Consider the following 57,671-nt stretch of genomic DNA (forward strand, 5'->3'; position numbering starts at 1 on the left):
TCAAATCTGGATTGCAGGGAACTGAGAGGGTATTACTTAGCTTTCCACCAGGATCGCGACCGCAATCAACACCGCGAGGCGGAGTTTTCCCTGGCATGGGAGGTAGTTCTGGTGGTGGTCGAGGTGGCAGATCTTTATAAAATAGGTTTTAAATGCAGCTGTTATGCTTAAGGGTTTTTACATAAAAAAGAGTACCCGTACAGTTTCATTTGTAGAAATCTTGTCAATGGCTGCGGAGGCACTGTGGAGTAATAAATTACGCACAGGATTAACTATGCTAGGCGTAATTATTGGGATTTCCTCAGTGATTGCGATTACTTCTGTCGGTCAAGGTGTGCAAAAAGGAGTTGAACAACAAATACAAGCATTGGGTACAGATGTTTTGCAAGTCTTGGCTGGTGCTGCGAGAAGCGGATTTATCAGTCAGGGACTTGGTTCTACCAGTACTTTGACTTGGGAAGATGCCGAGGCGATCGCCCAACAAGCACCATCCGCTCAGATTGTCTCTGCTTACTTACAGCGAAATGCACAAGTTGTATATGGTGGACAGAACACATCAACAACAATTTACGGCACAGATTTGAACTACCCAGAAGTAAGAAATGTCTACCCGCAAGTAGGCAGATTTTTTACTCAGGAAGAACTTGATACTGCCACGCAAGTTGCTGTTCTTGGCCCTACAGTACAGAGAACACTTTTTGGAGAAGGTGCTAACGCTGTTGGTGAGAAAATTCGGATTCGCGGAGAAGCTTACGAAGTGATCGGGGTAATGGAGCCTAAAGGTTCTCAGGGGCCTATGGATAGAGATGACCAAATTTACATTCCCCTCACCAGTATGTCACGGAGATTAGTTGGTAACAATGCTTTAGCAGGTGTTTCCGTCAGTGGAATTTTAATTAAAGCCAGCAATCAAGAGCAGTTAGAGGCTGCTCAGTTTCAAGTAACTAACCTCTTACGCCTGCGTCACAACATTTATCCGCCAGCAGTTGATGATTTTCGGTTAACCAACCAAGCTGATATTGTCAATACTTTTACTAATGTTGTAAGTTTATTTACTGTGATGGTGGTAGCGATCGCCGGGATTTCATTGTTAGTAGGGGGAATTGGGATCGCCAATATTATGCTGGTTTCCGTTGTCGAGCGAACGCGGGAAATTGGCATTCGCAAAGCAGTAGGAGCAACTTATGCAGCCATTCTCAATCAATTTTTAGCAGAAGCGATCGTCATTTCTACCGTTGGAGGAGGCATTGGCATGGGAGCGGGTATTCTCATTGCCGCAGCCGCCGCAACTATCTTCAAGTTTCCGTTTGTCGTTTCTCCCTTATCAGTCATCGCCGGGTTTGGACTTTCATTCATAGTTGGGTTATTGGCTGGAGTGATTCCTGCACGCAACGCCGCCAAATTAGATCCAATCGCTGCTTTACGGAGCGACTAATGAAGCAGGAGGCAGAAGTGACGTTAGATGTGAATTACAAGGGCAAGCAGAAGCCATATTTTAGAAATCGACCACAGATGGACACAGATAAACACAGATAATTTATCCGTGTGCATCTGTGTTTATCTGTGTTCGTTATCATCATAAAATTGGATTTTTTAATCAATCTATCATTTGGTGCTACTCAACGTGAGTTCTACTAATTCACATTAGGCGTAAGTGATTAAAAATTAAAAGTTCAAGGCCAATTTGAAGAACAATCTAAAACCTAAAATCTAAAATCCTATGATTTGGATGGAGTCTATCACCAAAACCTACCGCTTAGGAGAAGTGGATGTCCCAGTACTCAAGGGAATTGATTTATCTATTGAGGAAGGAGAATACGTTGCCATTATGGGTATGTCGGGTTCCGGTAAATCCACTCTCATGAATATTATTGGCTGCCTGGATCGTCCGACAACAGGGCATTACGTCCTTGAGGGCAGAAACCTAACTACCTTTGACGATGATGAGTTAGCGTATATCCGCAACCAACGCATCGGTTTTGTATTCCAACAATTTAATCTTTTGTCGCGGGCGACGGCATTAGATAACGTCATGCTACCGATGGTTTATGCCAATGTACCAAAACCACAACGCCGTCAAAGAGCAATTGAAGCCTTAACTAAGGTAGGTTTAGGCGATCGCATCAATAACCGCCCCAGCCAACTGTCGGGCGGGCAACAACAACGGGTTGCCATTGCTCGTGCTTTGGTAAATCGACCGGCTTTAGTCTTAGCAGATGAGCCAACAGGAGCTTTAGACACTACAACTTCCCACGAAGTCATGGAATTGCTGACAGAATTGAATCACCAAGGAATCACGATTGTGATTGTGACTCATGAGCCAGATATTGCTGCTCAAACAAAACGGATTATTCGTGTTCAGGATGGTTTAGTTGTAGCTGGATAGTAGCGATCGCCCTCCACTTCTCAGCCATCCAACAACATCAAATTTTCAAACGGATACTGATTCTTCCAACGGTAAGCGTTAAAATCTCTAAAATCTACTGATAAAATTCTTCCATGCCCTAAATGCTCTGCTAAAACTACCAGCGAAGCATCGGCAAGATCCATTGGCAAGTTTGCATATTGTTCCATCAATTCACAAATGCGTCTGCCATGATGGGGTTGCAAATCAAAAACTGTTATTACTTCTAAAGATAAGTTATTTATGAAACTTACTTGAGCATGGTTGCCCATTGTAGTGAGGAGTAAGTAGCAAGTTTCAGTAACGACAGCCCAAGTTGTAATTAAAGGTTCGTTTATATTGGCAAGTATCGCTATTGCCTGAGCGTGATACTGGTCATTTCGATTTGCCAAAGCTAACCAAAACCCCGTATCAACTATAACCATATTTGGTTTTTAAGTTATCTTTCAAAATTGACTTGTAGTTTACAGATAAATTTGGTTCTGCCTCTCCACAACCAATAAAACCAGTTTCTATTAGCAATTTATGAGGGTTCTGTTGCTGCTGCTGAAGCTTTTGATAGTATAAGTCAATAGCAGACTTAATCACGTCGGTAACTGCCTGATTAGTCTGCTGTTTAATGCAGGCTAGTTTGCGAGCAGACTCTTCATCTAATCGAGCATTAATTCGCATTGTCTTTTCTACTTGTCATACTAAAGTATGACAATTTTAACATTTACACTATCTCGTCAACAACTTCCGGCGCAGCAAATCTAGTGCTGTACAGGCACTCAAATACCGAACAAATGACCGACTTCGCCCTGTACCAAACCGATATTCAATACTCTCCACGCTATTTGGCCCTGCTAAACCGATGTATACTAAACCTACTGGCTTAGTCTCTGTTCCACCAGTCGGCCCAGCAATACCAGTAATACTCAATCCCCAAGAAGTACCCAGGTGCGATCGTACTCCCAATGCCATTTGCTCTGCGACAGTAGCACTTACCGCTCCAAATTTTACTAAATCTTCTGGATTAACCCCTAAAAGTCTCTCTTTTACCGAGTTGTCATAAGAAATTATCCCACCCCAAAAGTAATCAGAACTACCAGATGTTTCGGTCAACATCTGTCCCAGTCCACCACCTGTGCAGGATTCTGCAACGGAAAGCGTCTCTCCTGCCTTCCGTAAACTCTGACCAACTACGGAGGCAAGTGTGTCATTATCAGCACCGTAATAATTTAGCCCAGCAATTTGTATGAGTTGTTTCTCCACAGGAGCAATTAACGCTTGTGCTTCAGTTTCAGAAGCAGCTTTGGCAGAAACTCGTAGCTTGACTTCTCCTTTACTGGCATAGGGTGCAACTGTTGGGTTGGGTAATTTGAGATAGGCACTAACTTTTTCTGCTAGAGCAGATTCACCAATGCCCCAAAACTTTAACATCCGACTGTAGATGATTTCCTTGCCCCAACCTTGGCTTTTTAAATAAGGTACCGCTGTTTCTTCCCACATTCTTTGCATTTCACTCGGTACACCAGGGAAGGTAAAAATAGTCAATTTAGAATGTGGTTGCCAGATGATACCCGGTGCCGTGCCAGTAGGATTAGGTAAAATTTTTGCTCCTTGGGGTATCAAAGCTTGCTTGCGGTTACTAGGAGTCATTTGACGATTGCGCTCTTGAAATTTCCGGGCAATATCCTCAATAATTTCTGAGCATTCTACCAAAGGAACACTAAAAAAATCGGCAATAGTTTCGCAGGTGAGATCATCAGGTGTAGGGCCAAGTCCGCCAGTAAAAATCAAAATTTCGGCTCTTTGACTAGCAATTTCGATGACGTGCTTTAACCTTTCTGGGTTGTCTCCTACTACTGTTTGATAATAGTGAGGAATACCTAATTTTGCTAACTCAATTGCCAAATATTGAGAATTGCTGTTGAGTATATTTCCTAGTAGCAGTTCAGTCCCAACACAAATAATTTCTGCACTCATGAGATTGGGGAATAGTGATTAATTGGCGGGAGTGGTTCCCAATTCAGACACTTGTCGGTAGGAAAGTTAATAAATTTTTGATTTAAGGTTAGCTAATGGCCATTAGCCATTAGCTATTGACAACCTCTTATGCTAAAGCTGGTACGGAAATTTCCAGATGTGTATACAAGGGGAAGCGATCGCACAAAGCTGCCACCCGTCGGCGACAATCTTCGCTTATTGCTTCAGAATCTGGATTCAACAAGCGATCGGCGATAATATTACCAATTTCCGTGAATTCTGTAACTCCTAGCCCCCGTGTTGTCATTGCCGGGGAACCCAGCCTTAAACCGCTAGTTACAAATGGCGACTCTGGATCAAAAGGAACAGTATTTTTGTTAGTTGTGACATTCACATCACTCAAAAACCGTTCTGCCTTCTTACCCGTCAATCCTATACTGCGTAAATCTACTAGCATTAAATGATTATCAGTTCCATCTGATACTAGTTTAAAGCCACGCTTTTGCAACTGTGCAGCCAAAGCACGGGCATTTTCAATGACTTGGGCAGAATAGGTCTTAAACTCTGGCTTGAGGGCTTCTCCAAAGGATACTGCTTTTGCAGCGATGACATGTTCAAGAGGCCCCCCTTGAGTTCCAGGGAAAACAGCTTTATCCAATTTTTTACCCAATTCTGGATCACGGGTCATAATTAAACCACCCCTGGGCCCACGTAAAGTTTTATGAGTAGTAGTTGTCACTACATCACAATAGGGCAGGGGATTGGGGTGCAAACCACTGGCAACCAAACCAGCAATGTGAGCAATATCTGCTAGTAAGTATGCGCCAATTTCATCAGCGATACTGCGGAATTTTTCAAAATCAATGACACGAGGATAAGCAGAATAACCACAAATCAGCAGCTTAGGACGCTCCCTTAGCGCCAGCTCCCGAATTTGGTCATAGTCTAATTGTTCTGTTTCCTGATTGACACCGTAATGAACAACTTTGAACCACTTACCAGACACGTTCACAGGTGAACCGTGGGTAAGATGTCCACCATGAGACAAGTCCATGCCCATAATTTTGTCCCCTGGTTCTAGCAATGTCAAAAACACCGCAAAATTTGCCTGTGCGCCAGAATGAGGTTGAACATTGGCATGAGCAGCACCAAACAATTGTTTGATTCGGTCAATTGCTACCTGTTCAATTTGATCTATGAATTCGCAACCGCCATAATAACGTTTACCGGGTAATCCCTCGGCATATTTATTTGTCAGCACTGAACCCTGTGCAGCCAGTACAGCAGCAGAGGTAAAATTTTCACTAGCAATCAACTCCAAATGGTCGTGTTGACGCTTTAGTTCTTTGTTAATTAACTCCGCAACGATAGGATCGGAGGAAGTCAGAAAATCTGAATTTTTGAGAGTCACTTTCAGTTATCCTTAAGTCAATTTGCACAATAGTTGGTGTAAGGTACAAGGCAGCAGCGTATATATTCGAGTCCACAGTCAAGAGTCCATAGTCAAGAGTCTGGGCTTCAATGTTTTTGTAATTGTTGACAATTGACTAATGACTTTTGATATTTATTTGTCTTGACTGAACTGAATTACCAGACGCAAGCTCGATAAGTGCGTTAATAATCATAACGCTCTTTTCTTAATATCAAGTATGAACTATTTCTGATTGCAACTTGTTCTCGTGAATTTATGTATTGCTTTTTACTACATCTTTAAATATCCAACTTACAATTAATTTAAAGTCCACTTGGGTAATTATGCTTGGGTTGCTATCAAACAAAATTTTCCAAAGCAAGGAAAGGCGATTAATATAGCAACGGATGAAATCACTATTTTGACAGAGTAGGTTAATTCTCAGCCTTTACAGGTAACCCAACTGCTATACAATTCACTAACTAGCTGTTTAGTAACAGACTGATCGCAAGCCATAGTCAAAATATTAGCCCAAGAGGAAATATGGGAAACAATTGAGGAACTACAGGAGGGATTGGATGCTAGTGATTTTAATGGAGGATCAAATCCTTGCCCCTCAGCAGGTTTGCCAATCTTGTTTACTCGCTGATAGTAGTGGTCAACCTCGGTGGCGTCAAGGTCAACTTCGCTGTGGTCATTTAGTCCGTAAAATTACTGAGCAACAGCCAGACCAGTATGAGTGTCTGATGGGGTTCCGGATTGTTAATATTGAATGAACCGAACCCCCAGGATGTAACTAATGACTTAACTGCGTTATTCTAGGTTCATGTAACTATTGCAGTTTAACCATAGGAGAACGCAATATGACTTGGCGCGGGTCTACAACGGTTAAAGATAGAATTTTTGCTAGCTTGCCTTATTTGTTGCCTTTAATTGGTGTACTTGGATTCGGTTTATATTTATTCCGACAATTTCCTGCACTACAAGTGTTGTTTATACCGCTTCAACCCGTACTAGTCCTCTACGGTATCTTGGGGCCATATGGCGAACTGATTATTTTCTTTGCTTTATTTCTTTTGGTGGTGAGAAACGAAAAAATCAATCATTTTATTAGGTTTAACACATTACAGGCCTTACTATTAAACATTATTGTGTATCTGTGTGGCATAATTGTGCGCCTTGTCGCGCTTCCTGGTTTAAGTTTTGCACTCCAAACGGTGGCAAGTACTATCTTTATCGGCATAGTAGTAGCAGTCGTTTATTCCATAGTCCAGTCGCTGTGGGGGCGTTACGCAGAAATCCCCGCTATTTCTGATGCAGTGTATATGCAACTACCGCGCTAGTTTTTCACGAGCCACGACTTTATTTTCTAGGCGGCCTATACCTTCAATTTCCACACGAACGCGATCGCCGATGTTTAACGGCCCAACTCCCACTGGTGTACCTGTTAATATTACATCTCCTGGTAAGAGTGTCATGACTTGACTAATATAAGACACTAGAAAATCTGGAGAAAAAACCATCTGGTCAATAGTAGCAGATTGTACGGGAGTGACACTTTCATTTAAGAAAGTTTGCAATCTGGCTCCTGGACTGACTTCACGGACGATCCACGGGCCTAAAGGACAGAAAGTATCAAATCCTTTAGCTCGTGTCCATTGCCCATCTTTTCTTTGTAAATCCCGCGCTGTCACATCATTGGCGATCGTGTAACCCCAAATTTTTGTTTGGGCTTCCTCCGGTATGCAATCAACAGCGCGATCGCCGATTACCAGAGCCAATTCTCCTTCGTAGTCCACTCTTTGTGATTGGCGCGGATACTGTATTTCTGCCAGAGAAGCAATCACAGAGGTAGGTGGTTTAAAAAAAAGGAGTGGCTCAATTGGCACTTCACTTTCCATTTCTGCGGCATGCTCTGCATAATTTTTCCCTACCGCTACAATTTTTGAAGGAGCGCAGGGAGCCAAAATTTGATAATCCTCTGGTTCCAATACCAAATCTGTAGGTTGACCTTGCAACCAAGGCGGAGCATCCAGAACCTGCACCTTTAAGGAGAGTTGTAGCAACCCATAGTAAATCTGTCCTTCCTGATTTTGAACTCGCACATAGCGCTGCGCCATAACCTTGATCAATATCCTACTGTTTGAGATCAAATCACCTTTTAAAGTCAATAGTCTATAGTTCACAGATCGTAAACTAATAACTAGTTGAGTAGATTTAGTTAAGCATTAAAATAGAAAACTGGTAAGATTATAATTCCTTGTTGCTTTAGATGTTGATAGGTATTTGTATTAAAAAAGACATTAAGCACCTGTTGACATCAGCAGCCATATTGTCCAGAAGGAGATGAATCGTGCAAATAATTTATGAAACAATGTACATCCTGCGCCCAGACTTGGGAGACGAGCAGGTAGAGCAGGCTATTGCTAAATACGAAAACTTGATTCGAGAACAAGGGGCTGACAATATCCAGATTCAAAATCGCGGTAAGCGACGTTTAGCTTATGAAATTAATAGGCAACGGGATGGTATTTACATCCAAATGAATTACACTGCTCCTGGAAACATCATCGCTGTTTTAGAACGAGCTATGCGTTTGAGCGAAGAAGTAATTCGCTACTTGACTATTAAGCAAGAAGTGCAACAACCCCAAGCTCCTACAGAAGCAGCATAATTTAGGCTAGTGGTTAGTTGTTTGTTAGTAACTACTAACTGCTAGCTATTAAAATTGTAAAAAAGTAAAAAAATTTGCTTTCCCCTACTTGCTGATTTCTCCGAGAATGCTAAATTAGCAAGTAATCGGAAGTATTTGCCTAAATTATCACTTCCGTGTTTTTACTTAAGATACATAGTAAAGTTCTGACATGGGAGCTAGTTGCCACTGTGAGCCAAAATGACACATCTACTATTCAAACGCTCTCTATAGAAGTATCGAAATTGCGCCAAGAATTGCAACTTCGCGATCAATTAGTACAACAGTTGTCTCAAGAACTCTTCCGACTAGTCAAGGGTAATACTAACTTTATGCCTCAAGTGGAAGTGTCAGAGCGTCATCAAAGTGAACTCCAGGCTTTACAAGAACAAATACAAGCAGTCGAGGAGCAGTTGACGTTCTATCAAGAGCAAATAGCAAGTCGCGATGGCGAAATTTATCAGTTGCGTCAGTCAGTGCAAGAACTAACTGATCGCAGCCGAATGTTAGAGCAAGTAGTACAGGAGTTACCTCAAATATATCGCCGTAAGTTTGAGGAGCGCATGGCTCCAGTCAGGGAAAAGGTGGTAATGCTACAACGAGAAAATCGCCAGTTGCAAGCAGAACTACAAAGTGTGAGCTACCGTCTAGCGCTGAAAACTCGTACTGCCTCTCATAGTGGCATCGATCTGCCCAACTTTTCGCGTCCGGTATCTGGTTAAATTAAATTTTTACCTGTACAGAGTGGTACTTGCAACAAAATACCACTCTTTCGGCAATCAATAATAACTATAGCCTATGTCACTTACCTGCTATAGCCATTATTTTTGCAATGAGTTTAGTTGTTTTGTTTGCTAGCAGCAGACTGCTTTTGCTGATGATTCTGGGATGTCTTCGTAAGTATTAACAATTTCAAATACTGAATCTAGTTGAGTAAGCTCTAAAATTAACCTGACAGGAGCTTGTACATTACAAAGTAGCAGACGACAACCACTTTGACGGGCGGCTTTTAACCCTTGAACCAATGAAACCAGCCCAGAACTATCCATGAAATCTACTTCGGCAAAGTCGATCACCCAGAGCTGATTTTGCTGGGGTAATACTCCAGCCATTTTTTCACTCAAAGCCATCCCACCGTGTAAGTCTATGCGTCCTTGGGGTTTGAACAATATCACTTGATGTTCTGATGTTAGAGTCATGAACTTAACTGGGTAGTTGAAAGACTGAAACAAAAAAGCAGAATTTTGACACAAATACTGTTTAGCCTGCAAATACTCAACTGACTGCCTTATCCAAACTTTTTGGAATTCGCTGTTATGAACTTGCAAGGAGTAATATCAGTATTCATGCCGTATAATTTGTTTTAACTTTCCCCAATATAGGCATAACCGCCCAAGAATTTTGGTAGCATCTGTATCTTTTAACAAATTTTTATAATTTTCCGAGCTATTTATAAAGTTTTTATAAAATAAAAACATTTATATTTCAGTAGGTATAACTATGTGGTATCCGATTACCACTAACATTATCCTAATGTTTGTTGTTAATAATACCAATTTTAAAAAATTATGATCCAAATTTGGAGAGTAAATCTATCTAATATTGTACGAACTATTAAAATTAGGGTAAATTAAAAAACAAATTTTATGCTAAGTACTAGTAATAATACTTAAGAAGATTAAAAATTTTTACCAAATAAAGAACTCTGTTCAGTGAGAATATTTCTGAATAGGGGTTCTCAGGTTTTATTAGCTTTACTTGCGATCAAATCGCAGTTTATCCCTTGTATCGTAGATTTGGATTGACACATTAACTAAAAAGGAGACAAGATTATAGTAAAAGTAAAAATTTGTAAAGGCAGCGGTGCTGAATGTCTGTTGAATTCATCTCGCTAGAAAATATCCAAGCAATTGCCCATGCATATGGTTATTGGGCAGTTTTTTTGGGAATTCTGTTAGAAAATTTGGGTATTCCCATTCCTGGTGAAACCGTAACATTAGTGGGCGGTTTCCTGGCTGGTAGCCACGAACTAAGTTACTGGCTAGTTCTAGGTGACGCGATCGCAGGAGCGGCGATCGGGGGAGTTTGCGGTTATTGGATTGGTAGAATTGGCGGCTGGCCTTTGCTTGTACGAGTTGGCAGCCTGTTTAAAATATCGGAAGTGCGACTTTTAAATATCAAAGAACAATTTAGTGAAAATGCGGCAAAAGCAGTGTTTTTTGGGCGCTTCTTTGCCCTATTGCGAATCTTTGCTGCTCCACTGGCTGGTATAGCTGAAATGCCATTTGGAAAATTCTTATTTTTTAACCTCCTAGGAGCCAGCGTCTGGGCTAGTGTGATGGTAACGCTTGCTTTCTTTGCAGGCAGAATTATTTCCCTAGAACAATTAGTTGCCTGGGTGAGTCAATTTGCGATCGCTGCGTTACTCATCCTTGTAGCTGTAATTGCGATCCCAATATGGTTGGAAGCTCGGCAAGAGCAACTGGGGGCTAAGGATTAGGGATTAGGAGAGTCGGAGAGGGGGAGAGAGGGAGAGAGGGAGAGTGGGAGAGGGGGAGAAATATCCTCTCCGTGTCCCCGCGTCCATTTCCTAGCCCCTAGCTCCTAGCCTTTAGTTTGCTGTGCCCAAATGCGGGTAGGCAAACCCCAAATGTAGATAAAGCCTTCAGCTGCTTTATGATCGAATTGGTCTTCGGCTCCGTAAGTTGCCAAGTTAGGAGTGTACAAAGAGTTTTCGGAACAGCGCCCAACAATAGTAGCGTTACCCTTAAATAACTTCACTCTCACAGTTCCAGACACTCGCTCTTGCGTTTTTTGAATAAACCCATCAAGGGCTGCTTTCAAAGGGCTGTACCACAAACCGTTATAAATTAATTGGCTGTAAGTTTCTTCAATACCCCGCTTGTAGTGGGTAACATCTGCCGTTAAAGTTAGACTTTCCAAATCACGGTGTGTTTGTATTAAGACTACCATTGCGGGAGATTCGTATATTTCCCGCGATTTAATTCCTACTAAACGATTTTCAATCATATCGATGCGTCCAACGCCGTGATTTCCTGCCAAATGATTGAGTTGCTCGATTAGCTTGATCGAGTCTTTGTGTTCGCCGTTGAGGCTAGTAGGAATGCCTTTAGTAAAACCAATTTCAATGTACTCTGGCTCGTTTGGGGTGTCGGCGATCGCCTTAGTCATCTCATAAATTTCTTCTGGTGGTTCAAATGCTGGATCTTCCAATAAACCAGCTTCAATACTTCGCCCTAATAAATTTTTGTCAATGCTGTAGGGAGAAGATTTTTTAACTGGTGCTGGGATGCCAAATCTTTCCCCATAGGCAATAGTTTCCTCACGACTCATTCCCCATTCTCTAGCTGGTGCGAGTATCTTCAGATTAGGGTTGAGGGCAGCACAGGCGACATCAAAACGAACTTGATCGTTACCCTTACCAGTACAACCGTGAGCGATCGCATCAGCACCATATTTTTCTGCGGTTTCTACTAATGCCTTAGCAATCAGCGGACGGGCAAGAGCTGTTGCTAGAGGATAGCGATTTTCATACAACGCATTAGCTTGAATAGCGCTAAAGGCATAATCTTTGATAAAAGTTTCTTTAACATCCACGACAAGAGATTCACTAGCACCAGATTTCAAGGCTTTTTCTCGAACTGCTTCTAACTCATCTCCTTGTCCCAAGTCTGCTGCTAGGGTAATCACTTCTTCCACACCCCACTCATGCTTGAGGTAGGGAATACATACAGATGTATCTACTCCGCCAGAATATGCCAGTACAACCTTTTTGGCACGACCCATCAGTTTCTCCAGTTAAAAAAGCAAAGAGTGAGTGATTATTATATACAATTCATCACTACATATTTTAGTTATCAATAAAATTAGTAGTAATTTACCTAAAATATATACACGATAAAGCTTTTAGTTTATTTTTGGGTGATTACAACCACGCACAAATATTTATTAAATTTTCATCATAAAGTGACTATTTTTATATAAAGCAAGGTGTAGATATCCGACTTCTTAAAGAAGTCATGTATCTAGTTAGAACTGCAATAGTTAAGCAATTAGTTATTTACAAGTCAGAAAAGAACACTATTATTTTTAGTTTTAATTTACTCTTCTCCAAATTCATAAAAGCAAAAAATCATATTTTCTGAAAAAAGAACAATCAAAAAAGACAAAAAAATACCGTAGAGTTTGATAGACAATTCTCCACGGTATATGACTGGCTTGAAAAAGCGATCGCAAAACAAATCTACATTTTGACGTTAGTTTTCTAAGAAAAACGATTACAACCCACCAATGATGCCGCCGTCCTTGCGCGTAATCACAACTGTTGAAGAACGGGGGCGTCCGGACGGGCCATATCCTTGACTGTAAGGCCAGTTACTGAACTGTGTGGGATTTGAAGCAACTGCACCATCGCCGGGGTGCTGAATATTAACAAACATAGTTTTACCATCGGGTGTAGTGATTACACCAGTTACCTCACAGTTCGTTGGGCTAGTCAAAAAACGTCTGATCTGTCTAGTGTTGGGATCGGCACACATCATCACGTTACTACCGATATTTTTCCAATCACCCAAACCGTCACCCTCCTGATCAGTCTGTATCCAGAGGCGACCGAAATAATCAAACCACAGACCATCTGGAGCCCCAAAGTCGTCACCATTGATATTACCGACATGATTTGGATCTGGATCGAGTTTATCACCGCACTCAACGAAAAGATCCCAAGAGAAAGTAGCGGCTTTAACACTACGTCCATCTTCACGCCACCGAATAATATGACCGTAGCGGTTGTCAGGACGAGGGTTGGCAGCATCGACCGGAGGACGGGCGCTGCCTGCGTTTGTTGTGCCATCAGGCTTGTTAGAAGAGGCTGGAGTAGTTCCGCGACGATTGTTGTTTGTCAAAGTACAGTAGACTTCAATCTCCTGGTATCCGCCAATTCGGGGACGCACAGCAACCCACTCTGGTCGATCCATCATCGTTGCACCAACTCGATCTGCTGCTTGGCGTGTTTTGACAAGCACTTCCGCTTGGCTTCTAAATCCGTTCTCAGGTGTCAATCCGCCTTGACCATATACCAAAGGAAGCCACTCCCCAGTACCATCATCCTTAAACTTAGCAACGTATAGGATACCATGATCAAGCATATCGCTATTGGCATCGCGACTGAACTGATTTAAAGGTCTGGCACAAACAAACTTATAAATATACTCGTTGCGCTCATCGTCGCCCATGTAGAAAGCCACATGGTTATTGTCATCCACAACAACCTGAGCGCTCTCATGCTTGAAGCGACCAAGCGCAGTACGCTTTACTGGTTTACTTTGTGGGTTGTAGGGATCGATTTCAACTACCCAACCAAACAAATGGGGTTCAAGTGGATTTGTGCTGGCATCGAAGCGTGGATCGACTTCATGCCATCGATAACCGAATCCTGTTTTCGAGATGCCGTAGCGTTTTTGTCCTGTCAGGATATCGGACTTCTCAACTCCCGGAATGGAAACTATATCTTCTGTAGGGTTAGCGAAGTAACCGTTCCAGTTTTCTTCACAAGTTAGGTAAGTACCCCAAGGAGTGTAGCCGTGGGCGCAGTTGTTGATCGTGCCGTATGCCGTGTAGCCATTATTTAGTATGCCGATGTCAATCGAGCCGTTTGGCGTGATTGAAAATTTCTTTGATCTCAAAAGTGTATCGCCTGCTGCGGGGCCAGAAACGTACATCTCTGTATTAGCGGTGATGCGGCGACCATAGGACGAATTACGGTTAAACTTCCAGCTATTGCTAGTCTTGAATATCTCCACAACAGATACGCCGTGAGCAGCCTGAGACTTGCGTACCTTCTCAATCGTGACTTGCGATCCAGGTAAACCGGACTGAGGCGCAGTTTCCGTTGCTGGAATGAAAGTAAGACCATCAGGATGAAGGATTTCCTCATGGGTATATTCGTGGTTCACACACAGAAGCCCACGATTTGAAGTCCGCTTCTTGCCAAAAAAGCTTCGTTCCCGAAGTGGGAAGTAATGCATCCCATCAGTATGCATACCATACTGCTTTTCTTGGGCAGCAGCATTTTGTGAAGCGTCTGATCGCCAGTTTGGTGCGCCAGGCATAATCGGATCGCCCCAGGCAACAAGTACTTCAACCTTATAACCTTCAGGAACACTAACAAGATCCTTTTCTAGAAGTCCAGTAGCTGGGTTGTTCAGATTCGGTGGGATACTCTTGAAGCCAATGCCACCAAATCCTTGTCCTGGTGGAATCGGCGCTGCCTCAACACTGTGGAGAAAGCCACCAATAGAAACTTCACCCATGACAGTAAGCACGGATGTACTCGCCGCCGTAATTATGAATCGCCGACGACTCATACTGAAACGTTCAATTACATCACGGATTGATTCATTACCGGATGGATTGATGGTCACATCGTTTTTAGGATGAAGGGAACCTTTCATTCTGAATACTCCATATAAGATTGAGAGATTTACTATTTATTTTCTGGGGAAAATATTATGTCGAGAAATTGAAGATATTACTCGTTTCAACATCTATTAGGAAAAGCCTAGTGTCAATCTTTGATAACTTAAATCATCGAATTTCAGCAGGGAACGATTGCTATACAAATTAGTGCCTAAACAATAAATAGGACACAGATTTGAGATGCAATATCTACAAAGTCTGAAGATTCAATCTTGTTTTTAAACTTGCCAATCTCCATAAAGCTGATTTGAAGTTTAGCCTTTAAAGAATTCAAAAAAACCTAAGTGTGATAGCGAAATCTAAATCAACATTATTTGCTGCCTGATTTTGCTAACTGATAGAACCAAGCAATCTTTTTAGGTCAATACAGACAAATCAATATGTATGTAAGAAGAATGTAATTATCGACAAACTATAATTTAAAAAATAAATATTAAGAATAGATTATGTAGCGGTTAATTGAAGAGAATTTAAATGATTAAAAATAGATTATTAATTGATTAAATAAATATTAAGTTTATCTATTTACTATAAAAAGTTCCAAGATAGATTAAAAAAATAGAAAATTTTATATGTAAAAAATAAAAACAATATTTCAAAATAGGAAAATATATTAATTATTTATAATTTCCCAAAAAATCATGTTTTGTGCATTACCCAGAATTTATCCTCATCGCCAGTTATTAATTCTGGCGTGATGACCAAAGTTAGATAGTCTCCATAGCTAGATTTAGTAAAGGAACAGTGTTTGTATCCAGGTTGTCCTATCTTAGAAGTGGGCAATAGTGTTGTGAGTGAGACTGTGTTTTTAAGCGTCGTTATTCCTACGTACAATCGCAAGCCGATTTTGGAAAAGTGTCTCAAAGCATTGGAGGCACAACAGTTGAGCGTGTCGAGTTCAGTGAGTGATTATGAAGTTGTCTTAGTAGATGACGGCTCCACTGATGGCACATTGGAGTGGTTAGCAGAATACAAAGACGAGTTTCCCCACGTGCGAACATTTCAGCAAGACCATCAAGGGCCTGCCGGTGCAAGGAACTTGGGAGTAGAGCAAGCACGGGGAGATATTATTATCTTTATAGATAGCGATTTGGTAGTCACAGAAAATTTCCTGCAAGCTCATGCTGATGCCTTAGTGGAAGGACAAAAAAATTTGGGAAGCGATCGCTTCTTCACTTATGGTGCGGTGATTAATACTTGTAATTTTGACAATCCCACCTCTGAACCATATAAGGTCACAGATTTTTCAGCAGCTTTTTTTGCAACAGGTAATGTAGCTATTCCCAAGTATTGGTTAGAAAAAGCTGGACTTTTTGATACTTGCTTTCAACTCTATGGCTGGGAAGATTTAGAACTAGGTGTAAGACTCAAAAACCTGGGTTTGAAATTAATTAAATGTCCTGCCGCTGTTGGCTATCACTGGCATCCACCCTTTGACTTAGAGCAAATTCCCCGTTTAATTGACAAAGAAATTCAACGGGGGCGCATGGGAGTTTTGTTTTATCAAAAGCACCCAACTTGGGAAGTGCGAATGATGATTCAAATGACTTGGTTACACCGCTTACTATGGGGAATTCTCTCGCTTAATGGTACTTTGAATGAACGCACAATGGCTCCATTTTTGCGATGGTTGATTAATCTAGGTAAACCCCAACTAGCTCTAGAAATTGCTCGGATTTTTCTGAACTGGTACAACGTTAAAGGCGTGTATGAAGCTTATGCTCAACTAAATTATGAATTGTGAATTGTGAATTATGAACTATGAAATTAAGAGTGGTACTGTAATTCATCATTCAGCATTTTTTATGTTACCCTAGTATGGTTCTTTAATCTCGCACATCTGGGATTTCGGGTGTTTCTGACAAAGAAATACGCCTGGATGGAGGTTTAACCCGAATCGGAGTTGAGAAAATATGCCAGTTGTTTCATTGGCTCAAATGATGGAGTCAGGGGTTCACTTTGGTCATCAAACCCGGAGATGGAACCCAAAAATGTCTCCCTACATCTACACCGCTCGCAACGGAGTACACATCATTGACTTGGTGCAGACTGCTCAGTTGATGGAAGAAGCATATACTTATATGCGATCGCAAGCTGAACAGGGCAAAAAGTTTCTTTTTGTTGGTACTAAGCGGCAAGCTGCTGGTATTATTGCCCAAGAAGCCTCTCGTTGTGGCGCTCATTATATTAACCAGCGTTGGTTGGGCGGAATGCTCACTAACTGGACAACAATTAAAACGAGGGTAGACCGTCTCAAAGACTTAGAACGCCGGGAAGAAAGCGGCGCTCTCGACTTGTTGCCAAAAAAAGAAGCCTCAATGTTACGCCGGGAGTTGGCGAAGCTCCAGAAATACTTGGGCGGTATTAAAACCATGCGCAAAGTCCCAGATGTGGTTGTGATTGTAGACCAACGACGGGAATACAACGCAGTTCAAGAATGTATTAAATTGGGGATACCGATTGTATCCATGTTGGATACAAACTGCGATCCAGATGTCGTAGATATTCCAATCCCAGCAAATGACGACGCCATCCGCTCGATTAAGCTAATCGTCGGCAAATTGGCAGACGCAATTTATGAAGGGCGTCACGGTCAGTTGGATGTAGAAGAGGAATACGAAGACTACGAAGGTGCTGAAGAAGATTACGATTACGAAGAAAGCGACTATACTGATTCGCTGATTCCCGACGACGAAGAAGAAGAGTAGTCAGTTATCAGTTAGCAGTTGCCAGTGAGAAGCTATGATCTGAAAACTGATTACTGTTTACTGTTAACTGAAACAAGACTCAAAATCCGAGAGCAATTACAACTGTCAGTCAAGTAGGAATTGAGGCAAAATGGCGGAAATATCTGCAAAACTTGTCCAAGAGCTACGCCAAAAAACAGGCGCTGGCATGATGGACTGCAAAAAAGCGCTGAAAGAAAACGATGGTGATATGGCAAAAGCCGAAGAATGGCTGCGCAAGAAAGGTATTGCCAAAGCTGGAGCAAAAGCAGATCGAGTGGCAGCAGAAGGACTGATCGGCAGCTATATTCATACTGGCGGTAGAGTAGGTGTGCTAGTTGAAGTAAACTGCGAGACTGACTTCGTTGCTCGCCGCGAGGAGTTTCAAACTCTGGTGCGGAACGTGGCTATGCAGGTTGCGGCTTGTCCGAATGTAGAGTATGTGAAAGTAGAAGACATTCCACCCGATGTTGTCGCCAAAGAAAAAGAAATTGAAATGGGGCGAGATGACTTGGGCAACAAACCTGAGGCAGTCAAAGAGAAAATTGTTCAAGGAAGAATTGAAAAGCGCCTGAAGGAATTGACTTTGCTGGATCAGCCTTATATTCGCGACCAAAGTATCACTGTAGATGAACTAGTTAAACAAGCGATCGCTCAACTTGGTGAAAACATCCAAGTACGTCGCTTCGTTCGCTTCGTTCTCGGTGAAGGAATTGAAAAGCAAGAAACTAACTTTGCGGAAGAAGTAGCTGCACAAATGAGTGGCAAATAATTTTCAGTTGTTAGTTGTTGCTACCTCAGTAATTAATTTAAAGACAGGTCAATCATAATTGCTTGACCTGTCTTTCGTTAACAGTACATCTAACCAAAATCTAAAATCCTTTAGTATAGTGAAGCTAACAATGTAGGTGTACATTTGTACCAAATTATTCTGGTTCAAATGGGCAATAACGAGAAGATATGGTAAGACCAATTGAGCGAATAGAGCGGGATATTGCAGTTTTAGAAGAGACGATAGCCGCGATCGCAAAAGAACTCCAAACTGCTTATGCCAGTTATCTAACCAGCTTAGGAAAAGCTTTACAACAGCAACTGATTCTGGCTAGCTATCATCTTTGTACTCAAGGGTATCCTGAAAAATTTTTGAAATTGAGCTTGAGTAAGCGGCAAAATTTACAACAGGGTATCCGTAATTTGGGTAAACAGGCAACTGAGCAGTTAATAGCTTTAACTCAAAATGAGGATGAGCAACCAGAGCCAAAGGAAGAACAAGAAGATATAAGAGCAGGAGAAACAACAGAAGCACAAGAAGTTGAACAAGTAGAGGAAGTTGAAGAAGTGGAGAAAATAGAGGAAGATAGTGTTGCTGATACCCTCTTTTTAGAAGCAGTCTCTCCTCCTGCCCTAATCTCAAAAACTCTTGTGACGCCAAATACCTCTAATCCAGTAGAACTGATGAAATGGCAACAGTATCTTGAGAGATCTACCCAAGACACCCTCAAAAGAGTTTCTCGTGAGGCTAATCTTTTGTTACAAAAAGCGGGGATTTTACCTAAGAAATTGCCTGAACCAATATTAGAAGCGGCTGTGGCGGTATCAGAAGCATCTGCCGAAGTTGTACCAGGGCCACCCAACCTTCTCAATTTGGTGATTGAAATTGAAAGTGAAAAGCAGTCAGAAGAATCGACTCTGACACAGATTATGGCTATTAACCTGCGGCTTGGGGAAATTGAATTTGCCGACACAAAAGTTTCGTCTGAACGCAAACAGATCCGCAGTATAATTGCTCAACTTAACAAAATTGGGCTGGACTATCAAAAAAAACAGCGAGAGCGATCAATCGCTCAAGCTGAAGCAGCATGGCGTGCTAGTTGGTTTGATGATTAGTCATTGATTTGTCCTTTGTCCAAAGTTAAATGACTAATGACCAATGACTACTGACTAATGACTAATGACTACTGACAAACCAGATTGGATACGATTGCAAAAAGCCCTAGCGATAGAAGCAGAACAAGGCTTCACTGATTTGGTAGGCAAACAATATCGCTTTAGTGAGTTTCTCACCCTCACTTTCGGTAAATTCCCAACAGCCTTACCAAGCACTGAGCGTCTGCGCTGGCAAGAACTAGCAACTCAGTTTGCTAGCTATCCAAATCTGAAATTAGAAAATAGGCAAAGCTTAGTCGCAAACACTCGCAGGTATTTATATCAACTGCAACAACAAGAGGAGAAGGGGAATGAAGAGGACACCCAGACGCGGGGACGCAAAGACACGGGGAATTTTCTCTTTGCGTCTCCCTCCGGGTACCCTACGGGAACGCCTCCGACGTACGGAAGTGATGCCTCCGGCACGTCCTTCGGACGAACAGACTCGACGGAAAACGGAGCCACTCCGCCCTTGCACTCTACCGACTTGAAGGAAGTGGCGTCCAAGACTCCGACTTCCTCACCGCGTCTGGTTGTCTCCACGTCTTCCCAAGCTTCATCCCGTCTCCCTCTCTCTGCGTCTTCTTCCAGATCCCAAATTGTTGCTGAAGTCAGTCGCACTCTTGCCCCAAAACTTGACCAAAAACTCAGGGATTTACCAGAAATTGGATTGAGAAAAGCTGAGAAATTAGCACGTCTTGGTTTGTATACTGTGCGTGACTTGCTATTTTACTATCCCCGCGACCACATTGATTATGCTCGTCAAGTAAATATCTGCGAATTGCAGGCGGGCGAGACAGTGACGATAGTGGCAAAAGTCAAGAGTTGTAATTGCTTTACTAGCCCGAAGAATAAGAAATTAACAATCTTGGAACTTTTGCTGCGGGATAATACTGGTCGGCTCAAAATTAGTCGTTTTTTCGCAGGTACGCGTTTTAGCAGTCGTGCTTGGCAAGAAAGTTTGAAACGTCGCTACCCAGTTGGCAGTATTGTGGCAGCGTGTGGTTTAGTGAAAGAAAGTAAATACGGTCTGACGCTCGAAGATCCAGAATTAGAAGTTTTAGCTCATCCAGGCGATACGATTGACTCATTAACTATCGGACGGGTAGTGCCAATTTATGCTCTAACGGAAGGAGTAGGCGCAGATTTAGTGCGGCAGGCGGTGATTGCGGCTTTAGCTGCTACGGTTCATCTCAAAGATCCTCTGCCGAGTGGATTACGGGAGAAGTATGGGTTAATGGAATTGAAGGATGCGATCGCCAATATTCATTTCCCTCCAGACAGCGACACTCTTCAACCTGCCCGTCGTCGCTTAGTATTTGATGAGTTTTTCTACTTACAACTAGGTTTACTGCAACGTCAGCATCGAGCAAAACAAATTCAAACCAGCGCCATACTTGCTCCTCAAGGACAGCTACTAGAAAGATTTTACGAGATACTACCCTTTCAACTTACCAACGCTCAACAACGAGTCATCAACGATATTCTCACCGATTTGCAAAAATCAGTACCGATGAATCGTTTAGTACAGGGTGATGTTGGTTCTGGGAAAACAGTTGTGGCAGTAGTTGCCATTCTTGCTGCCATTCAATCTGGGTATCAAGCAGCACTGATGGCTCCTACAGAAGTATTAGCAGAACAGCACTACCGCAAGTTAGTAAGTTGGTTTAATTTACTGCATTTGCCAGTAGAATTACTGACAGGATCGACCAAAACAGTGAAAAGGCGAGAAATTCACGCTCAGTTGGAAACGGGAGAATTGCCTTTGTTGGTGGGGACTCATGCTCTAATTCAAAATCCTGTCAACTTTCAGCGCTTGGGTTTGGTGGTAATTGATGAGCAACACCGTTTTGGCGTAGAACAACGGGCGCGATTGCAGCAAAAAGGCGAGCAACCTCATGTTTTAACAATGACGGCAACACCTATTCCCCGAACATTGGCACTGACAATTCACGGGGATTTGGATGTGAGCCAGATTGATGAATTGCCACCGGGACGACAAAAGATTCAAACAACGGCGCTAACGAGTCAGCAACGCCAAAACGCTTACGATTTAATCCGTAGGGAAATTGCCCAGGGAAGGCAAGCTTATGTCATTTTACCGCTAGTAGAAGAATCTGAAAAACTGGATTTGCGATCAGCAGTTGAAGAGCATAAAAAGCTACAAGAAAGTATCTTTCCAGAGTTTCGGGTGGGGCTACTCCACGGTCGGATGAGTTCAGCAGACAAGGATGAGGCGATAAATAAATTTCGCGACAACGAAACTCAAATATTGGTTTCTACAACTGTTGTTGAAGTAGGTGTAGACGTGCCGAACGCTACGGTGATGCTCGTAGAAAATGCGGAGCGTTTTGGTTTGTCTCAGTTACACCAATTAAGAGGGCGGGTTGGCAGGGGTGCTGCTCAGTCCTACTGTTTGTTGATGAGCAGTTCTAGAAGTCCAGATGCACAGCAACGGTTAAAAGTATTGGAACAGTCTCAGGATGGCTTTTTTATTTCCGAGATGGATATGCGTTTTCGTGGCCCTGGTGAAGTGCTAGGAACTCGGCAATCTGGTGTGCCAGATTTTACGCTAGCAAGTTTAGTAGAAGATGAAGAAGTCTTAATTTTAGCGCGGCAAGCAGCAGAAAAAATTATACAAATAGATGCAACTATAGAGCGTTGGTATCTAATGAAAGAAGAACTGAAATATCGGTATGAACGATTAATGGGTGGGGCGATTTTGACATAACAGATTATGACCATTGCTCTATTAGGGCATTGGTAAAATCACCCCTAAGCTATAAGAACATATTTGCTAGTACAACACGACGGAAATGAACATACCGTTTGAGAAGGCTGAAAAATCGATGTTATAAACTTTGTACCTTCTGCCTTCTGCCTGATTGTGCTAGTTATCCTTTCACCAGTAAAAATTTTGCTAAAGAAACTGTAAGACTTTTTTGGTCAAGGTAGGCTCACTTTTCAAAACAATGAGCACTAAGTCCAGTTGAGTAAACTGAACTTGCTAACGAAGCTTAAATAATCTCTGTTGCTTATGTTTCTTCTTCCTCTTCTAAGTCTTCAAAGCTCGAAAGTACTTCGTCGATAATTTCCTGTGCTTCCTCATCTTTAATTTCTAGTCCTTTTTGGATTTCTTTGAGTAAATTTTTTTTCCCTTTAGGAATCCGTAATTCATCTTCATCTACCAGGAGAATTACGCTGCTAGCAAAAGCATCGAGAATCATCGCCTGGGAAAGGGATTGACGAGCAGTATTAAAAAGTGCGCCTACTCCCTCTTTTTCGGCAAGGGATAAAAGTTTATCCACCATTTCTATCAATTCGTCATCCGAGGAATCTTCAAAAACCTCAAGTTCCCAAAGGGAATCGGCTACAAATTCTACATCCACCTCTTCTAAGGAAGAGTCAGCTACCGCAGTCACAACAGCGATCGCTGCAACCGATTCTTCTGAACTCAGTGGTTCTTTCAATGCCCCTTCGGATTTAAATATTTTGTCGTACTTTGCCATAATGGCTACCTCCGTCATTTCTTGTGTAATTGCAGATGTGAGAATGCTAGTTATTGGGTAGTGTAGCAAGATAAGCAGCTTTGTACTCTCTGAAAAATTGGGGAGACATAAGTCAAGTTATAAAAATCACTTATTACACTAAATACTTGTACACCTCCAGAGGTAAATATTTCTTAAATATCGCCCTCTAGCAGATTGTTTGTAATTATGTAAAGGTTATAGTGTTGATAAAATTCAGAAGTTTCCGTTTAAATTCCTCAGCTTCTTCTTTGATAGAATCAGGGGTTTCGCCATCAAAAAAACTATGCTGGCTGTTGACAATGTACAAAAAGTCTCCGTATATAAATGCTAACAAGCCTCGGTAGGCATTCAACCTCACAGCAGTGCCATTGTTTTGTGTCTTTGAAATTGTTGAACCTTCAGGCATATCAATCAATGTAAAGTAAGCACCCTCTAGTGTATCTGGCAAATATTCGGTGTAACCGACAGAAGCATCTGGTAAATTAGCAGCGATTACACCCGGCACATACTTGTTTAGAAGAATGGATCGCAGATATTCTTCTTGTCCTACAGCATCAATTTGGATAAATTCTTGAGATGGTAGAGAATAATAATCAATTCTCAGTAACGTACCAAAGTCATCAGAAAAGCTGACTGCTCCTTCTTGACTGTCAATTCTACCACCTTGCTGGAGACTGACAGGGACTATAACTGTAAAGTTACCTAAAGGCGATTCATATATTTCCTGATTATAGTTTTGTTCAAAAACTCTTTCATATTCGTCGTCGGCATCTTCTTCCTCTACTTCTTCAAAAGAGTTAATTACTTCCTCTATTACTTCTTTTGCCTCTTCATTCTCAATTTCTAGACCTTCCTGTAAATTTTTGAGCAAAATTATTTTACTCTCAGGGATTTTTAATTCTTCCTCGTCTACTAATACACTCACTCCCGCAGCAAAACCATCCAAAATTAATTCATCTGCTAAACATTCATAAGCAGTATTAAACAGCGTCCCAACTCCTTCATCTTCCGCAAGAGATATAAGTTTATCAACTATTTCTAACAATTCGTCATCTGAATATTCTTCAAAAATCTCGAATCCCCAAAGGATATCTACCAAAAAATCTGCATCTACCTTTTCTAAAGAAGAATCAGCAACTGCTGTGACAACTGCGATCGCTGCCACTGCTTCTTCCGGAGTCAGTGATTCCTCTAAAACCTCTTCTGAGTTAAATATTCTGTCGTACTTACTCATGAATTTCTCTCCCTCACTTGTTGCAGTAATTGAAAATATTTAGTGCCATTGGGTAGTGTACCAATGGCGGCAGTCATTATTCCTCAATCTTGAAACTCAACTAAATAAATAATTGATGACTATATAAAGGGTGACTTTATAATCTTTGCTTAACTATAGACTTTAATAAATTAAGTGTTTGAGATGAATGTTGACATCAATCATCGTATTGATTTAAGAAGATTTGTTATCTCTAGTACTTGTACTTAAAACTCTCTGTATAAAAATTACTATTATTTGAAATATACATTTAATAAAATAGTAGAAAAATATACATATTTTATGATTTTGTGGTGGCGTAGTATACTAGTAATATTAAATTTTTTGTGTATTAATAATGAGTAATAACCCTTAAATACAATGAAAATGGCTGTTTAGATTGGCAGAGTGTACTATGAAAACACTGGCAGTAAATTGAGACTACGAGTGATTTATTTACAAACCTATACTTAATTAAATAATATATTGTATGTATCTGTAAACACAAGCACATTCAAATGACGTCTATTGTAGACATTGCCAATTTGGAAACGAATACACCAGATAGACCCCCAGTGGTTCTTACGTCCGAATTACGAAAAGTATACAGTACGGGTTTGTTTTTAAATCAAAAAGTCGCATCTCTCAAAAGCTGTTCTTTAGTAGTTTACAAGGGAGAGACCTTTGGATTGCTTGGACAGAATGGTGCTGGGAAGACCACATTGTTAAAATTATTACTAGGGGTGATTCGTCCTTCTTCTGGTCGAGGATTGTTGTTAGGCAAACCATTGGGCGATCGCGCTGTCAAGCAACGAATTGGTTATTTACCAGAAAATCCCTACTTTTATGACTATTTAACTGGTTGGGAATTTTTACAGCTAGCGGCTGGGCTATTCCAAATTCCAAAAAGCCTGCAAAACCGACGGATTCCTGAACTGCTGGATTTAGTTGGCTTATCTCAAGCTGATGCTCGCAAAAAGCAAATGCGTCGCTACTCTAAAGGTATGCTTCAGCGTGTAGGTATGGCACAAGCACTAATTAACGATCCAGAAGTAGTATTTTTGGATGAACCTATGTCTGGTTTAGATCCAGTCGGACGTTGCCAAATGCGAGAGATTATTCTGTCGCTCAAAGCTGCTGAAAAAACAATTTTTTTCAACAGTCATGTGCTTAGTGAGGTAGAACTAATTTGCGATCGCGTTGCCATTCTTGCCCAAGGTAAATTAATTTGCTCTGGTTCTCTTAATGAACTTCTTGGAACTTGTGACACCTATCAAGTTCAAGGACAAGGTGGCGACTGGGAAATTCTGCAAAAATGGCTTCCTAATATAAAATTTCAGCCAGATACTTCTTGGGAAGGTGAATTGCAAGGAGATATGTATGATTTTGTTGCCAGTCTTAATCTTATGGGTGGAAGAATTTTGGCAATGAAATTGTTTCGTCCTTCTCTAGAAGAGTTTTTTATCCAACAAATTCAAAAACAAAAAACTTTAGTTCATTAAACTTTAACATGTATATCTTTATCGATGCTTGCATAAACTTTTGCAGTAAGTTCACAAAATTACAAGCACATAGTGTTCCCGTGTTGCATAAGTGTTGCATGAGTGTTGCACATCAACGCTAACAAAAACTTGTATTAGCTACTCATTTTTACTTTAACTTAGAAATGAAAGCTATTAAGGTCAAGCAGTTTTTCATCACAGATGAAAATTCAGTAAATATTCGTATTGCTACTTCTTGAACTTTTGATGTAGACAGGTACAGATAAATGTTATGATTGGCACAAATATTTTTTGATTTTACTGTATTCACAGGAGACTTATTTAAACGAACTTCACTAAAAATTCAATTCCAATATATAATTATTATCCTGAGAAACACGGTTTTTTCGGAAAATAAGATTATTGAGGAACTCAAGTACTTAAGTATAGTCAATATATTGATTGATTAGACAACACTTTAGTTCATGGTTGTAGTGTGAGGACTGTATGCTCAACGCTTGTTTGCTTAAAATTATCAGCCAGCCGGTTTTAGGTCTGGTATTGTTAACAGCTTTCTCCGTAGTTTTTCCTAAGGCTAGTTTTGCTCAACAAGTACAACCCATAGCTCCATCTTCACAACCGATATTTCGACCTACACAACCAACAACTACGCCTTCACAACCGATATTCCAACCTTCACAACCTGTACAACCTGTAGTTCCGCCCTCACAACCTGTAATTCCAAGCTCACAACCTGTAGCTCCAGCTCCACAATCTATTCCCTCACCTACGTCTACACAAATAGACACCAACTATACATTAGGTGGCGGCGATCGCATTCGCGTCAATGTATTTGAAGTTCCTGAATATACAGGCGAATATACAGTTCCTCCTGGTGGAGCAATTAACCTACCGTTGATTGGTAGCGTGCCAGTTGAAGGACTAACACCAGAACAAGCCGCTGACGATATTTCGCAAAGATATTCTCGCTTTCTCAAGCGTCCTTTGATTTCAGTCAATCTACTCTCACCTCGTCCCATCAATGTCAACGTCACAGGAGAGGTGACACGTCCAGGAGCTTATGCCCTCAGTTTACAAGGAGGTGCGGGTGATAATCCTGGGGTGCAGTATCCAACTCTATTGGCTGCGCTGACAACAGCTCAGGGAGTTACTCAAGCAGCAGATGTAACTAGAGTACAATTACGACGGAAGCTTGGACGCGGGCCAGAGCAAATAGTCAGTCTCGATTTGCGAGATTACTTACAATCAGGCAGGTTGCCACAGGATGTAACATTAAGGGACGGCGACACCATTTTTGTACCAACAGCAACTACTTTAAATTTAGCAGAAGCCCGTAATTTATCTGCTGCTAGCTTTGCAGCCGATCCCACCAGGCCTCGTTCAGTAGCAGTAGTTGGTCAAGTTTACCGTCCAGGTACCTATCTTGTCACCCAAGGAGCTGGAGATAATGGCGGGGCTACTGATACTGCTGGTGGCACAGTCGGTGCAACTGTTGCCTCTGGGCAGCCAACTCTGTCAAGAGCACTTCAACTAGCTGGAGGAATTAGGCCAGAAGCTAACATCCGTAATATTGTAGTCCGTCGCCCAACAAGAACTGGTACAGAACAAACGATTAATGTTGATCTGTGGAAACTATTGCGAGAGGGTGACATTAATCAAGACATAATCGTACAAGATGGAGATACAGTAGTTATTCCCACTGCTACTGCCACCGCACTAAATGCAGCAGAATCTCAAGAAATAGCTCAAACTACTTTATCTCCAGCAACAATTACTGTTGGTGTAGTCGGGGAAGTTAAAACTCCAGGCAGATTACAACTTCTGCCTAATAGTACTTTGAATCAAGCTGTGCTGGCGGCTGGTGGATTTAATGATGCCAGAGCAAGTAGTTCTGCTGTAGATTTAATCCGTCTCAATCCGAATGGTTCTGTTACCAAACGTAAAGTAAAAATGGATTTTTCTGCTGACATTAACGACAAAACCAATCCCATCCTCCGCAATAATGATGTTGTAGTAGTTTACCGCTCTGGAGCAGCTAAAACTGGTGATTCTATAGGTACTATCTTTAATCCTATAGGTACAGTCTTAGGTATTATTAGAACCATATTCACCGGATTTTAGGTGGATCTGTAACTGGGGGCGCTTTTCAAACACATAGTCCCCAGACTTGTGATGGAAACAAAAGTTGTGAATAATCAGTTATTAGTTATTAGTTGTTAATAACTAATTAACTAATGACTAATATAAAATTTCAACTGAATAGATATCGGCGTCAGGTGTATTGGCTGCAAGGAATATTATGCAGTCTTACCGTTGCTTGTGGTTGGAGTGTGGGAATGCCTTCTACTCTGGCGGCAGAAACAGTTACTATTCTGTTAGGGCCATTTCAGCAGTCTGTTGCGATCGCCGATTTAGAAAAATTTGCCAAAACTGGGAAACTGCCAGACAATCTGCAATTATTTTCATCGATATTAACGCCCCAAGTTCGAGAATTGCTGACAAGGCGTTTGCAAGTAGATCCAGCTTTTGCAGATCAATTCTTTGACGAATTGAACCGCAACCCAGCAGGCAAACAATTTGTATCATCATTAACAGCAGCAATACCAGGCAGTAGCATTGAGAGCCTGCAAGTAGCGATGAATATAGCGCTAAGGCAAGCTAATGGTTTGAGTCCGTTAGGTTTCTTGCGGGCATATCCAGAAGAAAATATTACCGTAGATGCTTCCCAAGTTGTGTCTTTGGCAGTGGAATTTAATCCTAATTACTGGCAAAGTCAAGTTTTCGGAGCCTTGTTAGCACGGGAATCATCTATTGAAAATAGCAATCTCTTTCAAAAAAAATTAGATCCCGCAGCGATTGGCAAAGAAACAATTCAGCAGCAAACATTTATATTGCAGGATCGACAGCGAAATCGTAGCATACCTGTGGATATTTATTGGGGTGGCAGTAACACACGAGATCCATTAGTTGTCATATCTCCCGGATTTGGAGCGAACCGCAGATTTTTTAGTTATTTAGCACGTCATCTTGCTTCTCATGGCTTGAGTGTTGCTGCGATTGAACATCCAGATAGCAACGTTGCCGCTGTGGTAAGAGCTAACAATAAAGCGAGTTTAGCAAAATTATTACCAGCTTCTGAATTTGTGAATCGACCAAAAGATATTAGTTTTTTGCTGGATGAACTAGCGACGTTAAATATTAAACCAGGCTTGCTTCAAGGAAAACTAAATACAGAAAAAGTAACAGTGATTGGGCATTCTTTGGGGGGTTATACTGCTTTGGCTTTAGTGGGAGGAGAAGTTGACTTGCCACAGTTACGGCAATTCTGTCAAAATTCTTTAACTATTGGTGAAGCTCCTGGTGACTGGTTGCAATGTGCAGCAGCTTCCTTGCCAGGAAAAAAACTACGGCTTAAAGATGAAAGAGTAAACAACGCGATCGCACTTAATCCTCTGGTTGGCAACCTGTTTGGAAAAAACGGATTAACTCAAGTTAGTAAGCCTGTTTTAATTTTAACTGGAACCGAAGATGCTCTTACCCCAGCCTTAAAGCATCAAATAGCACCTTTTAGCCAATTGCAGGGTGAAAAGTATTTGTTAAGTGCGATCGGTGGTACTCATTTGAGTATTAGTGATCCAAGATATCTGGGAAGTAATGCTAATACCATTGTTAGAGAAAGGCGAGGGGAGGAAACTAAAGCTTTACGCCAGCTATTGCAAGGTGTGAGTTTAGCTTTTGTCAAACAACTAACACCAGAAGCAAAAACTTACCAACAATTTCTTACATCAGCTTATGCTCAATCCCTATCTACATCTCAACTGCCGTTAAGTCTTGTCTCTGAGTTACCAGCCAATCTCAAATCTTGGTTGAAGTTAGTGGAGAGGTAAGTAATAAAGAACCAAAGCGGCTATAGTCTGGGATAGAATGCTCATGTCTGCTAATAGCCAATAATTCGTTCCTACTTTAGACGGGGACGGAGTTGTTTTGTTGAGAAACTTTAGTTTTCGGGAGAATGATTACTCCGGAAAACTTTCAGCAGGAATCAATGCTTTTTTATACGGATTTGTAGTAATACATAATCACCTATTTGTTTTTGAGTTTTAAGTATTGATAATATTTCAGATATTTTCAAATTCAATCTTGAGAATATTTAAAATGCCTGTAACTCTATAAATCTATATATTTAGGTACATTAGTTGATGGATACTTACGATAAACGTTGCCAGCTAGGTGCTTCTCGTCGTCGTCTTGAAGATGCTCAGGCTCTAGATAGTCAAAAGCGTTGGACAGGTGCTGTTTATCTTGGTGGTTATGCTATTGAATGCTCCTTAAAGTCTCTGATCTGCCATGAAGAGGGAAAAACTAACTTTAAAGACACTAGAATCTTCCAAAAGGGGCTGCAAGGAAGTAGCCTACATAATTTAACAACATTATTGACTGCTTTACCTGTTGTACAACGTACCATACATTTAGATCGCACTGGTAAATATAGAGAAGCATGGAATTTAATTTCATCTGTCTGGCGTAATGATGACTTGCGATATTCAGACAAATTGGGTGATGAAGAAATGAGCAAAAAGTTCATCAAAGCAGTACAAATATTACATCGATTTCTGCTAGACAAACAAGGTGAAATATCATGACACAATCAGCAAGTTTAACACCTCTAGCTATTCAAAATTATTTAACTAATAATTTAATCTCCGAAGACCAAAAAGTACGGGTGAGTGTCAAACGCACTTCGCTAGGGTGGTTAACAATTAGAATTATCACCAGCAGTTTTGAGGATAAAACATTAGTTGAACGTGAAGAAAAAATAGACAATTTACTAAGTAGTCTCAGCCCTGGGTTAAATCTTGGTCAATATCCAATTGCTGGCTATGAATTATTGACACCAGAGGAAGCTAATTTTACACCTGTTCGATATATTCAATTACCTCTGTGGTCAGATATTTTAATGGCTCCGGAACCTGATGACCCAATAGAAATGGATGAAGATAGTCCTAAAAAACCTTTGGTTATCACTTTTTATTCTTTCAAAGGAGGTGTTGGTCGTTCTACAGCATTAGGTTTAGTAGCAGGTATATTGGCAACTCGGAATCGCCGAGTAGTAATGGTAGATTTTGACCTAGAGGCTCCTGGAATTTCAATTATGTTTCAACCAGATATTGAAAAGACTAGTGGAGAACATTATGGAGTGCTAGATTATCTACACCAACGCTACCTGACTCCAGAAGAAGATATTCCAAATATTGGTAATTGTATAAGGCAGATTAATCTACAAAGTCGCGGCGAACTTTTTTTAGTTCCTGTAGGAGAGTATGACGAAAATTATATTCATCGTTTAGCCGATCTGGATATGCGGTCTTTCTATCGCCGTGGAATTAATCCAGTCGAGCAGTTGATGGAAGATATAAAAGCTCAATTAGATCCGGATGTGATTTTAGTTGATGCGCGTCCTGGATTTACTGATATAGGAGCAATTGCGCTTTTTGACTTAGCTGATACTGCTTTCATTTGTTTCTCGCCAACCGAGCAAAGTTTGGAAGGACTGAGTTGGGTTGTACAAACTGCTCGTAAACAACGAGATTATCAGGGCAAACCTGATCTACGATTTCTAGTAACACCCATACCACCAGTAGCAACTGAACAGCAGAAAATTTGGAGGGATAAAGTTGAAAATTGGATCGAAGACAATTGGGATGTGCCAATAGGAACAACTGTTGAAGAACTTTACTATGAAGTCTTATATAATCCCAATATCTCAACTTTATCTAGTCTAGTTAATGATATACCTAAAAGCTTACTAGATGCTTACCTACCTCTTGCCGATACGATTGATGCCAGTTTGCCAGATATTAAACAAAATATAGTAACCAAAACTAATGATGGCCGAAGAAATATATTGAATGAGTTAATATTTGAGTCGGCGACAGCACAGGAACTAGAACCAGATAATATTCCACATATATTTCAACGGACAGAAGATTTTCCTAAATTCTTAAATAATAGAACTTGGCTAATTCGTGGTGCTAAGGGAACAGGTAAAAGCCTTCTATTTCGATTGTTTGTAGAAAAGTCAGATGCAGCTAAGGAATTAGCTCAATATGATATCAATTTAAATAATGTTAATTTTATTCCAGGGCATGGTCAGCCCAGAGTATCTGGAACTATTCTCGACAGTGGTGATTTGGCTAGCTATGAACAGCAAGTAGGCGAGAATGAGTGGCAATTCTTTTGGCTTAATTATAGTCTTTTACAAGTGTGTAACAGTAAATCTGAGTTACGCACTCTTTCAGATTTAGATCGGAAGTTAGTAGCATTAAGCGCTCAAGAAAACCCCTCTCATGCTGAGATTGTTTCATGGTTAGTAGAACGCTCGAAATCTCCCCAGACACGACCGCAAGCATCTGACGAATTACGTGCAATTGACCGATGGTTACAGCAGCATAATCAAGTTTTGTGGTTGCTTTACGACGAGCTAGATGCTGGTTTTGGTTCTAGTCAAAAAGATTATGAGCGACGCCGACGCGCACTTGAAGCTTTGCTTGCCTGGTGGTTGGAAAGCGGAACAAGTTTAAAACACATTATCCCTAAGATATTTTTACGCGAAGATATATGGAACCAACTCAACTTTACCAATACAGGACATTACAGTGGACGATCGCTCCAGCTACGTTGGGAAGAAGCTGATCTCTGGCGACTTGTACTTCGCCAAGCCCTCAAAAGTTCTGAATCTCTGAGTAAATCTTTAGAGCAAAAGTTGGGAGTGACTGTTGAAAGACTTAATTTAATTGGACTTGAGCAATTGCGTCAGAGCCTGTATCCTCTATGGGGTGAACGGATGGGACGTACAAAAAAAGCCTATACTTACAATTGGGTTCGCAACCGTATAGCTGACAGTCAGGAAAACTGTTTCCCACGCAGTTTGATCTTGCTTCTACAAGAGGCAGTTAAACTTGAGAAAGAATTTCCCACAGAATACAGTTCTGAGATTACTTTGCGTCCAAAAGCTTTAATCGATGCTCTCCCTTATGTTTCTCAACAACGTGTAGCTGAAGTACGTAATGAATACCCCGAATTAGACCAATTGCTACAGAGACTTCAGGGAGAACGTTCTCCTATTGATGAGAATCGCCTAGCAGAAATATGGAAGGTTGAGAATGGTCAATTGGCTCTTCGTATCAAGGATATGGTGGAAGCGGGTATTCTCACAGAACGTTCTCGTCCTAAAGATCCTCCTCCTAGAGTTTATGGTGTTGTTGAATTATATCTATATGGACTAGGTATGGTTCGTAAGGGACAGCGATAGGGAAACATTTGCTTTCTTGATAGTGCTAGCAAATTAATGATTTTATTTACTACTTTCCAGCGTCTATCAACCCATAACATCTTGCAGTCTTGCCACCATCTCCGCCTGTGCCGAAACAGTTCTTGCTCATGGCGGGTATTGGCGATCGCATTTGCTCCAAGAGTAGGGCGAACTGTTAATTTAACGCGCATGAGATTACAACAAACGTGCAGTAGCTTCACCCAATTTTTGAGGGCAATTATCTGCGATCGCTTCGCCATGAGCAACACAAATAACACGCAAATCAAACCTTAGAGTACCCGAAGGGCAGACGGCAGGGGCAAAAGGAAAAAGATTATTCTTGTCTGCTATTTAGGGAAGGAAATTTTAATTTTAATTATGTCTATCTACTCAGATAAATTTTTCAATTTTGATTTTTATTGCCAATGTATATAAAGTATTAAGTTGTTTTTAACTATAAAAATATACTTAACAAGTAGAGCAAAAATTAACTACTTTATTTTATATTTTTAATTTATTTACATTATTAAGCATCAAGAAAAATCAAATTCCCTACTTTTTGAGAGAAGTCGGGAATCTGCTGGCATCTGCGTCTTGAATTGCTATATTGCTATAGTGGAGAAAAATATAAATAAGTAACTTTCAAAATATTATGAAACTTCCTGATGGGCCAAGAATATCCCCAGTATTACAGCTAATTTTAACACTGTTTCGCCCCTTAGAAACTCTAGAAGAGTATCAAAAGCGCTATGGCGACATTTTTCGCTCAAACTTAATTGGTCTTGGTCAATTTGTAGTCTTGAGTAATCCACAAGCAATTCAAGAGATTATGACTGCCGATCCGAAAGTGTTTGAGTCTGGATCTGCTAACCAACTATTGCATCCTTTGGTAGGAGATAATTCGCTGCTGTTGCTAGATCGCGATCGCCATCAAAGTCAGCGGCGGTTGTTGAATCCTGCTTTTCATGGAGAAAGAATGCGGGCTTATGGCAAATTGATTTGCGATATCACCGAGCAAGTCACAAGCGATTGGACTGTTGGCAAATCTTTCGTTGCTCGTCCTATCATGCAAAAAATTTCACTGCGAGTGATCCTCCGGGCGGTTTTTGGTATTGATGAGGGAGAGCGTTTTGAGGAAATCCAACACATTCTCAGTGAAATGTTGGATACTTTCGATTCGCCTTTAAAATCTAGCTTCCTATTTGTAAAGGCACTGCAAAAAGATTTGGCTGCGTGGAGTCCGTGGGGAAAGTTTGTGCGCAAGCGGGAGCAAGTTGACAAACTCATTTACGCTGAGATTCAGGAACGGCGGCAACAGCCTCACTTGAATGGTGAAGATATCCTCAGTTTAATGATGTCAGCTCGTGATGAAGCTGGACAGCCAATGACGGAGCGAGAACTACGGGATGAGTTGGTGACTTTGCTGTTTGCGGGACATGAAACGACCGCTTCTACCTTAGCATGGGCATTATATTGGATTCACAAGCTACCGACCGTTCGTGAAAAACTTCTTCAGGAACTAGAAAGTGTTGGTGAGAGTAAAGATTTTAGTGAAATTACTCGCCTGCCCTATCTGACAGCAGTATGCCAAGAAACTCTGCGGATTTATCCCATTGCTTTGTTTACCTTCTCTCGGATTTTGCAAGCACCATTTCAGGTAATGGGTTATGACTTTGAACCTGGTACAAGATTTTCTCCTTGTATTTATTTAACCCACCACCGGGAGGATATATACCCAGAGCCGAAGCAGTTTAAACCGGAGCGCTTTTTAGAACGGCAATTTTCACCCTATGAATATTTGCCCTTTGGAGGTGGTAACCGTCGCTGTCTGGGTATGGCTTTTGCCATGTATGAAATGAAGCTTGTATTGGCAACAATTTTGTTACGTTGGCAGCTATCTTTAGCAGATAACCTTCCTGTACGCCCGGTTCGCCGTGGTGTTACTACCACACCTGCTGGTGGTGTACGGATGATAGTTACGGGAAAGGTTTCACAATACCCTAGAGTGAGAAGTGAAGCGATCGCACATTAATTAAATAGGGGATAGGTGTAGAGAAAAATCTTTACCCTAAACCCAAGGGAGCGTAGCGACGATCATAAAGATGGCAAAAAATCAAACCATAATTGTGACTGGTGGCGCACAAGGCATCGGCAAATGTATTAGCTTAAGTTTGCTTGAGTGCGGTTACCAGGTTGCGATCGCCGACATTGATCGCGAAGCTGGAGAGGAATGCCTGCAAGAGTTCAAAAATTTTGAAGCAGCTTTGTTATTTGTGGAAACCGATGTTTCTCAAGAAAATTCTGTCAGAAAATGTATAGAAACCATTGTAAATAGGTTTCAACGCATTGATGGACTGATTAACAATGCTGGTATTGCTCAACCAGACAACGGCCTGGTTGAAGATTTATCATTAGAAAACTGGCATAAAGTCATACAAACCAACTTGACTGGCTGTTTTTTGATGTCTAAGTATGCCATTCCATACTTGCGTCAATCAAAAGGAGCGATCGTGAATATAGCTTCGACTCGTGCCTTACAGTCAGAGAAAAATACAGAAGCTTATTCTGCTTCCAAAGGAGGCATTGTTGCTTTAACTCACGCTTTAGCTATGAGTCTGGGATCAGATATTCGAGTCAATTGTATCAGTCCCGGATGGATTGAGGTGAGTGAATGGCAAAAGTCTAGATTAAGAACAAAGCCTCAGTTAAGAGAAATCGATCATCACCAGCATCCGGTAGGAAGAGTTGGCAAGCCAGAGGATGTTGCTTCTATGGTTAAGTATTTAATTTCTGATGCCGCAGGATTTATTACTGGGCAAAATTTTGTAATTGATGGTGGGATGACTAGAAAAATGATTTATGAAGAATAGCAGGCGAGATTTAACTGAAATATTAGAAAATGTAAATGCTAACATCCTTGTTAAAACTTCAGTCCGATCGCGCCACTACTGGTAATAAAACTTGGGAAAGGGAAGCACCCCCAGAACTCACTGTCAATGTAATTGTTTGTGCATCGATCCCAAATGCTGAATTATTACCATGATTCATGGCATAGGCAGGGAAACAGGCAGCGCTTAGACTTAGGCGTAAGGCATTACCTTGAGGAATTCGCGCACAAGTCGCCTGCAATTGAATTTTTCTAGTCACCCGATTCATACCATCCCGACAACGCAGATAACCTTGCGTCAAATTGTAAACTCTGCCGTTGGGATATACTTGCGAGATGACAGCACATAAATCAAAGCTTGGTTTATCAGCCCCACACAAAACTGCTACTACTACATCACCTGCTAAATGCAAGTCTGATTCTAGAGGTTCGCTAGTATAGGTTAAAACATCTGTACGGCTATCAATATGCGATCGCTCAAATACACCCGCAGGTATTGCCGCATGACCGCCAACAGAAGGAACTGGTCGCCAAGGATCGTGAACTAACACATCATCAACACTATTTTCCGGACAAGTTGTGGTTAAAACGCCTTCATCTTCCCGCACACTCACAAGTCCATAGCTTGACAAAAAATAGGATTTGTGGTCAAATTCAGGAAAAGTGGGAAATCCTTGCCAGTTGTTACTTCCCATTTCAAATAACCAAACAGGCATTTGTTCTGACAAACCTGTGTTTATACCTTTGAGAAATTGGTCAAACCAGCATATTTGCATTCTATCTACAGGACTAATGGCATTAGCTCCAAAATCAGCTTCACCAACTTTACGCCCCCAAGGCAAGTGACACCAAGGGCCTATTAAAAGTTGTTGGCGATATTGACTCCGTGCTGCCATCTCTTGATATAAATTTAGAGTGCCGCGTAAGTAATTATCAAACCATCCGCCAATGTGGAACATTGGTAAATCTACATCTTGCAAATGTGTTTTAGGTGAAAGTTTCTGCCAATATTCATCAGGCTGGGAATGATTTAACCACTCGTAATAAAACGAATCAGGAGCAAAGTTTTTCAGGATTTCTGGTTGTGTCGGGATGGGATCGTGCAAAGGCAAATTTCGAGAAGCGGCATATAAGGCTTGATAAGTTTTTTCATCTCTGTTCAACCGGGCGGTTTCTGTAGCTAATTGAATTGCCCAACCAAGATTACTTTGCAAACAAAAGGCTCCTCCTTCATAAGCCCAATCTGCATATAAATCGTAGCCAATCATCGCCGGACAAATTGTTTTGAGGGCTGGTGGTTTGGCAATTGCGGCATATAGTTGAGTCATGCCTTGATAAGAAAAGCCATACATCCCGACAGTGCCATTACTGCCAGGTAAATTGGCTGCCCAATTGATTGTGTCTTCACCATCAGTAATTTCGTGGGCAAATAGTTGGAACTCTCCTCCAGAAGTACCGCGCCCGCGTACATCTTGAATCACGACAATATAACCGTGAGCAGCGTACCAAGTTGGGTGAGCATAGACAACAGTAGAAGCGATCGCTCTGCCATAGGGTTGCCGCATCAACAATACGGGAAATTTTTCATCGGCATCAGGGCGATAAATATCTGCATCCAGGCGCACTCCGTCGCGAGTGTACATGGACGTGGTTTGTTTGGGAAGGATTTTTAGCATGGGTATGATGGATTATTAATTCGACCACAGATGGACACAGATGGACACAGATGAATTAAATAGAATTACGCAGAAGGTTATTGGCTGTGCGTATACAGTAAGTAATGTTTTGGGTGCTGGATTTTTAGAAAAAGTGTATGAAAATGCTTTGGCTCATGAATTACGAAAGGCAGGTTTCCAGGTAAAACAACAATACAAAATACAAGTACGATATGATGGCATTGTGGTGGGAGAATATTTTGTTGACTTGCTGGTAGAAGAATGCGTACTGGTGGAACTTAAAGCGGTTAGAGCTTTGGACGATGGTAATTTTGCTCAGTGTTTGAGCTACCTAAAAGCCTCTCAGCTGAGAGTATGTCTGCTCATGAACTTCGGCAGTCCTAAAGTAGAAATTAAGAGGATTATGCGATAAATTAAATCATATATATACTACAGATATACCGAGCAAACTACAAATATATCTGTGTTTATCTGTGTCCATCTGTGGTCGATAATTATTTCCTCTTAATCTATCTGTAGTTGTCAACATCTTTAACATGGCATCAAGGCATCTAACCTACCAAGCACCGCCATATCTTCTGCATCTAATTCTACAGGTGTGCCACTACGAATTAACTCAGCAAAATCTTCATTGGGAACCATAATAGTCAAAGTATACAAACGTCCCGATCCAGTATTTTCAATTACATGAGTACCTGTGGCAGGAACTAATAAGCTATCTCCCGCTTTTATCGGCATACTTTTGCCATCACAGCTTGCTCTGCCTTCTCCTTTAAGGACAAAAAACATTTCTACCGCTAATTGATGGCGGTTTGGAGGTGTTTTGCCACCAACATCAAAAATTTCTACACAACACGTTAAAGAAGTATTAGCAATTGCCGGATCGAACACTATCGCCAAGCGATTTGTATCGTGGGGGCTGATGCGATATGTTTGGTAATCTTTAGGAGATTTGACAACAGGAATAACACAAGAATTTATCATATGTTTTTAGTCATTGGTTATTAGTCATTGGTCATTGGTTATTAGTTATTAGTCACTAGTCATTAACCACTAACTACTATCTACTAACCATTAGCCATTAATTGCTTTTAAAATAGCTTCCGAATTTGTAACAAAACCAAAACACTGCTTGACGTTATATAACGTTGCTAACCAACAATATTCAGGAGAAGTTGTGGCAGTACAATCTTGAACTAGTATGCAGTCGTATCCTAAAAAGTTCGCATCTTGTAAAGTAGCCATGACACATTGATCGGCATTGACGCCAGCAAAAAATAGTGTCGTTCTACCCATGTTCCGCAGGATACTATCTAAGGGAGTATCCCAAAAGCCACTCATCCGGTATTTATCGACGCGAATATCCTCTGGTAGTTGTTTGAGTTCGTCTACTACTGCTGCTGCCCAACTACCAGCCATTAGTACCTTAGCACCATTACTAGGCAGCGGATCGCCCAATCCTACGCCTTCGCCTGTGGGGTTGTAGACGTGACGCAAGCCTGCACTAATATTGAGTAAGTCAGGGCGATTACCCCAATTTAACCAAATTACGGGAACACCAGCTACCCGCAGTTCTGGTAGTAAGTTTTGTAAAGGTTTTATCGGTTGACGTGCTGGGGTAACATCTACACCGATATGCGCCAACCAGCCATCGGGGTGACAGAAGTCGTTTTGCATATCGATGACGAGAATGGCAGTTTTTGCTAAATCTAGGCGCAGGGATTTGGTTTCTGTTGATAAGATAACGGGTTGTGGGTTTAAGGGAGGACGAGTAATATCTGCGATCGCCTGATTTACTGCCCAAGCGTTTGGTGGAACTCCTAATTGCCAAAGAGGTAGATTCATAAGTTGCAACGCTCAACACCATGTTTTACTTTTTAGCGTGAATTCCTTCTGTCGCGTGTCATTACTTAATTAAGGTTAAAATTGTGAGCTTTACAATTAAGAATGTTTTAATTCCTGTTGAAGATAGTTACGCCACTTTTGATGTACAAGTTGTGGACGGAACTATTTGTGCTATTGCACCGGATCTGGATGTCATGGGCAGCGAGATTAACGGTGAAAATAAACTACTACTGCCCGGATTTTTCAACGCCCATACCCACTCATCGGAAATGTGGCAACGGGGGATAATGTCAATGTTGCCCCTGGAATTATGGCTGGCAGAACTTTACGATTTTGCACCTCTAGATCTAGAGAAAGTATACTTAAGTGCTTTGGGAACAGCAGTAGAAACTCTACTTTCTGGCGGCACAAGCGTCGTAGATCATTTGGTGTTGATTCCCGGCAAAGAGTTAGAAACAATCGCCACAGCTGTTCGTGCTTACCAAGAAGTAGGTATTCGTGCTTTTGTTGCACCCCTAATTCAAGACGAATCTTTAACTGCTGGCATTCCTGCGGGGGAAACTCAACAAAACCATGAGCCTTATTTTCGCCCGACTCAAGCCACGCTGGCAGTGATTGAAGAGGCGGTAAAGCAATTTCATTGTCCGGAGGAGGGTATTAGTATTTTAGTAGCTCCTACGGGGATTCAACTTTGTTCTGATGCTTTATTTGCGGGATGTATTGAGTTAAGCGAAAAGTATAATCTTTGCCGTCATTCTCACTTGTTGGAAACTAAAGCCCAAGAAAAGCTAGCTCAAGAAAAGTACGGTTGCACTGCTGTTACCCATCTCAAGCGCATCGGTTTTTTAGACTATCGCACCACCCTAGCCCATTGCGTTCACTTGAGCGATCGCGACATTACCATCCTCAGTGAAACTCAATCTACTGTAGTTCACAACCCCTTAAGTAACTTGCGTTTAGGCAGTGGCATTGCCCCAATTTTAAAATATCGTCAGGCTGGGATAAATGTGACTTTTGGCTGTGATGGAGCTTCTAGCAACGACTCTCAAGATTTACTAGAAGCAATCAAAATTGGTTCTATCTTACACAACGTCACCGACTTAGATTATCAGCACTGGATTACACCGCGACAGGCGGTAGAAATGGCGTCTTTAGGCGGTGCCAAAGGATTGAATATGGCTGATCAACTTGGTTGCCTCAGCGTTGGTAAAAAAGCCGATTTGGTAATGTACGATCTCACCAACTTATCATTGCTGCCGCGTACAGATCCAATTGGTTTACTAGTTTTAGGACGTCCTAGTAATGTAGTTGATAGTGCGTGGGTAAATGGTAAACAAATTGTTGCCGATGAGAAAGTGGCAACAATTGATGTTGATAATTTGCGGCAAGAATTATTTAATCACAGTCAATGGCATACTCAACGTCTATCTCCAACCGTTGCCCAAATTCAACCTCATTATCGTTTTGTGATGGGTTTGTGATTTAAAAAGCGATCGCATGATTGTAGTGTAGGCGATCGCTTGTCAATTCATCTTTAGCACAACGATGCGAATACTAAACTACAAAACTAGTCGCGATCGCCTAATTTATATGTAGATTGAGTGTCAGCATATTTACAAATTACCCAAAGATTCATAGAAAATATTGGCAAATATTGTCTTATGGAAAAATCTTATAAATCTCTTTACGATGTGCAACTCGTTGACAAATTAATGTTTGTGTTTCTTTGTCAACAGTAATACCTATTCTGTAATTGCCTACACGAATCTTATATTTATCATCGTAGCCCTTCATTTTTTGCAAATAGCCTAATTCAAATGGATTTTCTGACTCTAGTTCTTGAAATACAATTGGTTCTATCCGGGCTTGAACATCTTCTGGTAAATCTGCCAAATCTTTTAAAAACCTTTTAGTATATTCAGCTTTCCACATTCTTGTTTTTCAAATACTGGTAATATTTCCAAGCTTCATCTTTAGAGAGGCGCTCTTCATCTTTCGATTCTTCCATGAGCTTTACCAAGCCATAGTTTTCCAAGATTTCTTCAATTTTTTCAAAGTCAGCTATAGGAATTTGTACAGCGATAGGTTGCTGATTTTCATCCATGACGTAATTTTTGGTTATTTCTAGCATTTTTATGACATTTGATTGATTGTTTGCAAGTCCTATTTACTATTTTATCAGTGACAAGCCAAAGCTAAATTATTAAGTTCATCAGAACCACCAATAGACTTTGGTATCAAATGGTCTACTGTAAATCTTGTTGTGGCAATGCGTTCTGGAGAATGGCAATACTCGCACAGATAATTCGCTCGTCTTCGCACAATTTCTTTAGTAGCATCATCAATCGTCATTTTTGAGCTACTAGCATCGCATTTATATGGGTGAAAATCCTATCAAGTTCTCCAATTTCTTCAAGTTCGATAACTTCTTCTGGAGTTAGTAAATCAGCCTTTTTGCGTTCTAAAAGTTCTTCCATTCGTGCTTGCAGTTCATCGTTAAATTTGAACAGGTGAAAACTATCCAACTTTTCTATTTTGATACTTCCAAGTAAGGATGAAGGTCTAGCAACTACAGTCGTCATACTCAGCACGACACAATTTATAATATGTATTTTTATTGTAGTGCTTTAAGTCAAGCTATATATAGCGGTTCTCATTTGCGTAAAATACAAAAATCCTCACCTTGCCCTGTCATACACTTCTCTCTTTAAGATTGAGGTGAGATTCTCAGATCAGGCAAAGTTAAAGAAAGTGTGAGTTAATTTTTGCAAGCGGATGCATTAACAACGCAAGACGATGTATTGACAATACAAGTCGATGCATTAATATTGCAGGCTGATGCATTAATATCGCAGGTCGATGTTTTAATATTGCACGTTGATGCATTAACAATACAAGTTGATGCATTAACATTGCAGGCTGATGTATTAATATCGCAGGTCGATGTTTTAACAATATAAGCCGATGCAAGTACTTGCAACACGGCTAACACTAAACAATCCCACAACCAAACATGAAAATTTGACAGCGATTTTTGACGAGGTGGGTAATGCCAATTCCACCTTCACCAAGTTTTCTTTCGATAAAATAGCGATCGCCAAACAACGACTGTCCTGGATTCCACACCATAAGTAATAATCTTGAGATTGTGGTGTTTATTTTGGATAGTAACAGACAGTTGTTTAGCAACCAATAAATTAGCTTGAAAATAGGGTTGGGGGAACTCTTAACAGGGAGATGCTTAAACTTTCAGGCTCCTACAAACTGAATCAGAGCGATGTAGAGATTGCCAAAAGTCGAGAATTTGTTCTGCCACAAGCTTTGGGTGGAAGAAGTGGAAAAAATGACGTCCTTTTTGACATTCCCAAAGGCGATCGCCCTCCATTAAAAACGGCTGCCATCCTTGCAAAGCGTCGGGTTCTACAATGATATCGTCTCGGCTACCACAAACCATTAAAGGTACAGCAACTGGAGAGGGAGGTACACTTAAGCGCTTAAATAAAGAATGAGGCGAGAGCGAGCAATCTAAGTCTTGCTCCAAGAGCCTTTCGAGACGCTGAATAGTTTGCTCATTTTGATAGCCAAATAGGTTATATACCATTGTATTGAGAATCTTTTGCCGACTCAAATACGGGCAATGGCTATAGTAATGAGCTTGCCAGTCAGTGGCTGCATCGGCACCCACAGCTAATAAGGTTAAAGATTTAACTTGTTCTGGATATCGACGCGTATATAGTAGCCCTAATAATCCTCCCGTACTATGTCCAATCAGATGCACGGGTTGATTGCTTGATTGCAGATAATTATGCAACAGTTGAATCGCAACATCTAAGGAACTTGCTTCATCTTGAGTTTGAGTATATTCCCACCGGGCAATAGAGACATGATGTGATAATTCACATAATAGTGGTTGAGCAAAGCACAATAGACTAGAGCTCGTATTTAACCAAATGACATCTGGCTGTTGCGACATTATATTTTTCCTGCAAGTAATTAGAGTTGCAATTTTTAAGGCTACTAAAGGCTAATGGTTAACAGTTGAGTAGGGTGTGTTACGGCTATGCAAGAATTTGAGATTTTAAGAGCATGAGAATTAGCCGTAACGCACCGCATAATTGTGGTGCGTTACGCGTTGCTTTAACGCACCCTACGAATCATTAATATTAAAGGCTAATAGCTAACGATGATTATTTAATAACTCATCAATTAACAATTGGCAATTAACTATTAACTATTAACTACAAACCAAATTCTCTTTTCAATTGAGCCACCCAAGCTTTAATACGCTCGTCAGTTAAGTCAGATTGGTTATCTTCATCAAGAGCTAAACCGACAAATTTACCATTTCTCAATGCTTTGGATTCGTTAAAATCATAGCCATCTTTAGACCAATATCCAACTGTAGTGCCGCCAAGTTCGGTAATTTTCTCTTCCAAAATACCTATTGCATCCTGAAAGTTATCGGCATAGCCAACTTGGTCACCTGTTCCAAAATAGGCTACTTTTTTCCCACTAAAATCAATATTATCTAGCTCTGGGAAATAACCTTCCCAGTCGCTCTGTAGTTCGCCAATATTCCAGGTAGGACACCCAATAATTAGATATTGATAGTCTTCAAAGTCACTATCATCTACATCTATGATGTTATGCAATGTCACTACATTTTCGCCACCAAATTCTTTCTGAATTATCTCTGCTACAGATTCTGTTTTACCTGTAGTAGTTCCAAAAAATAGACCAATTTGTGACATATTTTTCTCCAATTGAATGTTTAATTATTCTTTGTAAAGACGTAGGATTCTACGCCTTCACATAACTAAATCAAGTTTGTAGCGAAGCACGCTCAGGCGATCGCACCAAACACAGCAAGACTAGTCAATAGCAAATAAGCAAAGATTGCTCCACCAATGCCACCAATCAAAAAGCCTTCAGTAAATTGACTCCATCCTTCCGTAGAATTGATAGCTTGTGGCACACTGGGAACTGTTGCAACCGTTGCTGCTGGTAGATTTTCCAACTGTCTTTCAAAGCTGTTAGTGCCGTAAATTGAAAAACCAATGGTGACGATGACAATTAAACTGCCTGTGGCGATTAAACCAACCAAGTTACCCACATCAGAATTGCGTAATGAGGCTAATGTAGCAAAAGGCCCAACTAACCAGTAACCATGAGCCATGCCAATTTCCAATCCTCGCGCCAGAGGAGATATACCAGGGCGGTAAATTGGCAAATATTTCAGAAACTTGAGTGTCAAATCAGAAGAGGTAACTGCACTTGCCTGATTACCCATTGGGCGATTTACTTGCGGTGGCTGAACCATGTCGCCATTTTTAAAATCAAATCCGGCTTCAATTGCACGGGCGCGTAGTGCGTGCCAAATGTGACCTAACAAGAAGAGGAGCGCTAAGACAAAATGGAAAGTGACTAACCAACCACGCACAGAAACTATGCCATCAGAAGTTGCGATCGCGTTAACCGGGCCATAAAAAACTTCCGGATAGACGGTGTTATTTTTTAACGCAAAGTATGCTGCCAAGAAGCCCATATATGCAACAGCACCAATGCTGTAAGACAGATATGCTTCCCCTGAGTAAATCAAAACTCGGCGCGCCCAGGCAAACGGTTTAGTCAAAATGTGGAAAATGCCACCGCCAATTAACATTAAACCAACCCAGATATGACCGCCGACAACATCTTCCAGGTTATCTACGGCTGCCATTCCCTCTGCTCCCCAAGCGCCAAATAGGTAGCCAAAGATGCGGAATGGGTTGAGCGTTGGATGATTAATTACTCTAACATCTCCACCACCAGCTACCCAAGGATCAAAAAGTCCACCCCAAAACATCGCCTTGGCAACCAGAAGCCAAGCACCCAAACCTAAAATTGTCAGGTGAATGCCCAAGATTGTTGTCATCTTGTCTTTGTCTTTCCAGTCATAGCCAAAAAAGCCAGCTAAGGTAGGATTATCTTCTAACACTTCTGGCCCCAACAGGGAGTGGTAAATACCACCTGCTGCCAGAATCACCGAGGGTATCAGATGCAAGACACTGATAACAAAGTAGGGATAGGTGCTAATAACTTGCCCACCAGCACCGACACCAAAACCGAGAGTTGCCAGATGAGGTAGTAAGATTAATCCTTGCTCATACATTGGCAGATTGGGATTGAAGCGCGATAGTTCAAACAGCGTCATTCCCCCAGCCCATAACAAAATCAATCCAGCATGGGCAACATGAGCGCCCAATAATTTACCTGATAGATTGGTGAGACGAAAGTTACCTGCCCACCAACCAACATCAGGTATTTGTTGCTTGTATGGGCTATCTGTGATTACTGCTGTCATTTTTGGTACTCCTTGAGAATAGTTTGCAGTTTTTCTGGTGTTGTACTTGAAGGAGTTTGCAAATTATTAGCATTAAAATTAATTTAGCTAATAGGTTGGGGAATTACTGCCTCTTGACTCACCCTACCTTTGCGAAAATCGAACCCACGCGCCCGTAAGGCGTGCCAAATATGACCTTGGAGAAAGAAGAAAGCTAACCAAAAGTGGGCATTAGCTAACCAAGTTCGGGAAGTTACAAGGTCATGATCGAGTGATGAAAAGTACGGCACGATATTCTGTCTCACCACCAGCGCTGGGCCATAAAAAACTTCAGGATAAACAGTGGTATTTACCGAGACGAAAAGGGTTGCGATAAAGCCCATCAGCGCCAAAGCACCCAGACTATAGGAGAGGTAAGCTTCTCCAGACCAAACAAATAGTGGATGTGTCCAAGCAAAAGGCTTTGTCAAAATGTGGAAAAATCCACCGAAAATCAACATCGCACCCACCCAAATGTGACCACCAACCACATCTTCGAGGTTGTCAACGCCAGCAATCCAGAATTTACCAATTCCGCCAAATAGATAGCCAAAGATGACCGCTGGGTTTAATGTCGGATTTGTAATTACTCGCACATCTTCAACATTTGGATCGTATAAACCACCGAAATACATAGCTTTGGCAACTAGCAAAAATGCACCGCAACCCAGTAAAACCAGGTGAATACCAAGAATTGTGGTCATTTTGCCTGTATCTTTCCAGTCGTAGCCAAAGAAAGGAAATCTGCCTTCTAGGGTTTCTGGAGCGCGTAGGGAGTGAAAGATGCCTCCAAAGCCCAAAAAGGCTGAGGAAATCAGATGCAAAGCTCCAATCACGAAATAGGGATAAGTATCGACAACTGCACCAGAAGCACCTACACCCCAACCTTCAGCAGCTAGGTGGGGTAGTAAAATTAAGCCTTGCTCGTACATCGGCTCTGCCGGATTAAAATGAGCTAGCTCAAATAAAGTCATCACTCCAGCCCAAAAAACGATCAAGCCAGCATGGGCAACATGAGCGCCTAGTAATTTACCCGATAAGTTAGTAAGCCTGGCATTGCCAGCCCACCAAGGCGAGTCGGCAAGGTCTTGTTCCACCGACAGCGGACTTGTAGAGATTGTCATTATACACCTGCCTAAATTAGTTGAGAATAATATTCAACAACTCTAGAAAAGAGCTTACACTAAAAACTAAATAATTGAAATATAATCTCATTAATTTCTTGAGAGAAAATGAAAAACCCCTTCTAGACAAAGCACAGAAGGGGTTGGTGGCTGGAGTTTTAAGTTACTTTACGAGGCAACTTCTGCCAAAAGTTCTTCAACACCTACAATTTCCGGATCACCAATAATTTCTTCTTTGGTGTGAAACGTGAAGTAGCGCTGATCTCCTTCTGCATTCCATGTCTGTTGCAGTAACGAATGCGGATATGTGCCGTGATGGAGTTGGGAAAGTATGGGCGGCCATTTTTGGCTAAGTTTGTTACATTCACCAACATAAAGTTTTAAATTACCGATGTGCGCGATCGCGTAAATGCCAGAAGTCATAATTGTTCATCAATAATCATTACTATCCGTTCGCTGATTTTGCAAGAGCGAAAGGTAATTATGTCTTGCACAGCTAGCTGCGAATCTAGCACATAAAGAAAATGAGGCAATTGCTATCTCTGCTAACTAGACGCTACCTAAATCCTTACGGATAAACTAATGATTTTGCCTGGTTCTGTTGAAAAGTATCAAAAACTAACTGATAGTGTTCCCAGAACTGTAAACGGTGCTTGAGGAAAAATTAGATAGCCGTTGGTGTCATAGTATCTGGTATTAAAGATGTTTTTGAAGTTGATTGCTGCTTGCCAATTATCGCGTCGATAGGCAATTGCCGCATCAGTTCTCACATAGGAAGGAATGGTGAAAGGATCGCTTTGGTTGGCAATGCGATCGCCGACATAAAATAATCCTGCACTCAATGCTAAACCTTGTGAACTTCCTTTTTGAAATTCGTAAGTCGTCCACAAACTTGCACCATTATAGGCTGCATTTTCTAATCTTGTACCTGTGGGAATGCTATTATCTTCGCTAACAAATGCATCGTTGAGATAGCCAGAAGCAATTATTTTCCAACCTGGTGTAATTTCTCCAACTATATCCAGTTCAATTCCTCGGCTTTTCACTTCTCCAACTGCAATTGAAAAATTATCGTCGTTGGGGTCTACGGTGGCTACGTTAGTTTTGGTAATATCGTAAGCAGCCAAAGTTGTAGAAAGCTTACCGTCAAATAATTCTGCTTTGACACCGATTTCATATTGTGTACCCCGTGTCGGCTCTAAGGGTTCGCCGTCGGCGGTAGCATTATTATTATTAGGTACAAAAGAAGTACTATAACTGGCATACAAAGAAATCGGTTTGATTGGCTGGTAAACTATGCCAACTCTTGGAGAAAAAGCCTCGTCATAGAACTTGGATGTTTCTGATGGGCTGTCATTGACAATATCAGGAATAAAGGTACTTTTGAAGTTGACAAAATCATATCTACCACCTAATAGTAATTTAAAATTTGGTGTTAATGCAATTTGGTCTTGCAAATAAACCCCGACAGTATCTGTTTGCGATTCATATTCTTCTACACTTTCAAAAAAATCCGGACGTGGAAAACCATAAACAGGGTTAAAAATATCTAAGGATGGAAAATTAGTTGTTTGCGATTGAGCATAGTTAAACGTATTTCTGCTCAAATCTATACCTAAAACTAACTGATGCTCGATAGAACCTGTTTTAAATTTACTAATTAAATCAGTTTGCAAAGTTAAATCTTTGCTGGGACGAGCGGGACTGATAACATAATCTCGTAGTAAAGAACGACCATCTGCTTCAAATTCATCACTAGGATTAACATATTCTGCATCTGGGGATAACGATTGATAGGTGAAATTACTTCTTAGTTGGAGATTCTGACTAAATTGGTGGTCTAGTAATAGATTTAAGCGATGTCCTTCATATTTGTATCTATCATTTTTATCTCCTAAATTCCGACTAATGGGTAAATCGAAGAGAAAATCTTGTGGTCGTAAACCACGGTCAAATGCTCTGTCGGTATTCACATATTCATATTCCACCCCTACCGTCGTCGCATCACCAAAATTAAATGTAAGAGCTGGAGTTATAGAAAATACTTCACTATCAATAAAATCGCGAAAACTTCCTGCACTTTCATAGGCAACATTCAAACGATATAACAAGCTTTTATCTGGTGTAAGTGGCCCGGAAATATCAATTGCCGGACGAAAATAATTATAACTACCTGCTGTAAACTCTGCTGCATAATAGGGATTAATCAAGGGTTTTTTAGTGACAAGATTAACAATACCACCTGGTTCAAATTGACCATATAAAACTGAAGCTGGCCCCTTGAGAACTTCTACTTGTTCAATATTACTACCATCAATAAAGAAGTTTTGAGTTTTTGTACCATTACGTAAAAGATTGTAGTCAGTAAAACCTCGGATGGTAAAGACATCATAAGAACCACTAAATTCTGTCCGAGGTGACACACCAGAAACGTTACGTACTGCATCAGAAATACGAGTAATTCTTTGTTCTTGGATTACCTCTTTTGGTACTATTTGAATAGATTGAGGAATATCCCGTAAAGGTGTATCTGTTCTCGTTGCGCTTGATGTTTCTGGTACAAGATAACTGTCTTGCTCGCCAGTGACGACTAATTCAATTGGTTCTTGCTCTTCTACATTTTCTGCTTGAGGGCTTTCGCTGGATTGAGGTTCACTTTCTGGTTGTGGTTGGGTTGCAGTTGTTGCAGATGTGACCTCAAAAATTAAACCTTCATCATCATCAAATAATTCCACTTTGGGTAAGGTTGTCTCACCAGCTATAGTTAATGTAATACTATTTACATCGCTATTTTTCACTTCTACAGCAGTAATTCCAGTCAGGGGTTTTTCCTGTCGAAATGTATTACTTTTTTCTAAACGCAATTGAGCATTTTTAATATCGATAATTACATTATTTCCTTCATTGCGGCTGACTGGTTGGAGTTTTTCTCCGTCTTGAGTTTCGAGAATTATATCAATTCTATTTTGGGTTTCTTGAATACGAATTCCTGTAATGATAATGTGAGATTGAGAAGGATTGGGTGATTGAACAAGCCATTCTTCAATAGTTTTTGCTGGTTGGGTAAATTCACTCTTATTCAATATTTTTGATGCAGAGTTATTTTGGGTAATCTCAGCTTTTACAGAAGTTGTAAATATGACTGAAAATGCACTCATAATCAAGCACAAGTATTGGAGTTTGTACTGCATAATTTCCTTTGTTATTTGCGTTTGTTGAAATAATTCTGATGGTGAGTAAAAGATTAACTTTGAATTAATTAATTAGTCTCCATGAAGTAATTTCACGTTTTCAACATCATGGTCTGGCAAAATATCTTCGATATTTCGCAGGAGAGGGATAGCATAACTAACCAAGCAAATCAACACGACAATGAAGGAAAATAGAGCAAATTGTAGTGCCATTCCACTGCCAGGCCGAGAACCAAAGATATTACTCAATACGGGTGTGAAAAAATTAGGTGATTGCATGGCAGGTTCAAAGACAAAATCTGATAAAGGCCCAGCAATCAAAAGTCCCAGAGGTGAAATGATTCCAGTAATAAAGGAACTAGCTGCAAATACTCTCCCCTGAAAAGACGGTGGTACTTTTGACATCCAAATAGCATCTTCGCAACTATTGGCAGTAGGTTTGAACAGTCCCGCAGCGAAAATAGCCACCATCCACATCCAAGGAGTACAAAGCAATCCCAACAACATTTCCAAACTAAAAATAATTGCTCTCCCCCATAACAAACCTCGAATTCGTCGTTTTGGCCCTCCCCAAACACCCAATCCAGTTGCACCAATTAACCCACCAAGTGTTAATGCCGAAGAAACATAACCTAGAACTTTTGTGTCGCTATTTGTTCGAGCTAAAATTACAGGTTCTAGTAATGCTGCATTGTCAAAGAAAATATAACTGACCGTGAAAATTTGCAATATTAACAAACTGGGGTGTTGAAGCAAATAGCAAAATCCAAAAGTCAATTCTTGCCAACTTTTATGTAATGAAATTGTTGCTGTTGTGCTTTCTGCGCTTTCTTTTTCTTCGAGTGTCGGTTGGGGAACAGGAACAATGATTAGTGAAGCGATCGCAATCATAAATGTGATTAAATCGAATATTAAAATACCCGATAAACCAATCAGGGGGTAGAGTACTCCAGCTAAAGCAGGAGCAAAAACACCAGAACCAAAATCTTTAATCGAACCCATTGCTCCAACTCGCACATAATCCTGTTTTTGAACCATTAATGCTGTTGATGCAGAAAAAGCTAATCCTTGAATATCACTAAATAATCCATTAATTGCTCCTATTAAAAAAAGATGCCAAATGGCTAAATGATTAGTTAATAGTAGAGTTATAATCAAAATTGTCGAACAACCTGCGATCGCATCTCCCAGCATCATTAAATATTTGCGATTTGCGCGATCAACCAATATACCAGCAAAAATAGAGGCGACTAAAACAGGTACTTCCCGAAAAAAGGCAAGCAAAGAAATAGCAGTTGCTTCTCCAGTATGTTGCCAAATCCAAATCAGCAAAGCAAAGTGACTAATCTGTGAGCCAATGAGGGATGCAACTTGACCAATCCAGATAATTATATAGTTGTGTAAGCGCTGACGCTGAGGTGAAATCACAATTCTTTTTTGATATATAGGACAGAAAAGAAAACAGAAACCGCATAAATTTAAAGGTGCAATTATTCTGTATCTTGCATTTCGTCGGTAACTAAATACTTAAATAAATCGTCGAGAATGCGATTTGCTCCACCAATATTGCGTTGAGCCACCCAAACCATATAGTTGACTGTATAAACTCGATTATTTTTGACAGCATCTAATTTTGACCATAATGGGTGTTGCTGGAGTTGTGAAAGAGTTGAATCTAGTTGCTTAGTTTCAGGTTTAGTATTAATTGTAAAAATTACATCTCCATCAATCAAATCGAGTCGTTCAATCGAAATATTTATCCCCCAGTTATCATTAGTTATTGTCGGTGCTAACGTTGTTTGTGCAGCAGGAAGTTTTAATCCTGCTTCTGTAATTACTGCACCCATAAACGAGTTACTTAGGTAAATACGGGCTGGATTTCCCGCACCATAATTAATTGTGGAAACAAGAGAAACTGTTTTCGTTTTGAGACGATGGTGCATTCGCTGCCGAAATTCTTTTATCCTTGCGTTATATACTTGCAAAATTGCTTCTGCTTCTTGAGTTGTATTTAAAGCCAGAGCATATAATCGCAAATCTTCTTTCCATTTTTTTTCGTTACCTGGAGCCAAAATTGTCGGTGCAATTTGGGTTAATTGTTTATAACTATCGCTACTATATTCCAGCCCAATAATTAAATCAGGATTCAAACGGGCAATTTCTTCAAGATTGGGTTGGCTATTATTACCAATACTAATAATTCCCTGAGTTATCTCTTCCGGTAGGGAAAGTTCACTAAAATCAGGAGCTGCAATTGGCTTGAAACCCAGCGCTAAAACTCCATCTAGAGGATTGGTATCGAGAACAATAATCCTTTGGGGATGGGGTGGAATGCAAGTTTTACCCACTGCATGTTGAATCGTGCGACAATTAGTGATGAGGGCTGGATTTAGGAAAGATTGACGACAAGCAGAGATAAGGGAAATTGCGATCGCAGCCATTAAATAGTAAATAATGTATTTGATTTTGCAAGTAGAGTAAAACATTTTGAAGGGGAATTTTGAGTTTATTTTTCTAATTCTCAGTTGACCTATTTCTCATATGAGCAATGCGTTCATTTGGTTTAAATAGAGAGCAGTTACTACACTTGATAGATGTTAGATGCATTAAATTTAGAAAACGACAGATATTATTAATGATTATTTCATTTATTAAGTCTAGTTTATGCAAGTTTACTCGATATATTAATTTGTAGAGAAGATTAGTTTCTTCAAAAAATTTAAACTATCTAATGGCTATTTTTAATATTTTTCATAAATTTGATTATTGCTGAATCAAATATTTAAATAAGTCATCAATAACTCCATTAGCTGCCAGAATATTGCGAGACCTCCATCTATTCTGATCGACAACATATGTATGTTTTTGCTTAACCACCTTTAATTGTTTCCATAAAGGACTTTTTTGAAGCTTTTTCAAGATTCTATTTGCATTTTCATCACCATTAGAAAATAGAAAGAGTGCATCTCCATCTATCCAATTAATCATCTCTTCGCTAATTCCAATTTGATATTCGTGTTCTGGTGCGATGTCTTGTTTTGGTGGACGACTCAGCCCAAAATCCTCTAAAATTGAGCCAGAAAAAGAATTTTTCAGATCAGAAGTAATTAATGAGGAGCCTTCTCCCCAAAGATAAGCAAGGGAAACTTGGAAATTTTCTAACTTATTTCCCATCGCTGTCTTAAATTTTTGAATTTGCTGCTTATAATCTGCCAATAAATTTTTTGCTACTTGAGCTTTATTTAATACTTCAGCTATTAATAGTAAATGTTTTTTCCAACTTCCCGCCTGATCAAATGGAATTAATATTGTTGGGGCAATCTGTGATAGGGTATCGTAGTTAGATGAGTAGTCAAAACCCAAAATCAAGTCAGGTTTAGCTAACATAATCTTTTCGATGCTCGGTTGCCCTTGAGTACCAATAGATTGCAATTTAGACGGAAATTTATCAATATCAATTTTTCCTTGCAAAAATACGGGAATTTCAATTCCAGAGGCTCTATAATCAAAAACCGCTCCCACTGGTTCGACACCAAGTGCGATCGCATTGGCTAGAACAACATCATCTAACACAACAACTCGTTGTGGATTCAGGGGAACACAGCTTTCTCCCATTGCATATTTAATGGTTTTACATTCAGAAGTAATAAATGAAGAAGAACTTACAGCAAGCTGAGAAAATTTATTATTACACCAATAGACGAATCCACAGGTAATGACTACTAACAAAAATAACTTCAGCCAGTGCTCTAAACTCCATAACCTTAATCTCACAACATTTCCTAGATAATTAATAAAATTCCTTCTCTAATTCATCTAACTTCTCTACAGCTAGGAATTCTAGCTATATGTGAGAATCTTTAGCAGAAAGTTTATAGCAAATTACAACTCTTTGGAAGATTCTTCGCTTCTTCCAAACGGAATTTTTCTTATTCGAGACGGAATTTCTAAACTACTTTGCGACGACTTGCAGCCAAATATGTACCGGGATTGGTACCAAACTTCTTGCGAAAAGCTGTATGGAAGGAAGTGGAACTAACATAACCAACAGCACGAGCAACTTCTTGAACACTCATTGTTTGTGCTTCGAGTAACTGTCTGGCTTGATGCATCCGATAATCGTGGAGATAACCAAAAACCGTTGTTCCAAACACTTGGCGAAATCCTCGCTTTAAAGTGCAGTCATTCATCCCTACTTTTCGGGCTAATTCTAACAGCGAAGGGGGGTGTTGGGCATTCTGAAGTAAAATATCTTTGGCTTGGTGAATGCGATCAATGTCATCCAATTGCAGCTTAACTGGCAATTTTGATTTTTGCGGTGCTGCTGTTACTAAATCGAGGTACAGTGCTAAAATTTCTAAAGATTTACTCTCTAAATAAAGCTGCTTTGTCAAACCTTGGTACGGACAATTGAGAATTTGCTCCAAGGCAAGTTGCATAGTCGGAGTCGTGTTTTGCAGCAATGAAAAAGGTACACTTTCGTCACCATTTAGCATTCGTTGCAAATCAAGCGGTAACAAATCAAAGCGATTCTCCTCAACAGAGGCTGTGCCAATGCCCACCAAAGCTTTGAAAAACTCCGGCTCAAGATGAATATCAACTTCCAATCGGCGCTCGCCAGCAATATCTAAACTTTCGCCAGCAGGCATAAACAGCCCAGCAACATAATGCTTTCCAGGAGTTACGTAAGAGTTATTACAAAACTTAAAAGTGGATGACAGATTAAAAACCCACTCCAAACAATCTTCTTGATATGATTGCCTATCTACTGTAATTACATCTTCATTAAAAATATAGTTATGAAGGGTTAAATGAATACCATTACGCAGTCCAATATTTCGTTTATAACCCTGAGCGAGTTGGGTAGGGCATGGCATAATTTCATCTGAATTGTCCGATAAGTCTGCGCTTTGCGTATGCTGCCAACTTTCTTCCCAAAGCTCGCTCCAATTTGCAGATGAAAGGATAATAGTCATTCTTTAAAGTTATTTTGATTAAATTTGGATTTGAGATTTTAAACTAGTTGGAATAGATGAAAAATTATATCATTAAATGATTTAAAAATTAAGTGCAACCAATTATAGATACTATCGGTAAACTTTAAGTATCTAATATTAAGCCTGTATAATTTGTGCCTTATTGACAGACGCGATCGCTTATTGGGGAGAAAAGCCAACACAAGCTGTTCAGAGTTTTTCTCCCTACCTAGAGCACCTTAACTACTTGGGTGTTTGCGAAATAATCCTGTCATACTTAAACCAGTAATCAACAACCCCAATAATCCCAAACCACTCAAAAGCGGATAGATTGCTTGTAAGTGAAAGATTTGTAAAGTATGAATATTGAGAATAAATGTAGCTAACTCGATTTGGTGCAACCATTCATCAGCGATAGTGTAGCCTATACCTGTGATTGCAGAAAGAAATAAAGGCAGACATAAAGCGATCGCTATCTGGCGATGGTAGCGCCGAAATGTACGATTCATAAGAAAATTCCTTAATTTTGATGCTCTAATTTATCAAGATTAGTTATTTATCTTTAATTGATGATTACTATTTCTGGCTATCAAATTACTACAAAAATTTACGAAAGTGCTAACTCACTAGTTTACCGGGGATATTGGGAGCTAGATTATCTCCCAGTACTTCTCAAATTTCTCATAGAAGACTATTCCACCCCTGCCGAATTAGTGGGGTATGAGCAAGAATATTAAATTACTCATTGATTCAATTTAGAAGGGAGTGTTCAAGCTCATAGTCTAGAAAAATACCGCAATATTCTAGTGACAGTTTTTGAAGATTTTGACGATGAATTTTTGTATCTGTAAACTTTTACATTAATACTGATAAAATCTGTATACATCTGTAGTTTTAACTATCCTAGAACTAAATTTTTGTATTAATTCTAATGTACTAATTAAAAGTTCATTGAAATAAATCAAATAGCTTTCATGCTATGTATATAAAATTTTTCTTATAAATTTCTTATATTATAGTTATTTTTTGTAACTAAACTTCAAACTTGTGTATTTTATAATTTTTATCATGCTTTTATTAACCGACAGATTTCGCACAGTCACAATTACAATCTAAAAAAACAAAAGCTAGGATCAGAAATTTAATAAGTTTAGCTTTACCAACAGTGATTAAATAATAAATATGACGTGTCGTTTAATCCTCAAAATAAATCAGCCATTTGGGGTAGTTATTACTGCTATTCTGGTTGCGTTGTTGATTATCATTACTCCCTTATGTAGTTTTTCTCAAACTCCTTCCGAATTACCTATAAACGGTGTACCTGTTGAGCTAGAGAATAAAACACTATTTTTCATTCAAGACAAGTTATTTTCTCCTTCTATTGAGCGGCGTGCCAAGGTAATCTCATCCAATATTCAGAAATTAGCAATTAATGATGCCATTCCTACTGAGGCATTGAGAACTAGAGAAGTTGACTCTGAAGCAGTCACAATTATTCATGCTCAAAGTATTGCTATTATGTCTGTTTCAGATGTGGATGCTAAAGCTGTTAAGCAAACTCGACAAGCACTTGCCAATCAATACTTACAAATTATCAAAAATGCAATTGATGAATATCGAGAAAAACGCAGTGCTAGCTACTTAACTCGCGCTGGAGTTTTAGCAATAGTCAGTACAATTTTATTAATTGTAATCTTGCTGGTTTTATGGAACATTATGCCCCAGTTCTATCATTGGTTAGATGCCCAGCAAGACAGATTGATTCCTAATCTTCGCGTCCAAAATCTTGAACTGCTATCGTCTCAACAAATTTCTGCACTCTTACAAGGCTTTACGAAAATTACTCACTTTGCTGTTGTATTAAGTCTGCTCTACTTTTATTTATCCTTTGTCTTAAGTCTGTTTCCTCAAACAAGTCAATTAGGAGCAAGTTTGTTTTTCCATCTTCAAAATACGTTGACATCTATTTGGAATGGAGTTTTAGCATATATACCAAAACTACTAACTATAGGTTTAATTGCCTTATTAACTCGCTATTTTCTAGTCTTTTTAAAATTTATTTTTGCCAATATTGAGCGAGGCACACTCTCCATTCAAGGGTTTTATCCAGAGTGGGCAAGACCAACTTACCATCTAGTGTGCTTTATCATCATCGCTTTTGCGATCGCTATTGTCTTTCCTTACTTGCCTGGTTCTAATTCTCCAGCTTTTCAAGCTATTTCCATTGTGATTGGAGCATTGGTTTCGCTTGGTTCGTCAGGTGCAATTGCAAATGCTGTTGCAGGCTTTTCGTTAGTTTACACCCGTGCATTTCAAGTTGGCGATCGCGTCGAGATTGGTGATTTAATGGGCTTCGTCGAAGAGAAACAAATGCTAGTAACTCGGATTCG

Annotated in this window: 54 protein-coding genes and 1 pseudogene (2 of these 55 cut by a window edge); 25 read left to right on the plus strand and 30 right to left on the minus strand. The window is 40.4% G+C overall.

Annotated features, from left to right (window positions below):
- From U2718_RS24015 to U2718_RS24025, 3 genes are all read left to right on the plus strand, one after another.
- Positions 1-140 carry the final stretch of an efflux RND transporter periplasmic adaptor subunit gene (locus tag U2718_RS24015; RefSeq protein ID WP_341993427.1) on the plus strand. The gene continues 1,405 nt to the left of window position 1, outside the view, so only the last 140 of its 1,545 coding nucleotides appear in the window; the start codon falls outside the window, past its left edge; the stop codon is at positions 138-140.
- A gap of 23 nt (positions 141-163) precedes the next feature.
- Positions 164-1,435, plus strand: a complete 1,272-nt coding sequence (locus U2718_RS24020) for an ABC transporter permease (protein ID WP_341993428.1) — start codon at positions 164-166, stop codon at positions 1,433-1,435.
- Positions 1,436-1,720: 285 nt separating this feature from the next.
- Positions 1,721-2,386, plus strand: coding sequence for an ABC transporter ATP-binding protein (locus U2718_RS24025; RefSeq protein ID WP_341993429.1), 666 nt, complete (start codon positions 1,721-1,723; stop codon positions 2,384-2,386).
- Between the two features lie 20 nt (positions 2,387-2,406).
- On the opposite strand, the gene U2718_RS24030 is transcribed toward U2718_RS24025, so the two are convergent.
- The 4 genes from U2718_RS24030 to glyA all read right to left on the minus strand — a co-directional run bounded on the left by U2718_RS24030 (position 2,407) and on the right by glyA (position 5,783).
- Entirely contained in the window at positions 2,407-2,829 is a 423-nt protein-coding gene (locus tag U2718_RS24030; protein ID WP_341993430.1) for a type II toxin-antitoxin system VapC family toxin, read from the minus strand.
- On the minus strand, positions 2,816-3,076 hold the full coding sequence (locus tag U2718_RS24035) for a CopG family transcriptional regulator (RefSeq protein ID WP_341993431.1): 261 nt from the start codon (positions 3,074-3,076) through the stop codon (positions 2,816-2,818). The genes U2718_RS24030 and U2718_RS24035 overlap by 14 nt, the downstream gene beginning before the upstream one ends.
- A 48-nt stretch (positions 3,077-3,124) precedes the next feature.
- Entirely contained in the window at positions 3,125-4,372 is a 1,248-nt protein-coding gene (locus U2718_RS24040) for a competence/damage-inducible protein A (protein WP_341993432.1), read from the minus strand.
- A 127-nt stretch (positions 4,373-4,499) separates the two neighbouring features.
- Positions 4,500-5,783 (minus strand): serine hydroxymethyltransferase, encoded by a 1,284-nt coding sequence (gene glyA / locus U2718_RS24045; RefSeq protein WP_341993433.1) that lies wholly within the window; start codon positions 5,781-5,783, stop codon positions 4,500-4,502.
- Positions 5,784-6,361: 578 nt separating this feature from the next.
- Here glyA and U2718_RS24050 point away from each other — a divergent pair.
- Both U2718_RS24050 and U2718_RS24055 read left to right on the plus strand, forming a co-directional pair.
- Positions 6,362-6,559, plus strand: a complete 198-nt coding sequence (locus U2718_RS24050; protein ID WP_341993434.1) for a hypothetical protein — start codon at positions 6,362-6,364, stop codon at positions 6,557-6,559.
- An 87-nt stretch (positions 6,560-6,646) separates the two neighbouring features.
- Positions 6,647-7,126 carry a Tic20 family protein gene (locus U2718_RS24055; protein WP_289790011.1) on the plus strand — a complete coding sequence of 160 codons (480 nt, stop codon included), beginning with the start codon at positions 6,647-6,649 and terminating at the stop codon, positions 7,124-7,126.
- On the opposite strand, the gene U2718_RS24060 is transcribed toward U2718_RS24055, so the two are convergent.
- On the minus strand, positions 7,115-7,903 hold the full coding sequence (locus tag U2718_RS24060; RefSeq protein WP_341993435.1) for a fumarylacetoacetate hydrolase family protein: 789 nt from the start codon (positions 7,901-7,903) through the stop codon (positions 7,115-7,117). The genes U2718_RS24055 and U2718_RS24060 overlap by 12 nt on opposite strands.
- 233 nt (positions 7,904-8,136) lie before the next feature.
- Here U2718_RS24060 and rpsF point away from each other — a divergent pair, with 233 nt between their 5' ends.
- Both rpsF and U2718_RS24070 read left to right on the plus strand, forming a co-directional pair.
- Entirely contained in the window at positions 8,137-8,457 is a 321-nt protein-coding gene (gene rpsF, locus U2718_RS24065) for a 30S ribosomal protein S6 (RefSeq protein WP_341993436.1), read from the plus strand.
- 209 nt (positions 8,458-8,666) lie between these two features.
- The gene (locus tag U2718_RS24070; RefSeq protein ID WP_341993437.1) at positions 8,667-9,197 is read left to right on the plus strand and encodes an Npun_F5560 family protein; all 531 of its coding nucleotides are present in this window, start codon (positions 8,667-8,669) and stop codon (positions 9,195-9,197) included.
- Positions 9,198-9,329: 132 nt separating this feature from the next.
- Here the strand turns inward: U2718_RS24070 and U2718_RS24075 are convergent, their stop codons facing one another.
- The gene (locus U2718_RS24075; protein WP_341993438.1) at positions 9,330-9,674 is read right to left on the minus strand and encodes an STAS domain-containing protein; all 345 of its coding nucleotides are present in this window, start codon (positions 9,672-9,674) and stop codon (positions 9,330-9,332) included.
- 671 nt (positions 9,675-10,345) lie between these two features.
- On the opposite strand from U2718_RS24075, the gene U2718_RS24080 reads away from it, so the two are divergent.
- Positions 10,346-10,975, plus strand: coding sequence for a DedA family protein (locus U2718_RS24080; protein WP_341993439.1), 630 nt, complete (start codon positions 10,346-10,348; stop codon positions 10,973-10,975).
- A 104-nt stretch (positions 10,976-11,079) separates the two neighbouring features.
- On the opposite strand, the gene U2718_RS24085 is transcribed toward U2718_RS24080, so the two are convergent.
- Positions 11,080-12,282 carry an argininosuccinate synthase gene (locus U2718_RS24085; protein WP_341993440.1) on the minus strand — a complete coding sequence of 401 codons (1,203 nt, stop codon included), beginning with the start codon at positions 12,280-12,282 and terminating at the stop codon, positions 11,080-11,082.
- Between the two features lie 491 nt (positions 12,283-12,773).
- Positions 12,774-14,948 carry a PhoX family phosphatase gene (locus U2718_RS24090; RefSeq protein WP_341993441.1) on the minus strand — a complete coding sequence of 725 codons (2,175 nt, stop codon included), beginning with the start codon at positions 14,946-14,948 and terminating at the stop codon, positions 12,774-12,776.
- An 800-nt stretch (positions 14,949-15,748) separates the two neighbouring features.
- Here U2718_RS24090 and U2718_RS24095 point away from each other — a divergent pair.
- From U2718_RS24095 to recG, 5 genes are all read left to right on the plus strand, one after another.
- Positions 15,749-16,717, plus strand: coding sequence for a glycosyltransferase family 2 protein (locus U2718_RS24095; protein ID WP_341993495.1), 969 nt, complete (start codon positions 15,749-15,751; stop codon positions 16,715-16,717).
- A gap of 169 nt (positions 16,718-16,886) precedes the next feature.
- On the plus strand, positions 16,887-17,681 hold the full coding sequence (rpsB, locus tag U2718_RS24100) for a 30S ribosomal protein S2 (RefSeq protein ID WP_341993442.1): 795 nt from the start codon (positions 16,887-16,889) through the stop codon (positions 17,679-17,681).
- Positions 17,682-17,811: 130 nt separating this feature from the next.
- Positions 17,812-18,471 carry a translation elongation factor Ts gene (gene tsf, locus U2718_RS24105; RefSeq protein WP_341993443.1) on the plus strand — a complete coding sequence of 220 codons (660 nt, stop codon included), beginning with the start codon at positions 17,812-17,814 and terminating at the stop codon, positions 18,469-18,471.
- Between the two features lie 188 nt (positions 18,472-18,659).
- Positions 18,660-19,586, plus strand: coding sequence for a hypothetical protein (locus tag U2718_RS24110; RefSeq protein WP_341993444.1), 927 nt, complete (start codon positions 18,660-18,662; stop codon positions 19,584-19,586).
- Between the two features lie 64 nt (positions 19,587-19,650).
- Positions 19,651-22,356 carry an ATP-dependent DNA helicase RecG gene (gene recG / locus U2718_RS24115; RefSeq protein ID WP_341993445.1) on the plus strand — a complete coding sequence of 902 codons (2,706 nt, stop codon included), beginning with the start codon at positions 19,651-19,653 and terminating at the stop codon, positions 22,354-22,356.
- A gap of 304 nt (positions 22,357-22,660) precedes the next feature.
- On the opposite strand, the gene U2718_RS24120 is transcribed toward recG, so the two are convergent.
- A complete protein-coding gene (locus U2718_RS24120; RefSeq protein WP_341993446.1) occupies positions 22,661-23,134 on the minus strand; it encodes a hypothetical protein in 474 nt (157 codons plus the stop codon).
- 205 nt (positions 23,135-23,339) lie between these two features.
- Entirely contained in the window at positions 23,340-24,389 is a 1,050-nt protein-coding gene (locus U2718_RS24125) for a hypothetical protein (protein WP_341993447.1), read from the minus strand.
- Between the two features lie 536 nt (positions 24,390-24,925).
- Here U2718_RS24125 and U2718_RS24130 point away from each other — a divergent pair.
- From U2718_RS24130 to U2718_RS24150, 5 genes are all read left to right on the plus strand, one after another.
- Positions 24,926-25,909 carry an ABC transporter ATP-binding protein gene (locus U2718_RS24130; protein ID WP_341993448.1) on the plus strand — a complete coding sequence of 328 codons (984 nt, stop codon included), beginning with the start codon at positions 24,926-24,928 and terminating at the stop codon, positions 25,907-25,909.
- Positions 25,910-26,395: 486 nt separating this feature from the next.
- The gene (locus U2718_RS24135) at positions 26,396-28,030 is read left to right on the plus strand and encodes a polysaccharide biosynthesis/export family protein (protein ID WP_341993449.1); all 1,635 of its coding nucleotides are present in this window, start codon (positions 26,396-26,398) and stop codon (positions 28,028-28,030) included.
- 122 nt (positions 28,031-28,152) lie between these two features.
- A complete protein-coding gene (locus U2718_RS24140; RefSeq protein ID WP_341993496.1) occupies positions 28,153-29,796 on the plus strand; it encodes an alpha/beta hydrolase in 1,644 nt (547 codons plus the stop codon).
- 312 nt (positions 29,797-30,108) lie between these two features.
- Positions 30,109-30,552, plus strand: a complete 444-nt coding sequence (locus tag U2718_RS24145) for a hypothetical protein (RefSeq protein WP_341993450.1) — start codon at positions 30,109-30,111, stop codon at positions 30,550-30,552.
- Complete coding sequence (locus tag U2718_RS24150; RefSeq protein ID WP_341993451.1) at positions 30,549-33,221, plus strand: ParA family protein; 2,673 nt, start codon at positions 30,549-30,551, stop codon at positions 33,219-33,221. The genes U2718_RS24145 and U2718_RS24150 overlap by 4 nt, the downstream gene beginning before the upstream one ends.
- On the opposite strand, the gene U2718_RS24155 is transcribed toward U2718_RS24150, so the two are convergent.
- Entirely contained in the window at positions 33,161-33,499 is a 339-nt protein-coding gene (locus U2718_RS24155; protein ID WP_341993452.1) for a hypothetical protein, read from the minus strand. The genes U2718_RS24150 and U2718_RS24155 overlap by 61 nt on opposite strands.
- A gap of 374 nt (positions 33,500-33,873) precedes the next feature.
- Between U2718_RS24155 and U2718_RS24160 the strand changes: the two genes are divergently transcribed.
- A complete protein-coding gene (locus U2718_RS24160; RefSeq protein ID WP_341993453.1) occupies positions 33,874-35,253 on the plus strand; it encodes a cytochrome P450 in 1,380 nt (459 codons plus the stop codon).
- Positions 35,254-35,323: 70 nt separating this feature from the next.
- Positions 35,324-36,091, plus strand: a complete 768-nt coding sequence (locus U2718_RS24165; RefSeq protein WP_341993454.1) for an SDR family oxidoreductase — start codon at positions 35,324-35,326, stop codon at positions 36,089-36,091.
- Between the two features lie 58 nt (positions 36,092-36,149).
- On the opposite strand, the gene U2718_RS24170 is transcribed toward U2718_RS24165, so the two are convergent.
- A complete protein-coding gene (locus U2718_RS24170) occupies positions 36,150-37,751 on the minus strand; it encodes a CocE/NonD family hydrolase (protein WP_341993455.1) in 1,602 nt (533 codons plus the stop codon).
- Between the two features lie 73 nt (positions 37,752-37,824).
- Between U2718_RS24170 and U2718_RS24175 the strand changes: the two genes are divergently transcribed.
- Positions 37,825-38,196, plus strand: a complete 372-nt coding sequence (locus U2718_RS24175) for a GxxExxY protein (RefSeq protein WP_016875037.1) — start codon at positions 37,825-37,827, stop codon at positions 38,194-38,196.
- 119 nt (positions 38,197-38,315) lie between these two features.
- On the opposite strand, the gene U2718_RS24180 is transcribed toward U2718_RS24175, so the two are convergent.
- Positions 38,316-38,768 (minus strand): cupin domain-containing protein, encoded by a 453-nt coding sequence (locus tag U2718_RS24180; RefSeq protein WP_341993456.1) that lies wholly within the window; start codon positions 38,766-38,768, stop codon positions 38,316-38,318.
- A 90-nt stretch (positions 38,769-38,858) separates the two neighbouring features.
- The gene (locus tag U2718_RS24185) at positions 38,859-39,629 is read right to left on the minus strand and encodes an isochorismatase family cysteine hydrolase (RefSeq protein ID WP_341993457.1); all 771 of its coding nucleotides are present in this window, start codon (positions 39,627-39,629) and stop codon (positions 38,859-38,861) included.
- A gap of 83 nt (positions 39,630-39,712) precedes the next feature.
- Between U2718_RS24185 and U2718_RS24190 the strand changes: the two genes are divergently transcribed.
- Positions 39,713-41,110 carry an amidohydrolase gene (locus U2718_RS24190; protein WP_341993458.1) on the plus strand — a complete coding sequence of 466 codons (1,398 nt, stop codon included), beginning with the start codon at positions 39,713-39,715 and terminating at the stop codon, positions 41,108-41,110.
- 178 nt (positions 41,111-41,288) lie between these two features.
- On the opposite strand, the gene U2718_RS24195 is transcribed toward U2718_RS24190, so the two are convergent.
- The 4 genes from U2718_RS24195 to U2718_RS24210 are packed head-to-tail and all read right to left on the minus strand — an operon-like array spanning position 41,289 to position 42,211.
- Positions 41,289-41,561, minus strand: coding sequence for a type II toxin-antitoxin system RelE family toxin (locus tag U2718_RS24195; protein ID WP_016875032.1), 273 nt, complete (start codon positions 41,559-41,561; stop codon positions 41,289-41,291).
- Entirely contained in the window at positions 41,548-41,760 is a 213-nt protein-coding gene (locus U2718_RS24200) for a hypothetical protein (RefSeq protein ID WP_341993459.1), read from the minus strand. Before U2718_RS24200 ends, U2718_RS24195 begins: the two co-directional genes overlap by 14 nt.
- Positions 41,761-41,807: 47 nt before the next feature.
- Complete coding sequence (locus U2718_RS24205; protein ID WP_016875030.1) at positions 41,808-41,981, minus strand: HNH endonuclease; 174 nt, start codon at positions 41,979-41,981, stop codon at positions 41,808-41,810.
- On the minus strand, positions 41,978-42,211 hold the full coding sequence (locus U2718_RS24210) for a hypothetical protein (RefSeq protein ID WP_341993460.1): 234 nt from the start codon (positions 42,209-42,211) through the stop codon (positions 41,978-41,980). The genes U2718_RS24205 and U2718_RS24210 overlap by 4 nt, the downstream gene beginning before the upstream one ends.
- Before the next feature lie 183 nt (positions 42,212-42,394).
- Here U2718_RS24210 and U2718_RS24215 point away from each other — a divergent pair, with 183 nt between their 5' ends.
- Complete coding sequence (locus tag U2718_RS24215) at positions 42,395-42,589, plus strand: hypothetical protein (protein WP_341993461.1); 195 nt, start codon at positions 42,395-42,397, stop codon at positions 42,587-42,589.
- A gap of 70 nt (positions 42,590-42,659) precedes the next feature.
- Here the strand turns inward: U2718_RS24215 and U2718_RS24220 are convergent.
- From U2718_RS24220 to U2718_RS24275, 12 genes and pseudogenes are all read right to left on the minus strand, one after another.
- Positions 42,660-42,758, minus strand: a pseudogene (locus U2718_RS24220) (serine/threonine protein kinase); the annotation flags it as partial.
- Positions 42,759-42,870: 112 nt separating this feature from the next.
- The gene (locus U2718_RS24225) at positions 42,871-43,602 is read right to left on the minus strand and encodes an alpha/beta hydrolase (protein ID WP_341993463.1); all 732 of its coding nucleotides are present in this window, start codon (positions 43,600-43,602) and stop codon (positions 42,871-42,873) included.
- A gap of 265 nt (positions 43,603-43,867) precedes the next feature.
- The gene (gene fldA, locus U2718_RS24230) at positions 43,868-44,380 is read right to left on the minus strand and encodes a flavodoxin FldA (RefSeq protein ID WP_341993464.1); all 513 of its coding nucleotides are present in this window, start codon (positions 44,378-44,380) and stop codon (positions 43,868-43,870) included.
- A gap of 92 nt (positions 44,381-44,472) precedes the next feature.
- Positions 44,473-45,972, minus strand: a complete 1,500-nt coding sequence (locus tag U2718_RS24235) for a chlorophyll a/b binding light-harvesting protein (RefSeq protein ID WP_341993465.1) — start codon at positions 45,970-45,972, stop codon at positions 44,473-44,475.
- Between the two features lie 83 nt (positions 45,973-46,055).
- Positions 46,056-47,114: a chlorophyll a/b binding light-harvesting protein gene (locus U2718_RS24240; protein ID WP_341993466.1), complete on the minus strand. Its 1,059-nt coding sequence runs from the start codon at positions 47,112-47,114 to the stop codon at positions 46,056-46,058.
- A gap of 168 nt (positions 47,115-47,282) precedes the next feature.
- Positions 47,283-47,537: a hypothetical protein gene (locus U2718_RS24245; protein WP_341993467.1), complete on the minus strand. Its 255-nt coding sequence runs from the start codon at positions 47,535-47,537 to the stop codon at positions 47,283-47,285.
- A 188-nt stretch (positions 47,538-47,725) separates the two neighbouring features.
- Positions 47,726-50,272, minus strand: a complete 2,547-nt coding sequence (locus U2718_RS24250; RefSeq protein ID WP_341993468.1) for a TonB-dependent siderophore receptor — start codon at positions 50,270-50,272, stop codon at positions 47,726-47,728.
- A gap of 105 nt (positions 50,273-50,377) precedes the next feature.
- Positions 50,378-51,733 carry an MFS transporter gene (locus U2718_RS24255; protein ID WP_341993469.1) on the minus strand — a complete coding sequence of 452 codons (1,356 nt, stop codon included), beginning with the start codon at positions 51,731-51,733 and terminating at the stop codon, positions 50,378-50,380.
- 62 nt (positions 51,734-51,795) lie between these two features.
- Positions 51,796-52,791: an iron-siderophore ABC transporter substrate-binding protein gene (locus tag U2718_RS24260; RefSeq protein WP_341993470.1), complete on the minus strand. Its 996-nt coding sequence runs from the start codon at positions 52,789-52,791 to the stop codon at positions 51,796-51,798.
- A gap of 277 nt (positions 52,792-53,068) precedes the next feature.
- Positions 53,069-54,079, minus strand: a complete 1,011-nt coding sequence (locus tag U2718_RS24265; RefSeq protein WP_341993471.1) for an iron-siderophore ABC transporter substrate-binding protein — start codon at positions 54,077-54,079, stop codon at positions 53,069-53,071.
- A 173-nt stretch (positions 54,080-54,252) separates the two neighbouring features.
- Positions 54,253-55,281, minus strand: coding sequence for an AraC family transcriptional regulator (locus U2718_RS24270; protein WP_341993472.1), 1,029 nt, complete (start codon positions 55,279-55,281; stop codon positions 54,253-54,255).
- A 239-nt stretch (positions 55,282-55,520) separates the two neighbouring features.
- A complete protein-coding gene (locus U2718_RS24275; RefSeq protein ID WP_341993473.1) occupies positions 55,521-55,790 on the minus strand; it encodes a peptidase in 270 nt (89 codons plus the stop codon).
- A gap of 60 nt (positions 55,791-55,850) precedes the next feature.
- Here U2718_RS24275 and U2718_RS24280 point away from each other — a divergent pair, with 60 nt between their 5' ends.
- A complete protein-coding gene (locus U2718_RS24280) occupies positions 55,851-56,018 on the plus strand; it encodes a hypothetical protein (RefSeq protein WP_341993474.1) in 168 nt (55 codons plus the stop codon).
- Positions 56,019-56,463: 445 nt separating this feature from the next.
- On the plus strand, positions 56,464-57,671 hold the 5' portion of the coding sequence (locus tag U2718_RS24285; protein WP_341993475.1) for a mechanosensitive ion channel family protein. Its footprint extends 502 nt past the window's final position; 1,208 of the gene's 1,710 nt are visible here — the first part of the coding sequence; it begins with the start codon at positions 56,464-56,466; its stop codon lies beyond the right edge, outside the window.

The sequence above is a fragment of the Chlorogloeopsis sp. ULAP02 genome, from assembly GCF_038404745.2.
Classification (GTDB): Bacteria; Cyanobacteriota; Cyanobacteriia; order Cyanobacteriales; family Nostocaceae; genus Chlorogloeopsis.

What these genes read in the sequence shown, in the direction of transcription:
- U2718_RS24020 (WP_341993428.1), top strand. Translation starts at nt 164, where the DNA reads ATGCTTAAGGGTTTTTACATAAAAAAGAGTACCCGTACAGTTTCATTT.
- U2718_RS24025 (WP_341993429.1), top strand. Translation starts at nt 1,721, where the DNA reads ATGATTTGGATGGAGTCTATCACCAAAACCTACCGCTTAGGAGAAGTG.
- U2718_RS24030 (WP_341993430.1), bottom strand. Translation starts at nt 2,829, where the DNA reads ATGGTTATAGTTGATACGGGGTTTTGGTTAGCTTTGGCAAATCGAAAT.
- U2718_RS24035 (WP_341993431.1), bottom strand. Translation starts at nt 3,076, where the DNA reads ATGCGAATTAATGCTCGATTAGATGAAGAGTCTGCTCGCAAACTAGCC.
- U2718_RS24040 (WP_341993432.1), bottom strand. Translation starts at nt 4,372, where the DNA reads ATGAGTGCAGAAATTATTTGTGTTGGGACTGAACTGCTACTAGGAAAT.
- U2718_RS24050 (WP_341993434.1), top strand. Translation starts at nt 6,362, where the DNA reads ATGCTAGTGATTTTAATGGAGGATCAAATCCTTGCCCCTCAGCAGGTT.
- U2718_RS24055 (WP_289790011.1), top strand. Translation starts at nt 6,647, where the DNA reads ATGACTTGGCGCGGGTCTACAACGGTTAAAGATAGAATTTTTGCTAGC.
- U2718_RS24060 (WP_341993435.1), bottom strand. Translation starts at nt 7,903, where the DNA reads ATGGCGCAGCGCTATGTGCGAGTTCAAAATCAGGAAGGACAGATTTAC.
- U2718_RS24075 (WP_341993438.1), bottom strand. Translation starts at nt 9,674, where the DNA reads ATGACTCTAACATCAGAACATCAAGTGATATTGTTCAAACCCCAAGGA.
- U2718_RS24080 (WP_341993439.1), top strand. Translation starts at nt 10,346, where the DNA reads ATGTCTGTTGAATTCATCTCGCTAGAAAATATCCAAGCAATTGCCCAT.
- U2718_RS24085 (WP_341993440.1), bottom strand. Translation starts at nt 12,282, where the DNA reads ATGGGTCGTGCCAAAAAGGTTGTACTGGCATATTCTGGCGGAGTAGAT.
- U2718_RS24090 (WP_341993441.1), bottom strand. Translation starts at nt 14,948, where the DNA reads ATGAAAGGTTCCCTTCATCCTAAAAACGATGTGACCATCAATCCATCC.
- rpsB (WP_341993442.1), top strand. Translation starts at nt 16,887, where the DNA reads ATGCCAGTTGTTTCATTGGCTCAAATGATGGAGTCAGGGGTTCACTTT.
- tsf (WP_341993443.1), top strand. Translation starts at nt 17,812, where the DNA reads ATGGCGGAAATATCTGCAAAACTTGTCCAAGAGCTACGCCAAAAAACA.
- U2718_RS24110 (WP_341993444.1), top strand. Translation starts at nt 18,660, where the DNA reads ATGGTAAGACCAATTGAGCGAATAGAGCGGGATATTGCAGTTTTAGAA.
- recG (WP_341993445.1), top strand. Translation starts at nt 19,651, where the DNA reads ATGACTACTGACAAACCAGATTGGATACGATTGCAAAAAGCCCTAGCG.
- U2718_RS24120 (WP_341993446.1), bottom strand. Translation starts at nt 23,134, where the DNA reads ATGGCAAAGTACGACAAAATATTTAAATCCGAAGGGGCATTGAAAGAA.
- U2718_RS24125 (WP_341993447.1), bottom strand. Translation starts at nt 24,389, where the DNA reads ATGAGTAAGTACGACAGAATATTTAACTCAGAAGAGGTTTTAGAGGAA.
- U2718_RS24130 (WP_341993448.1), top strand. Translation starts at nt 24,926, where the DNA reads ATGACGTCTATTGTAGACATTGCCAATTTGGAAACGAATACACCAGAT.
- U2718_RS24135 (WP_341993449.1), top strand. Translation starts at nt 26,396, where the DNA reads ATGCTCAACGCTTGTTTGCTTAAAATTATCAGCCAGCCGGTTTTAGGT.
- U2718_RS24145 (WP_341993450.1), top strand. Translation starts at nt 30,109, where the DNA reads ATGGATACTTACGATAAACGTTGCCAGCTAGGTGCTTCTCGTCGTCGT.
- U2718_RS24150 (WP_341993451.1), top strand. Translation starts at nt 30,549, where the DNA reads ATGACACAATCAGCAAGTTTAACACCTCTAGCTATTCAAAATTATTTA.
- U2718_RS24160 (WP_341993453.1), top strand. Translation starts at nt 33,874, where the DNA reads ATGAAACTTCCTGATGGGCCAAGAATATCCCCAGTATTACAGCTAATT.
- U2718_RS24165 (WP_341993454.1), top strand. Translation starts at nt 35,324, where the DNA reads ATGGCAAAAAATCAAACCATAATTGTGACTGGTGGCGCACAAGGCATC.
- U2718_RS24170 (WP_341993455.1), bottom strand. Translation starts at nt 37,751, where the DNA reads ATGTACACTCGCGACGGAGTGCGCCTGGATGCAGATATTTATCGCCCT.
- U2718_RS24175 (WP_016875037.1), top strand. Translation starts at nt 37,825, where the DNA reads ATGGACACAGATGAATTAAATAGAATTACGCAGAAGGTTATTGGCTGT.
- U2718_RS24180 (WP_341993456.1), bottom strand. Translation starts at nt 38,768, where the DNA reads ATGATAAATTCTTGTGTTATTCCTGTTGTCAAATCTCCTAAAGATTAC.
- U2718_RS24185 (WP_341993457.1), bottom strand. Translation starts at nt 39,629, where the DNA reads ATGAATCTACCTCTTTGGCAATTAGGAGTTCCACCAAACGCTTGGGCA.
- U2718_RS24195 (WP_016875032.1), bottom strand. Translation starts at nt 41,561, where the DNA reads ATGTGGAAAGCTGAATATACTAAAAGGTTTTTAAAAGATTTGGCAGAT.
- U2718_RS24200 (WP_341993459.1), bottom strand. Translation starts at nt 41,760, where the DNA reads ATGCTAGAAATAACCAAAAATTACGTCATGGATGAAAATCAGCAACCT.
- U2718_RS24205 (WP_016875030.1), bottom strand. Translation starts at nt 41,981, where the DNA reads ATGACGATTGATGATGCTACTAAAGAAATTGTGCGAAGACGAGCGAAT.
- U2718_RS24210 (WP_341993460.1), bottom strand. Translation starts at nt 42,211, where the DNA reads ATGACGACTGTAGTTGCTAGACCTTCATCCTTACTTGGAAGTATCAAA.
- U2718_RS24225 (WP_341993463.1), bottom strand. Translation starts at nt 43,602, where the DNA reads ATGTCGCAACAGCCAGATGTCATTTGGTTAAATACGAGCTCTAGTCTA.
- fldA (WP_341993464.1), bottom strand. Translation starts at nt 44,380, where the DNA reads ATGTCACAAATTGGTCTATTTTTTGGAACTACTACAGGTAAAACAGAA.
- U2718_RS24235 (WP_341993465.1), bottom strand. Translation starts at nt 45,972, where the DNA reads ATGACAGCAGTAATCACAGATAGCCCATACAAGCAACAAATACCTGAT.
- U2718_RS24240 (WP_341993466.1), bottom strand. Translation starts at nt 47,114, where the DNA reads ATGACAATCTCTACAAGTCCGCTGTCGGTGGAACAAGACCTTGCCGAC.
- U2718_RS24245 (WP_341993467.1), bottom strand. Translation starts at nt 47,537, where the DNA reads ATGACTTCTGGCATTTACGCGATCGCGCACATCGGTAATTTAAAACTT.
- U2718_RS24250 (WP_341993468.1), bottom strand. Translation starts at nt 50,272, where the DNA reads ATGAGTGCATTTTCAGTCATATTTACAACTTCTGTAAAAGCTGAGATT.
- U2718_RS24260 (WP_341993470.1), bottom strand. Translation starts at nt 52,791, where the DNA reads ATGTTTTACTCTACTTGCAAAATCAAATACATTATTTACTATTTAATG.
- U2718_RS24270 (WP_341993472.1), bottom strand. Translation starts at nt 55,281, where the DNA reads ATGACTATTATCCTTTCATCTGCAAATTGGAGCGAGCTTTGGGAAGAA.
- U2718_RS24275 (WP_341993473.1), bottom strand. Translation starts at nt 55,790, where the DNA reads ATGAATCGTACATTTCGGCGCTACCATCGCCAGATAGCGATCGCTTTA.
- U2718_RS24280 (WP_341993474.1), top strand. Translation starts at nt 55,851, where the DNA reads ATGATTACTATTTCTGGCTATCAAATTACTACAAAAATTTACGAAAGT.